46 protein-coding genes and 2 pseudogenes (2 of these 48 running past the window's edge) are annotated in these 57,671 nt (G+C 70.9%); 25 read left to right on the forward strand and 23 right to left on the reverse strand.

The genetic code is table 11. The features are described from left to right. The 4 genes from OHU35_RS03645 to OHU35_RS03660 form a co-directional block, all read left to right on the forward strand. Positions 1-3,512: the final stretch of an SDR family NAD(P)-dependent oxidoreductase gene (locus OHU35_RS03645; RefSeq protein WP_405504594.1), read on the forward strand. Its footprint begins 4,450 nt before the window's first position; only the last 3,512 of its 7,962 coding nucleotides appear in the window; its start codon lies beyond the left edge, outside the window; the stop codon is at positions 3,510-3,512. Continuing rightward, positions 3,509-4,996, forward strand: coding sequence for an FAD-dependent oxidoreductase (locus tag OHU35_RS03650; protein WP_405504596.1), 1,488 nt, complete (start codon positions 3,509-3,511; stop codon positions 4,994-4,996). The genes OHU35_RS03645 and OHU35_RS03650 overlap by 4 nt, the downstream gene beginning before the upstream one ends. Positions 4,997-5,116: 120 nt before the next feature. Beyond that, the gene (locus OHU35_RS03655) at positions 5,117-6,637 is read left to right on the forward strand and encodes an aromatic amino acid ammonia-lyase (RefSeq protein ID WP_405509167.1); all 1,521 of its coding nucleotides are present in this window, start codon (positions 5,117-5,119) and stop codon (positions 6,635-6,637) included. Next, positions 6,634-7,707: an ABC transporter substrate-binding protein gene (locus OHU35_RS03660; RefSeq protein ID WP_405504598.1), complete on the forward strand. Its 1,074-nt coding sequence runs from the start codon at positions 6,634-6,636 to the stop codon at positions 7,705-7,707. Before OHU35_RS03655 ends, OHU35_RS03660 begins: the two co-directional genes overlap by 4 nt. A gap of 51 nt (positions 7,708-7,758) precedes the next feature. On the opposite strand, the gene OHU35_RS03665 is transcribed toward OHU35_RS03660, so the two are convergent. Beyond that, entirely contained in the window at positions 7,759-8,655 is an 897-nt protein-coding gene (locus OHU35_RS03665) for an endonuclease/exonuclease/phosphatase family protein (RefSeq protein ID WP_359895650.1), read from the reverse strand. Between the two features lie 584 nt (positions 8,656-9,239). Here OHU35_RS03665 and OHU35_RS03670 point away from each other — a divergent pair. The 4 genes from OHU35_RS03670 (at position 9,240) to OHU35_RS03685 (ending at position 13,130) form a co-directional block, all read left to right on the forward strand. Continuing rightward, a complete protein-coding gene (locus OHU35_RS03670; RefSeq protein ID WP_405504600.1) occupies positions 9,240-10,025 on the forward strand; it encodes an HpcH/HpaI aldolase/citrate lyase family protein in 786 nt (261 codons plus the stop codon). Then, the gene (locus OHU35_RS03675; RefSeq protein WP_405504602.1) at positions 10,025-10,978 is read left to right on the forward strand and encodes a phosphoglycerate dehydrogenase; all 954 of its coding nucleotides are present in this window, start codon (positions 10,025-10,027) and stop codon (positions 10,976-10,978) included. Before OHU35_RS03670 ends, OHU35_RS03675 begins: the two co-directional genes overlap by 1 nt. 115 nt (positions 10,979-11,093) lie before the next feature. Then, complete coding sequence (locus OHU35_RS03680; RefSeq protein WP_189730677.1) at positions 11,094-12,524, forward strand: Nramp family divalent metal transporter; 1,431 nt, start codon at positions 11,094-11,096, stop codon at positions 12,522-12,524. 225 nt (positions 12,525-12,749) lie between these two features. Then, positions 12,750-13,130: a VOC family protein gene (locus OHU35_RS03685; protein ID WP_405504604.1), complete on the forward strand. Its 381-nt coding sequence runs from the start codon at positions 12,750-12,752 to the stop codon at positions 13,128-13,130. Positions 13,131-13,192: 62 nt separating this feature from the next. Here the strand turns inward: OHU35_RS03685 and OHU35_RS03690 are convergent. Continuing rightward, positions 13,193-13,735: pseudogene (locus OHU35_RS03690) on the reverse strand (phosphotransferase family protein); the annotation flags it as partial. A 12-nt stretch (positions 13,736-13,747) separates the two neighbouring features. After that, the gene (locus tag OHU35_RS03695; RefSeq protein WP_229873509.1) at positions 13,748-14,413 is read right to left on the reverse strand and encodes a TetR/AcrR family transcriptional regulator; all 666 of its coding nucleotides are present in this window, start codon (positions 14,411-14,413) and stop codon (positions 13,748-13,750) included. A gap of 110 nt (positions 14,414-14,523) precedes the next feature. Between OHU35_RS03695 and OHU35_RS03700 the strand changes: the two genes are divergently transcribed. The 3 genes from OHU35_RS03700 to OHU35_RS03710 all read left to right on the forward strand — a co-directional run bounded on the left by OHU35_RS03700 (position 14,524) and on the right by OHU35_RS03710 (position 19,111). Continuing rightward, entirely contained in the window at positions 14,524-14,784 is a 261-nt protein-coding gene (locus OHU35_RS03700) for a hypothetical protein (protein WP_229873508.1), read from the forward strand. A gap of 334 nt (positions 14,785-15,118) precedes the next feature. Continuing rightward, positions 15,119-16,207 (forward strand): ABC transporter substrate-binding protein, encoded by a 1,089-nt coding sequence (locus tag OHU35_RS03705; protein ID WP_189730671.1) that lies wholly within the window; start codon positions 15,119-15,121, stop codon positions 16,205-16,207. 54 nt (positions 16,208-16,261) lie between these two features. Beyond that, a complete protein-coding gene (locus OHU35_RS03710; RefSeq protein ID WP_405504607.1) occupies positions 16,262-19,111 on the forward strand; it encodes a SpoIIE family protein phosphatase in 2,850 nt (949 codons plus the stop codon). Positions 19,112-19,171: 60 nt separating this feature from the next. Here OHU35_RS03710 and OHU35_RS03715 read toward each other — a convergent pair whose 3' ends face one another. Beyond that, positions 19,172-19,879, reverse strand: coding sequence for a GNAT family N-acetyltransferase (locus OHU35_RS03715; RefSeq protein ID WP_189730669.1), 708 nt, complete (start codon positions 19,877-19,879; stop codon positions 19,172-19,174). A gap of 256 nt (positions 19,880-20,135) precedes the next feature. Between OHU35_RS03715 and OHU35_RS03720 the strand changes: the two genes are divergently transcribed. From OHU35_RS03720 to OHU35_RS03735, 4 genes are all read left to right on the forward strand, one after another. Next, entirely contained in the window at positions 20,136-20,840 is a 705-nt protein-coding gene (locus tag OHU35_RS03720) for a VanZ family protein (RefSeq protein ID WP_405504609.1), read from the forward strand. Positions 20,841-20,908: 68 nt separating this feature from the next. Further along, a complete protein-coding gene (locus OHU35_RS03725; RefSeq protein ID WP_359895642.1) occupies positions 20,909-21,604 on the forward strand; it encodes a response regulator transcription factor in 696 nt (231 codons plus the stop codon). After that, the gene (locus tag OHU35_RS03730; protein WP_405504611.1) at positions 21,597-22,712 is read left to right on the forward strand and encodes a sensor histidine kinase; all 1,116 of its coding nucleotides are present in this window, start codon (positions 21,597-21,599) and stop codon (positions 22,710-22,712) included. The genes OHU35_RS03725 and OHU35_RS03730 overlap by 8 nt, the downstream gene beginning before the upstream one ends. A gap of 84 nt (positions 22,713-22,796) precedes the next feature. Beyond that, positions 22,797-23,231: a VOC family protein gene (locus OHU35_RS03735; RefSeq protein ID WP_189730662.1), complete on the forward strand. Its 435-nt coding sequence runs from the start codon at positions 22,797-22,799 to the stop codon at positions 23,229-23,231. Positions 23,232-23,387: 156 nt separating this feature from the next. On the opposite strand, the gene infA is transcribed toward OHU35_RS03735, so the two are convergent. From infA to OHU35_RS03785, 10 genes are all read right to left on the reverse strand, one after another. Next, positions 23,388-23,612 carry a translation initiation factor IF-1 gene (gene infA, locus OHU35_RS03740; protein ID WP_010981942.1) on the reverse strand — a complete coding sequence of 75 codons (225 nt, stop codon included), beginning with the start codon at positions 23,610-23,612 and terminating at the stop codon, positions 23,388-23,390. Next, positions 23,609-24,400: a GNAT family N-acetyltransferase gene (locus OHU35_RS03745; RefSeq protein ID WP_405504614.1), complete on the reverse strand. Its 792-nt coding sequence runs from the start codon at positions 24,398-24,400 to the stop codon at positions 23,609-23,611. The genes infA and OHU35_RS03745 overlap by 4 nt, the downstream gene beginning before the upstream one ends. A gap of 215 nt (positions 24,401-24,615) precedes the next feature. Continuing rightward, positions 24,616-25,857: an FUSC family protein gene (locus tag OHU35_RS03750; protein WP_405504616.1), complete on the reverse strand. Its 1,242-nt coding sequence runs from the start codon at positions 25,855-25,857 to the stop codon at positions 24,616-24,618. Between the two features lie 411 nt (positions 25,858-26,268). Then, positions 26,269-27,675 carry a PepSY-associated TM helix domain-containing protein gene (locus OHU35_RS03755; RefSeq protein ID WP_405504617.1) on the reverse strand — a complete coding sequence of 469 codons (1,407 nt, stop codon included), beginning with the start codon at positions 27,673-27,675 and terminating at the stop codon, positions 26,269-26,271. A 58-nt stretch (positions 27,676-27,733) separates the two neighbouring features. Next, on the reverse strand, positions 27,734-28,480 hold the full coding sequence (locus OHU35_RS03760) for a plastocyanin/azurin family copper-binding protein (RefSeq protein WP_189730653.1): 747 nt from the start codon (positions 28,478-28,480) through the stop codon (positions 27,734-27,736). After that, complete coding sequence (locus OHU35_RS03765; protein ID WP_359895637.1) at positions 28,468-29,001, reverse strand: hypothetical protein; 534 nt, start codon at positions 28,999-29,001, stop codon at positions 28,468-28,470. Before OHU35_RS03765 ends, OHU35_RS03760 begins: the two co-directional genes overlap by 13 nt. Before the next feature lie 106 nt (positions 29,002-29,107). Further along, entirely contained in the window at positions 29,108-30,187 is a 1,080-nt protein-coding gene (locus OHU35_RS03770; RefSeq protein ID WP_189730649.1) for a plastocyanin/azurin family copper-binding protein, read from the reverse strand. A 47-nt stretch (positions 30,188-30,234) separates the two neighbouring features. Continuing rightward, positions 30,235-31,575: a copper resistance protein CopC gene (locus tag OHU35_RS03775; protein WP_405504619.1), complete on the reverse strand. Its 1,341-nt coding sequence runs from the start codon at positions 31,573-31,575 to the stop codon at positions 30,235-30,237. Beyond that, entirely contained in the window at positions 31,572-32,192 is a 621-nt protein-coding gene (locus OHU35_RS03780; protein WP_189730647.1) for a hypothetical protein, read from the reverse strand. Before OHU35_RS03780 ends, OHU35_RS03775 begins: the two co-directional genes overlap by 4 nt. Positions 32,193-32,700: 508 nt before the next feature. Further along, on the reverse strand, positions 32,701-33,618 hold the full coding sequence (locus OHU35_RS03785) for an AraC family transcriptional regulator (RefSeq protein WP_405504621.1): 918 nt from the start codon (positions 33,616-33,618) through the stop codon (positions 32,701-32,703). A 128-nt stretch (positions 33,619-33,746) separates the two neighbouring features. On the opposite strand from OHU35_RS03785, the gene OHU35_RS03790 reads away from it, so the two are divergent. The 4 genes from OHU35_RS03790 to OHU35_RS03805 all read left to right on the forward strand — a co-directional run bounded on the left by OHU35_RS03790 (position 33,747) and on the right by OHU35_RS03805 (position 37,401). Then, positions 33,747-34,337: a non-oxidative hydroxyarylic acid decarboxylases subunit B gene (locus OHU35_RS03790; RefSeq protein WP_229873505.1), complete on the forward strand. Its 591-nt coding sequence runs from the start codon at positions 33,747-33,749 to the stop codon at positions 34,335-34,337. A gap of 55 nt (positions 34,338-34,392) precedes the next feature. Next, entirely contained in the window at positions 34,393-35,817 is a 1,425-nt protein-coding gene (locus tag OHU35_RS03795) for a non-oxidative hydroxyarylic acid decarboxylases subunit C (RefSeq protein ID WP_405504624.1), read from the forward strand. Between the two features lie 34 nt (positions 35,818-35,851). Further along, positions 35,852-36,097 (forward strand): non-oxidative hydroxyarylic acid decarboxylases subunit D, encoded by a 246-nt coding sequence (locus OHU35_RS03800; protein WP_189730639.1) that lies wholly within the window; start codon positions 35,852-35,854, stop codon positions 36,095-36,097. 335 nt (positions 36,098-36,432) lie between these two features. Then, positions 36,433-37,401, forward strand: coding sequence for an aldo/keto reductase (locus OHU35_RS03805; RefSeq protein ID WP_405504626.1), 969 nt, complete (start codon positions 36,433-36,435; stop codon positions 37,399-37,401). A 314-nt stretch (positions 37,402-37,715) separates the two neighbouring features. On the opposite strand, the pseudogene OHU35_RS03810 reads toward OHU35_RS03805, so the two are convergent. Further along, positions 37,716-38,573, reverse strand: a pseudogene (locus tag OHU35_RS03810) (helix-turn-helix transcriptional regulator). Positions 38,574-38,787: 214 nt separating this feature from the next. Between OHU35_RS03810 and OHU35_RS03815 the strand changes: the two are divergent. From OHU35_RS03815 to OHU35_RS03825, 3 genes are all read left to right on the forward strand, one after another. Further along, positions 38,788-40,188: an MFS transporter gene (locus tag OHU35_RS03815; protein ID WP_372498794.1), complete on the forward strand. Its 1,401-nt coding sequence runs from the start codon at positions 38,788-38,790 to the stop codon at positions 40,186-40,188. A 125-nt stretch (positions 40,189-40,313) separates the two neighbouring features. Continuing rightward, positions 40,314-41,381 (forward strand): NAD(P)-dependent alcohol dehydrogenase, encoded by a 1,068-nt coding sequence (locus OHU35_RS03820; protein ID WP_405504628.1) that lies wholly within the window; start codon positions 40,314-40,316, stop codon positions 41,379-41,381. 34 nt (positions 41,382-41,415) lie between these two features. Further along, complete coding sequence (locus OHU35_RS03825) at positions 41,416-43,002, forward strand: Na+/H+ antiporter (protein WP_405504629.1); 1,587 nt, start codon at positions 41,416-41,418, stop codon at positions 43,000-43,002. Between the two features lie 10 nt (positions 43,003-43,012). On the opposite strand, the gene OHU35_RS03830 is transcribed toward OHU35_RS03825, so the two are convergent. The 4 genes from OHU35_RS03830 to OHU35_RS03845 all read right to left on the reverse strand — a co-directional run bounded on the left by OHU35_RS03830 (position 43,013) and on the right by OHU35_RS03845 (position 46,966). Continuing rightward, positions 43,013-43,459 (reverse strand): hypothetical protein, encoded by a 447-nt coding sequence (locus OHU35_RS03830; protein WP_405504631.1) that lies wholly within the window; start codon positions 43,457-43,459, stop codon positions 43,013-43,015. 53 nt (positions 43,460-43,512) lie between these two features. After that, positions 43,513-43,698, reverse strand: coding sequence for a hypothetical protein (locus OHU35_RS03835; RefSeq protein ID WP_229873504.1), 186 nt, complete (start codon positions 43,696-43,698; stop codon positions 43,513-43,515). Between the two features lie 595 nt (positions 43,699-44,293). Further along, complete coding sequence (locus OHU35_RS03840; protein ID WP_405504633.1) at positions 44,294-45,586, reverse strand: MFS transporter; 1,293 nt, start codon at positions 45,584-45,586, stop codon at positions 44,294-44,296. A gap of 258 nt (positions 45,587-45,844) precedes the next feature. Then, the gene (locus OHU35_RS03845; protein ID WP_405504634.1) at positions 45,845-46,966 is read right to left on the reverse strand and encodes a PP2C family protein-serine/threonine phosphatase; all 1,122 of its coding nucleotides are present in this window, start codon (positions 46,964-46,966) and stop codon (positions 45,845-45,847) included. A gap of 199 nt (positions 46,967-47,165) precedes the next feature. Here OHU35_RS03845 and OHU35_RS03850 point away from each other — a divergent pair, with 199 nt between their 5' ends. Both OHU35_RS03850 and OHU35_RS03855 read left to right on the forward strand, forming a co-directional pair. Continuing rightward, positions 47,166-49,919, forward strand: coding sequence for a SpoIIE family protein phosphatase (locus OHU35_RS03850; RefSeq protein ID WP_405504636.1), 2,754 nt, complete (start codon positions 47,166-47,168; stop codon positions 49,917-49,919). 183 nt (positions 49,920-50,102) lie between these two features. Beyond that, the gene (locus OHU35_RS03855) at positions 50,103-51,491 is read left to right on the forward strand and encodes an MFS transporter (protein WP_189730628.1); all 1,389 of its coding nucleotides are present in this window, start codon (positions 50,103-50,105) and stop codon (positions 51,489-51,491) included. A 57-nt stretch (positions 51,492-51,548) separates the two neighbouring features. Here OHU35_RS03855 and OHU35_RS03860 read toward each other — a convergent pair whose 3' ends face one another. The 4 genes from OHU35_RS03860 to lnt all read right to left on the reverse strand — a co-directional run bounded on the left by OHU35_RS03860 (position 51,549) and on the right by lnt (position 56,579). Then, positions 51,549-53,495 (reverse strand): helix-turn-helix domain-containing protein, encoded by a 1,947-nt coding sequence (locus tag OHU35_RS03860; protein ID WP_405504638.1) that lies wholly within the window; start codon positions 53,493-53,495, stop codon positions 51,549-51,551. A gap of 74 nt (positions 53,496-53,569) precedes the next feature. Next, positions 53,570-54,370, reverse strand: a complete 801-nt coding sequence (locus tag OHU35_RS03865; protein ID WP_189730623.1) for a 3-hydroxybutyrate dehydrogenase — start codon at positions 54,368-54,370, stop codon at positions 53,570-53,572. Between the two features lie 54 nt (positions 54,371-54,424). Next, on the reverse strand, positions 54,425-54,904 hold the full coding sequence (locus OHU35_RS03870; RefSeq protein ID WP_189730621.1) for an NUDIX domain-containing protein: 480 nt from the start codon (positions 54,902-54,904) through the stop codon (positions 54,425-54,427). 67 nt (positions 54,905-54,971) lie between these two features. Further along, on the reverse strand, positions 54,972-56,579 hold the full coding sequence (gene lnt, locus OHU35_RS03875; RefSeq protein ID WP_189730619.1) for an apolipoprotein N-acyltransferase: 1,608 nt from the start codon (positions 56,577-56,579) through the stop codon (positions 54,972-54,974). Between the two features lie 312 nt (positions 56,580-56,891). Between lnt and OHU35_RS03880 the strand changes: the two genes are divergently transcribed. Beyond that, positions 56,892-57,671 carry the 5' portion of an O-antigen ligase family protein gene (locus OHU35_RS03880; protein WP_405509169.1) on the forward strand. The gene runs 252 nt beyond the window's last position, so only the first 780 of its 1,032 coding nucleotides appear in the window; it begins with the start codon at positions 56,892-56,894; its stop codon lies off the right edge, out of view.

Here is a 57,671-nt window from a genome sequence, read left to right on the forward strand (position 1 = left end):
GGGCCGCTGTCGACTGGGCGGCGGTGTACGCGGGTTCCGGCGCGCGCCGGGTGGAACTGCCGACGTACGCCTTCCAGCGGCAGCGGTACTGGTTGGACGCCACGTCTCCGGCAGCGGCCGACGGCGGGGCCCTGCTGAGCCCGGCGTTCCCGGTGCCGGAGACCGAGCGGACGGTGCTGACCGGGCTGTTGTCCCTCGCGGCCCACCCGTGGCTCGCGGATCATGTCGTCGCCGGGAGGGTCGTCGTGCCGGCGACGGTGTTCGTGGAGATGGCCGTGCGGGCGGGTGACGAGGCGGGCTGCGGCACGGTCGAGGATCTCGTGCTGCTGGCGCCGCTCACCCTGCCCGGTTCCTCGGGGGTGCGGGTCCAGGTCGTGGTGGGTGCGCGGGACGACTCGGGCCGGCGGACGGTCGACATCTACTCCCGGCCGGAGGATTCCACCGAGGACGCCTCATGGGCCAGGAATGTCACGGGTCAGCTGGGCCGGGGGCGCAGTACGCAGGACGAGTTGCCCGCGTGGCCGCCCCGGGGCGCCGAGGCGGTGGACCTCACCGGCGCGTACGCCACTCTCGCCGACGCCGGGCTCGCCTACGGGCCTGCCTTCCAGGGGGTCCGCACGGTCTGGCGGCACGGTGACGATGTCTTCGCGGAGGTCGGGCTGCCCGCTTCGCACACGTCGGAAGCGGGCCGCTTCGGACTCCATCCGGCGCTGTTCGACGCCGCGTTGCACGCGCCGTTGCTGGCCGCGTCCGCCGGGACGAGCCCGGTGCGCGTGCCGTTCGCCTGGAGCGGCGTGAGTCTGCATGCCTCGGGCGCCACGGAGTTGCGGGTCAGGGTGACGCCGACGAGCCCGGACACGGTCTCGCTGACCCTGGCCGACCCGTCCGGCCGACTCGTGGCACGCGTGGACTCGCTGGCGACCAGGGAACTCCCGCCCGACCGGGCCGACATGACGGACGACACGACGGACGACATCGTACGAAGGGCTCTGCTGGGCCTTGAGTGGGCCGCCCTCGACGTCTCCGACGCCGCCGATGAGCGCGCCTGGGTGGTACGCGGGCCCGACGAGCTGAACCTCTCCGAGTTCCTGCCCGGCGCCGGGAACCCCGAAGTCGTCGCCGTCACTGCCCTCGCCGATGCGACCGGCACCGATCAGCTCTCCGCCGTACACGAGCTGACCGGTCGCGTACTCAAGACGCTCCAGGACTGGCAGGGCGATCCGGGCACGGCAGGCTCGCGGCTGGTGGTGGTGACGCGGGATGCCACCGGGCCGGTGCCGGACCTGGCCGGTGCGGCGGTCTGGGGGCTGGTGCGGGCGGCGCAGTCGGAGCTGCCCGGTCGTGTGGTCCTGGTGGATGTGGACGGGCTGCCCGAGTCGCTGCGGATGCTGCCGTCGGCGATCGCCACCGGTGAGGCGCAACTGCGCGTGCGAGAGGGGCAGGTGACGGTCCCGCGACTGGTCGCGGCCGGTGATGCCTCAGGCGACGCGGCTCCCTTCAACGCGAACGGCACGGTGCTGATCACCGGAGGCACCGGCGCCCTGGGCGCGGAGCTGGCACGTCATCTGGTCGCCGAGCACGGCGTACGGCGACTGCTGCTGACCGGACGCCGTGGGCCGCAGGCACCCGGAGCCCGGGAACTGCGCAGCGCGCTGGAGGAGTCGGGAGCGCGGGTCGCCATCGTCGCCTGCGACGCGGCCGACCGTGCCGCCCTGGCCGAGGTGGTCGAGCGCTGCGAGCCGCCGCTGACCGCGGTGGTGCACGCCGCCGGGGTCCTCGACGACGGCGTGCTGGACTCGCTGACCCCCGAGCGGATGGCGGCCGTGCTGGGGCCGAAGGCCGACGCCGCCTGGCATCTGCACGAACTGACCCGGGACATGGATCTTTCGGCGTTCGTCGTGTTCTCCTCCGTCTCCGGTGTGCTGGGCCGGGCGGGCCAGGGCAACTACGCGGCAGCGAACGCGTTCCTCGACGCCCTCGTCCAGCGCCGCGCCGCCGAGGGGCTCCCGGCGGTGTCGCTGGCGTGGGGCCCGTGGGAGCACACCGACGGCATGGCGGCGGGGCTCCCCTCACAGCGCCCACAGGCAAGCGACGTGCTCGTGCCGCTGTCGACACAGCAGGGCTTGGCCCTGTTCAACGCCGCGCTGCGTGCGACGGAGCCGGTGCTGGCGCCGATCCTGCTGGACCGGGCGGCGCTTCGGTCCGGTGCGGGGCGCCTGCCGCCGCCGTTGCGCGGGCTCGTCCGCCAGAACCGGCCGACCGCCGCGGGGACATCATCCGGTTCCGCCGGGTCTTCCGGGCAGATGCTGGAGCCGGGAGCCTGGCGGAAGCGACTGGCCCCCGTGCCCCCCGGTGAGCGGGAGGCGGCGCTCGTGGAGCTGCTGCGGGCCGACGTCGCCGCGGTACTCGGCTACTCGCACGCCGACGCGCTCCCGGCCGGCAAGAGTCTCGCCGACCTGGGGTTCGACTCCCTCACCGCCGTGCAGATCCGCAACCGGCTCAGCATGGCGCTGAAGCTCCGGCTGTCGGCCGCGGTGGTGTTCGAGCACCGTACGGCCGAGGAACTGGCACGCCATCTGCTCGGCCTGCTGGACGGCGAACCGGCCGCCGCGGCCGCCCCCGAGACCCCAGGGCCCGAGCGACAGGCGTACACCCTCTCCTCCCTGTTCCGGACGGTCAGTGCCGCCGGCCAACCGGTGGCGGCGATGCACCTGCTCGTCACCGCGTCCTGGGCGCTGCCCACGTTCCCGGCCGCGCAGGGGCGCGAGCACGCGCTGCCCCCGATCCGCCGCTCCCACGGCCGCTCCGGCTCTCGCATGCCGACGGTCGTCTACTTCCCGGCCTACCATCCCTCGCTCGCGTCGGACGGCGGAGACTTCCCCCGCTTCCACCGCGCGTTCCAAGGCGACCTGGACGTCCTGGAGTTCCCGCACCCTGGGATCGGCGCCGGTGCCGCCGTACCGGAGGACCGTGCCGCGCTGGCGCGTACACAGGCCGAGAACGTGCTGCGGCATCTCGGGGACGCGCCCTTCGTGGTCGTAGGACGGTCGGCGGGCGGCAATGTGGCGCACCTGGTCGCTCACCAGCTGGAGAACATGGGCCGCGCAGCGACCGGTCTGGTGCTGCTGGACACCTACCACGTCACGCCGGAGAACAGCGGCAAGGACTGGCTGCTGTCCCTGGCCGCCCCTCCCCCGCAGGACACCGGAAGGCCCCTCTTCACCGGGGACGAGGACAGTGCTCTGGCGGCGATCGGCGCCTACAACCGGATCTTCCTCGGCTGGGCCCCCGAGCCGGTCGCCACGCCCACGCTCCTGGTGCGCGCGCTGCGCCCCACACCCGCCATGGCGGCCTCCGCCGACGCGGACCACTGGCGGACGTCCTGGCCCGCGGCACACGAGGTCGCGGACGTCCCCGGCGACCATCTGACGATGATGCGGGAACACGCGGAGACCACCGCGTCGGCGATCCGCACCTGGATCGACGCGCGCACGACGAAGGGAGACCAGTGAGTCCGGCCCATCCCCCGCAGGACGTCGACGTCATCGTGGTCGGTGGCGGCCCGGCCGGGTCCACCGTCGCGGCGGCCGTCGCCCTGCACGGCCATCGCGTCCTCCTCGTCGAGAAGGAGACCTTCCCGCGGTACCAGATCGGCGAGTCCCTGCTCCCCTCCACCGTGCACGGCGTGTGCCGGATCCTCGGTGTCGAGGACGAGATGGCGCGGGCGGGCTTCAAGCCGAAGCGCGGCGGCACGTTCCGCTGGGGCCGCAACCGGGACCCCTGGCAGTTCTCCTTCGCGCTGTCGCCCCGGCTGGCCGACCCGACCTCGTTCGCCTACCAGGTCGAGCGGTCCCGCTTCGACGCGATCCTCCTGGACAACGCACGCCGGGTCGGGGTCGACGTACGGGAGGGCTGCCGGGTGACCGGCGTACTCGCCGACGAGGAGCGGGTCCGCGGGGTGCGCTGGACCGGGCCCGACGGCGAGATCCGCGAGGCCCGCGCCCGGTACGTCGTGGACGCCTCCGGCAACGGCAGCAGGATCCACCCGCACGTCGGCGGAAAGCGGATCCACTCCGACTTCTTCCGCAACATCGCGGTGTTCGGCTACTTCGCCGGCGGCGCGCGGCTCCCGGCACCGAACGACGGCAACATCTTCTGCGCCGCCTTCGACGAGGGCTGGATCTGGTACATCCCGCTCCGGGACGACCTCACCAGCGTCGGAGCCGTCGTCGCCCGCGACAACGCCGAGGCCGTCCAGGGGGACCCGGCGACCGCCTGGCGCCGGCTGATCGACGCCTGCCCGGAGATACGCGACCTCCTCGACGGCGTCCCGCAGGCCACGGAGGCCCCCTACGACCAGGTCCGCGTCCGCAAGGACTGGTCGTACTGGAAGTCACAGCTGTGGCGGCCCGGCATGGCACTCGTCGGAGACGCGGCGTGCTTCGTCGACCCGGTGCTGTCCAGCGGAGTCCATCTCGCGACCTACGGCGGACTGCTCGCCGCCCGGTCCCTCAACGGCTGCCTCGCCGGAACCCTGGACGAGGACCGTCTGTTCGCCGAGTTCGAGGCCCGCTACCGGCACGAGTACAGCCTGTTCCACGAGTTCCTGGTCTCCTTCTACGACATGCACCAGGACGAACGGTCGTACTTCTGGAAGGCGCGCAAGGTCACCCATATCGGCACGACGGAACTGGAGGCGTTCGTCGAGCTGGTGGGCGGTCTGGCGTCCGGCGACGCGTCACTCACCGGGGCCGGGCCGGCGGGCGAACGGCTGACCGCGGTCGCCGACGACTTCGAGCGAGCGGTGCGCCGCCTTCCGGACGCCGACGATCTGCGCAATCCGCTCTACGAGTCGCAGACGTTCCGGCAGGTGTTCCAGGAAGGGACCGTCCTGCAGGAACGCGGGCTGTTCGGCGGCCCGCTGGAGGACGAGGCGCCGCAGCGGCCGGGCGGTCTGGTGGCGTCGGAGGACGGGCTGTCCTGGGTCGAACCCTGAGCCGCAGGAATCACATGGTCACCGCCGCGAGACACCCCTTGCCCGGATGCATAGCCTCATGCAGAGTTCTTTCTGCATGAATAGCGGTCAACTGCCTGGATCGAGGGGTGTTTGGGCTTGATCTCGTCTCAGATTGTGAACACTCCGGACACTCCGAGGGGTGTCGACCACGGCCCGGCTCTCGTCGCCCTCGACGGCACCGGTCTCGGTGTGGCGGACGTCGCGCGGCTCGCCTCCGGGACCGCGCGGCCGACTCCCCTGAGCAAGGCGATGCGGCGCATGGAGGAGTCCTGGAACGCCGCCCGGCAGATCGCCGCGACCGGCCGCGTCTACGGCCGCTCCACCGGCGTCGGCGCCAAACGGAACGAGGACGTACCCACCGGGGCGGACGCCGCGCACGGTCTGCGGCTGCTGCGCAGCCACGCCGGCGCCATCGGTGAGGAGATCCCCGCCCGTCAGGTACGCGCGATGCTCGCCGTACGGGCCAACCAGCTGCTGGCCGGAGGCGCGGGACTGCGGCCCACCGTCGTGACGGCGCTGTGCGAGGCACTGGAGAGCGGGGCGTACCCGGTCGTCAACGAGTTCGGCTCCGTCGGCACCGGCGACATCGCGGCCCTGGCGCAGGCCGGACTGGCCTTGGCAGGGGAGCATCCCTGGCGCGGGGGCACCCCGCCGGAGCCCCTGCCGCTCGACAACAACGACGCGCTGGCCTTCATCAGCAGCAACGCCCTCACCCTCGGCCAGTCGGCCCTCGCCCTGCACGAGCTGCGCGGGCTGCTGGAGGCCACCCAGGTCGTCGCCGCGCTGTCGCTGCTGGCCACCGACGGCTCGCACGAGGCCTACGCCGCCCCCGTACACGCCGCCCGTCCGCACCGCGGATGCGCCGACGTCGCCCGCCGTATGCGGGAGTTGATCGGAGCGGCCGATCGTCCGACCCCGCCGCTGGACCGTCTCCAGGACCCGTACGGCTTCCGCTGTCTGCCCCAGATCCACGGCCCGGCCCACGACGCGGCGGACGCCCTGGAAGAGGTCGTCGCCGTCGAGATCAACGCGGCCGCCGAGAACCCGCTCATCTTTCCCGAGGACATGGCCGCCTACCACCACGGCGGCTTCTACCAGGCCCAACTGGCCCTCGCCCTGGACCACTTCCGGCTGTCGCTGACGCAGGTGGCACGCCTGTCGACCTCCCGCCTCGCGACCCTGAACGAGCCCGCCTACACCCGTCTGCGTCCCTTCCTCTCCGACCAGGAGCCCGCCTCCTCCGGCGTGATGATCCTGGAGTACGCCGCCGGGGCCGCACTCGGTGATCTGCGGGCGTTCTCCGCGCCCGCGTCTCTCGGCCACGCCGTACTCTCGCGCGGCGTCGAGGAACAGGCCAGCTTCGCCTCCCTGGCCGCACGTCAGACGCTGCGCGCCTGCGGCGCGTACCGTCTCGTCGTCGGCTGCGAACTCGTCGCCGCCGTACGGGCATTGCGCCAGCGCGGGCTGAGGCCCGAGCCGGGTCTTCCGGTGACCCACGCACTCGAACTCGCCGGATCGGTGCTCGACGAGGACCATGCCGACCGGCCGCTCACGGACGATGTGACGGCGGCGGCCACGCTGCTCGACCGGTTCACGGACATCTGGAGGAAAGGCGCGTGAGGTCACCCGTACGGATCGGCGCACTCGTTCCGCTGACTCGGCCCGGCTGGGCCGAGGCGGGCCACCACCTGCTCGCGGGACTCGAGTCGGCCGTGTCCGAAGTCAATGACGCCGGCGGGATCGCCGGGAGACCGCTCGAGCTGGTGGTCCGGGACACCGCGGCTGATCCGCAGAGGGCCGCGGCGGCCGTGGACGAGTTGGCCGGCCTGGGCGTGGCGGCCGTGGCAGGGGAATATCACAGCGTCGTCGCTCGCGCCGCCGCCACCAGGGCCGACGCCGTCGGCCTGCCGTTCCTCTGCTCGTCGGCGGTTCTCGACGCGCTCACCGAACAGCCGACGGAATGGGTCGCGCGCCTCTCCCCACCGCAGTCCCGCGGCTGGCAGGTCTACGCGGACTTCCTCCTCGGCGCGGGTCACACCCGTATCGCCGTAGCGACCCAGCCGAGTGTCTACTGGGCATCCGGGACCCGCGTACTGCGGAACTGCCTCGCTCCACACGACGGCACCGTCATCGAACTCGACATGAGCGCGCTCACCCCCACGGCCGTGTGCGACGCGCTCGTCGACCATCGCGCGACAGCCCTCCTGCTGCTGGTCGGCCATCCGGAGCCGGCTGTGCCGATCGTCCGGTCCGTCCGACGCGACCAGCGCCTCGCCGAGATCATGATCGGTGCTCCGGCCGGACAACCGGAGTTCGCCGAATGGGCGACGCTGCTGGGCGACGACGGCGCCGGGATCCCGTTCCTGCGGTACCTGCCCGAGCGCCTCGGCCCCCTCGGCGCACGAGTCGAGAGGGCCCTCCGCGAGCGGCTGGCCGAAGCGCCCTCCTTCGTCGCCTTCGAGGGCTACGACACGGTCGCCGTCCTCGCCGACGTACTGCGTTCGCACGGGCCGGACCGGCGGCGCATCGCCGAATCCTGGCCGCGTGTCGCGGTCGAAGGCACCCGCGGGCAGATCCAGTTCACCCGCACGCCAGGCATCAGCGTCTGGCAATGGGCCGGGCCACCCATCCAAGTCGTCGATCGAGATCCGGCGGAACCCGGTCGCTTTCGGATCCTTCACACCGGCTGAGTCACGGACGCGATCGACGGCGGCTTCGGGGACCAGTCGGCCTTCGGCTGGTCAAGGGCCCGCGCTGAAGGCTGGATCCACGTCGGTGTGCAGCAGGTCGTGGTCTGAGAACGGGGTGGACTGCACTCGGTGCCTGAGCGGGGCGATGCCTCGCAGGAAGACGTAGTCGAACTTGCTCTGCCAGTCGGTGGTCGTCTTGCAGGCACCGACGGACAAGGGACGGCACTCGGGGTCTGTGTCCGCGGCCAGGGCCCAGATCGGGGCGAGTTCGGAAGCGTCCGGCACGGCGTTGAAGTCGCCGAGAACGATCGCACGGTCGTGGCGGGCGACGTCTGCGGCGAGTACGCGGGTCTGGTCCGCTCGGACTGCTTCCTGACGTCGTTGGGCGAGGTGGGTGTTGAAGACCCGGAGGGGCTGGCCGCCCACCATGGTGGTGACGGCCATGTACCCACGGTCCTCGGATCCTCCGTCGGGGTATTCCACCTTGACGGCGTCCTTCATCGGTGCCGCGGAGAGGACCGCCTGGCCGAAGGCTCCCGGATTCCACGGCGCTCCCCCGCAGCGTCCCCAGTCCCGAAGGACCGTCCCGTACTCGACGTGGTACTCCAGCCCGTGAAGGCTCTTCAGATAGTCCCGGATCATCTCGACGTCACGCACGCACGCTTCTTGCAGGCCGATGACCTGAGGCGCATACGTGGCGATCTCCGCCGCCCGGCCGACATTGCCGGCCTCGCACGGGTTGCAGATGTTCCACGTCATGACCCGGTTCGGTACGACGTCCCTGACGGCATCGACGGGAACCGACCTGCCGAAGAGGGCATCGCTCGGTGCACTGGGTCCGACCAGCACCATGCAGGCCACGACCACGGCGCCCGCGAGCAACCGCGTACCCCTTACGAGCACCATCGCCTCCTCCATGCGGATACAGGTGGCATCCGACGTCTCCATGGACGAGGTTATGGGACGGGGCTGTCAGCGACACATGGTTCTGATCCTTCAGCAGACGCCTCGCCCCGGAGGACGGCGAAGTAACACGATCGACCCTCCTTGGGAGCATCCGGCACGGGGCAACAACCCGGCTCGGATAATGACCAACGGTGCGCGAAGCGCGCGAGAACTCTTGCGCGCTTCGCGCAGCCATGCGAGCGTTCCCCTGGCGCCGCCGCCTGTCACCCACGGACAGCGACGCCACCTGCGCATTTCGCGCAACAGGCGCACTTCAGACGCACATCCGGCGTCGACAGCCGCGCATCACGAGGCATCACCCGCCCACGTCCCGGCCCGTCCCGGCCCGTCCCGGAAGGAAACGTCGTGACTGTCGGCATCAAGTACGCGGCCGTCCCGCCACACCTTCGAACAGGCCCCGGGCAGCGGCCGTTTCGGTGATTCCAGGCTGGCCGCGATGTACCGCGAGCGCTACTGGAACTGGTCGAGCACCTGCTCGCCAACATCACGGCAACTGCCGTGGGCGTGGGCCCGATGCCCCGCCTACAACCGCTGACCCCACCCCTGAGTGTTACGGAGACCCCCTCATGGCAACCGGCCGCACCCCAGCCGAGTTCACCGCCGCCCTGCGCGCCCGCGAACAGCTCGTCGGCTACTGGTCCCTGCTCGACTCACCCGTCGCCGCCGAGCGCCTGGCCCGCCTCGGCTACGACTACCTCGCCTTCGACGCCCAGCACGGACTCTTCGGCTACCAGGGCATGCTCAACAACCTCCTGGCCACCGACACCAAAGGCAGCACCGCAGTCGGCATGGTGCGCGTGGAGGCCAACGACCCCACCTACATCGGCAAAGCCCTCGACGCGGGCGCGACCGCCGTCATCGTCCCGCTGATCGACAACGCGCAGGACGCCGCCGACGCGGTCGCCGCCGTGCGCTACCCGCCACTGGGCCGCCGCTCCTACGGACCGATGCGCGCCCAGCTCCGTATCGGACCCCACCCGGCCGACACCCACGCCCAGACCGCCGTCCTCGCCATGATCGAAACCGCCGACGGCCTCGCCAACGTCGAAGCCATCTGCGCCACCGACGGCCTCGACGGCATCTACGTCGGCCCCTCCGACCTACGCCTGGCACTGGGCGCAGCCACCTCCACCGACCCCTCCGTACAGCAGGAGTTCGAGCAGGCCCTCACCCGCATCAGCAAAGCGGCCGAAGCGGCAGGCATCGCCGCCGGCATCCACAACGCCGACGGCACAAGCGCAGCCCACCGCCTCACCCAGGGCTACACCTTCGCCACCGTGGCCTGCGACCTCATCCACCTCCAGCAGATCGCCACGTCCCACCTCGAAGCGGCGCGCGGCGGAGCGCGCTGATGACGACCACGCTCATCACGACGCCCACCTTCGCGCGGCATTCGGCGCACCCCTGGCAGATCCTCGAGGAGGCCGGGGCAGGACCGGTCCGCCCCCGCGCCGACGCGGCCCTGCCCAACGCCGAACTCCTCGCCCACGCCGCCCGAGCGGACGCCTTGATCGTCGGCATGGACCCCATCACCGCCGAGGTACTGGACGCCGCACCCCGCCTCAAGGTGGTCGCCAAACACGGCGTCGGCGTGGACACCATCGACGTGGCCGCCGCCCACGCCCGCGGCATACCGGTCGTGTGCGCACCGGGCAGCAACTCCCGCGCGGTGGCCGAGTACAGCTTCGGCCTGCTCCTTTCGGCGACGCGCTCCCTCACCGCCTCGCACTCCGCGGTGGAGTCGGGCGACTGGCCGAAGCTGTTCGGCCCCGAACTGCACGGCAAGACGCTCGGCATCGTCGGCTTCGGCCGCATCGGGAGTCTCCTCGCCGGCTACGCCCGCGCCTTCGGGATGCACGTGCTCGCGCACGACCCGTACGTCCCCGGCGACGACGTCCGCGCGCACGGCGCCGAACCGGCCGCCCTCGACGACCTGCTGGCCCGCGCCGACGCCGTCAGCCTGCACAGCCCGCCCGACCCGTCCGGCACACCGCTGCTGGACAGTGCCCGGCTCGCGGCGATGCGGCCGGGCGCGATCCTGGTCAACGCGGCGCGCGGCGGCCTCATCGACGAGAGCGCCCTCGCCGCCCTGCTGCGTTCCGGGCACCTCGGGGCAGCGGCCCTCGACGCCTTCAGCACCGAGCCTCTCCCCGCCGACCATCCCCTGCGCAAGGCCCCACGTGCCCTGCTCACCTCGCACATGGCCGCCTGCACTCCGGAGGCCAACCGGGCCATGGGCGCGATGGTCGCCGAGGACGTCGTCCGCGTACTGGCAGGCGAGGCGCCCCACCACCAGGCCCGCTGAGCCCCGCCACCTCCAGGGCCGGCCGCCCCGAGTCCCCCGCACCCGGCGCCACGACACACACCCGTCCCCATATCGGATACCGGCGACGACGCCGCACGATCCCCTAGGACCCGACATGGCCATCACGTCGACCGACGGCGCCGCCGCGGCGCCGCCCCCCGCGCAGCCCGACCCGTACGCGCTGCGCGCCGAAGACGCCCGCCCGGCCCCCGACCGCTTCCGCGGCCGCCTGCGCCACCTCGGTCCCGGGCTCATCCTGTCCGCCGCGGTCGTCGGCTCCGGTGAACTGATCACCACCACCTCGCTCGGTGCGAAGGCGGGCTTCGCCCTGCTGTGGCTCGTGGTCATCTCCACCGCGGTCAAGGTCTGGGTGCAGATGGAGCTGGCCCGCTGGACCATCCTCAACGGCCGCCCCGCGCTGGACGGCTTCCGCGCTGTCGGACCCCGCATCGGCCGCCTCAGCTGGATCAACTGGCTGTGGATCGGCATGGACTTCGCCAAGATGTTCCAGCGCGGCGGCATCATCGGCGGCACCGCGGCCGCCTGTTCCATCCTCTTCCCGATCCACGGCGGGTCGCTGAGCGGCACGTCCCTCACGATCTGGGCCGTGATCGTCACCGCCGCCGCCGTCCTCATCCTCCAGACGGGCAAGTACCACGTCGTCGAGCGGGTCGAGGTCATCGGCATCACGCTCAAGACGGTGATCACCGTCGGCCTGGCGCTCGCCCTGCCGTTCACCGCCTACGGGTACGGCACCGAGCAACTCGCCGACGGGCTCAGCTTCCAGATCCCGGCCGGCACGGTCGGCATCGCCCTCGCGATGTTCGGCATCACCGGCGTCGGCGCCGACGAGATGACGACCTATACCTACTGGTGCCTCGAAAAGGGCTACGCCCGCTGGACCGGCCCCGACGACGGGAGCGAGCAGCGTGCCCGGCGCGCCGAGGGCTGGCTCAAGGTCATGCGGCTCGATGTGGGTGTCTCCTGGTTCGTGTGCACCCTCTGCACCCTGTCCTTCTACGTGATCGGCGCCTCCGTGCTGCATCCGCAGGGCCTGGTGCCCGAGGGCAACGACATGATCACCACGTTGTCGCACAGCTATACCGACACGCTCGGCCCCTGGGCCGAGTACCTCTTCCTGGGCGGTGCGATCTCCGTACTCTTCTCGGTCACCGTCGCCTCGTCGGCCAGCGTCCCGCGCCTGTGGACCAACACCCTCGGCCTGCTCGGCGCGATCGACTGGAACGACATGCGGGTCCGCACCCGCACCATCCGGATCCTCACCTGGTGCCTGCCCCCGGTGTGGATGTGCTTCTTCCTGTGGGTCCAGTCCCCGGTCCTGATGGTGCAGATCGGCGGCATCGGCGGTGGCATCTTCCTCCTCGCGGTGGTGATCGCGGTCTGGCGCCTGCGCTACACCGGCGTCCCGCCCCGCTTCCGCGCCAATCCCTGGATGACCGCCGCCCTGGTCCTCAGCAGCGCGGCGATTCTCTTCCTCGGGGTGTACGGGGTGCTCGACACGCTGGGCCTCACGCCGGGCGACTGAACCAGCCACGCCCCACGCGGCAACCGCGCACCGCCAAGGGGCCGTCCTTCACGCGCCGCCGCCGAGGTCGCACGGGACGCGCTGCTCGCCCTCGGGGGCACGCTGGGAGGTACCGGTGCAGTGCAGCAGTTCCTCGCCGCGCGGCGGTGTTCGCCTGGATGGCGATCGGCACAGTGTCTCTCGAGCCCTAGCGGGCCGAGCGGAGCTTCAGGCAGGCTCTCGCGCATGGTCTCGGTGGTGCAGAATGTGGCGATCGACTGTGCGGATGCCTATGAACTGGCTCGGTTCTGGAGTGAGGTGCTCGGTTCTCCGCTGCATCCGGAGGACAACCCAGGTGATCCGGAGACCGCGGTGATGCTGCCGGAGGGCCCGCTGCTCTACTTCAACCAGGTGCCGGAACCGAAGACCATCAAGAACAGACTTCACCAGTGCCTGCGTCCCGAGACCACACGCGAGGAAGAGGTCGAGCGCCTGCTGAGCCTCGGGGCCACCCTCGTCGACGACCGCCGGGAACCCGACGGCGCCGACTGGGCCGTCCTCGCGGACCCCGAGGGCAACGAGTTCTGCGTTCTCCGCAGTGAGTCCGACCGCGCGGCAAGCGACTGACGGACTACGCATGGCACTGGTCCCACAGAAGGCCGGTACTGGATGAAGCCAGGACGGGCTCCTGGCGCAGGTTTGCGGATCACGTCGATCGCCGCGCCCCATGCCGCCGCGTCGGCGCCCTTCGGAGTCACGACGGTGTCGGCGGTCGTCAACGCGACATACTCCCGGGGCCGCTCGGCGGGTCGCAGCGCGTGGATCGCCACGAGTTGACGTGCCAACAGCGGGACGCGCGTCTCCACTCCCTCATCGTCGAGGATCGTCCGGCCCGCCAGATGGGTCATAAGGAGCGATGGATACTCGCACTGCGCGGCGGTCGGATCGACCGCGACCAGTCCAGGAGCCGGCACGCCGGTCCCCGCGAGCAGGGTCAAGGCGCCGGCCTCCCTGTTCAGCCAGTCCTCGGCGTGCTCCACATTGACGAACGTCCGCAGCACCAGGTCACGGGTGCCTCCGTCCCGCGTTCCGATGGTCAGCCTCCGCATTTCGGCAGTGATGCCGCCGTGCAGTGGCTCGGTTCTGACGACCCGTTCGCCGACCTCCAGGTGCCGGCTCACCCATGCCAGTGTCAACGGTCCGACAGCCGCCGCCTCATCGTGGATGGTCACCGTGCGACCTCATCATCCGGACGGGCGGCACGCGCGAGCCGGAGGCTGCGCTGCCCCGCCCTCGTCGGCCGCGGTCGAATGCGACTTCAGCAGGTGGTCGATGTGGCGTTGAAGGATGTCCAGTGCCGTGGCCGGGGAGTGGTGGCCTGCCAGGACGTGGGTCGTGAGGCCGTCTGCCAGGGCGAGGAGCGTGTGGGCTTCGCGATCGGGGTCGAGGCGCTGGGGAACTTCCCGGGTGTCCTGGCCGTAGCGGATGAGCCACGCGATGAGGCCGTGGAGCTTGGCATAGGTGTCGTGCAGGACGGCGGCCAGTTTCTCGCTGGCAGGGGCATGGGCGACGAAGGCCAGCCAGACCTGAGCCTGTGTCTTCGATTCCTCATCCAGCAGGGCGAGTTCGGCCAGCGTGTGGGACAGCAGGGTCGATGCGGCCTGGGGGGTGGAGGAGGCGGCGATGCGCTGGTTGGCGCGTTCGCTGACGTGTTGGGAGATGTGCTCCAGCGCGAAGAGCAGCATGTCCTGCTTGGTGCGGAAGCATCGCTGGACAGCGCCCATGGACACGCCGGCCTCGGCGGCGACGTCACGGAGGCTGACGGCCTCCATACCGGAGCGCGCGATCAGGGTGCAGACCGCTTCGGCGATCCGTCGGCGTCGGTCCTCGTAGTCGACCTGCCTGGGCACGGTTGGCTCCTCCCCACGTTCTGATGCACTTGCATCGTATCCGGATTCACCGCACGATGTGATGCGATCGCATCGGAACGATGCGCGGACAACGGGAGGGAACGATCGTCATGGAGAAGCAGCGCAAGAGGACGGACAGCAGCTCGGGGCAGGGGATGCTGTGGCTGTTCGGTGCCATCCTCGCCATCCAGGGCTTCGGCTCCGCCATCACGGAGGCCGGCTGGGATACGAGCTTTGGTGTCGCCGGCCTCCTGCGGGCAGCCCATATGCCTGAGTGGGCAACGCCGCTGGTCGGCTTCGCGGGTTTGGCCCTGCTGGGAATGGCGGCGCGCCGTCACTACACGGGGAGGCGGGCGGACCGCCACTCGTGAGAAGTCCGCCGGCCGACCGGCGAGCCGGGATGCTCCGAAGCCCTCTCGGACAGCCCCGTTCACCGGGTCGAGCCTGCGGCGGTCAGGCAAGCTAGCGGCCTCGCCGCGTCGCGAGGGCGCTGATGCCGCGCGGCGGGGCCGGCCCGCGGAGCCTGTCGCTGGAGGTCGGGTGCTGTTGCGCCACGTACTGGCGCACGAGCTTGCCCCTGCGGCAGCCGGCGCGGCCTGTAAAGACAGGACTTTTCCTGATAAGAACTGACTGAAGCACGAGGCAAGACCGGCCGGGAATCACCCTCCGTCACGGATCGTCCAGCAGACACTGGGGAGGCAGCCGGTGGGAGACGTCGGGATCGACCGCAGGGCTTTCCTGAGTGGGGTCGGCGGAATCGCAGCCGGTGCGGCTGCCGTATCGCTCACCGCGTGCGACAGCCGCACCGACCGGAGTTCCACCAAGAGCGGCAAGTTGCTCGTGGTCCGTGACTTCGGCGGCGCTTATGGCGAGGCGAACCGCAAAGCGATCTACGACCCGTTCACCAAGGAGACCGGCGTCCGGATCAACGTGGTGAACTACTCGAGCGACCAGATCCTCGCCCAGATCAAGGAAGGCCGTCCGCGGTTCGACGTCATGGACATCGACATGTCCAATCTGGTGCGCTTCGAGCACGAGGGCGCCTCCCAGGAACTGGACTACGGCCGCTTGAAGAACACCAGGAACGCGGGAATCGCCGAGTCCCTGCTCACCCCCAACGGTGTGGGCAAGAGCTACTGGGCCAGCGTCCTCGCCTACGGCGCGGACGCCTTCGGCGGGAGGAAGCCCGCCTCGTGGGCGGACTTCTGGAACCTCGGCACCTTCCCGGGCAGAAGAGCGCTTCAGGGCACGGTGGACTGGCCGGAACTGGAGTTCGCCCTGCTCGCCGACGGAGTACCGCTCGACGGGCTTTACCCGCTCGACGTGCACCGCGCTTTCAAGGTCCTCGACGAGATCAAGGGCTCGGTGCGGACGTTCTGGGAATACGGCGCCGAACCGGGTGAGCTGCTGGATCGCAAGCAGGTCGAGGCCTCCAGCACCTGGGCCGGCCGCGTCCAGAGCCTGATCAAGGGCGGGTCTCCGCTCGCGTACGAATGGAACGGCGCCCGCAGGCAGAGCAACGGATACGGCATTCCCAAGGGCGCCGCCAATTCCGACGGCGCCTATCGGCTCATCGATTTCGCGCTGCGGCCCGAGGTGCAGGCCCATATGACCCGGATATACCCCGAAGGGCCTGTGGTGCCCGCCGCCTACGGATTTCTCACCGAATCCACCGCCGTGAACCTGGCGAGCACACCTGGACACCTGCTGTCGGGCTTCGACCTGGACATCGCGTGGTGGCTGGAGAACGGGAACTCCGTGACCAGGCGCTGGCAGGAGTGGGTACGCAACTGACCGACTGAACCCAGCCATATGGCCGTATATGAACACGCATGGTAAAGAGTCCGTATGGCCAGGCACCTTGGTCGACTCTCGGCCTTCCGGCCCCACGCGCACAGCGGAGGGCGCCCTCGGCGGGCCTCGCAACGGGTCGAGGGGCCCGACCCGCAGCCGGAGCCAGAGCCGGAGCCTGGCGGGCGCCCCCCAGGGAGACGCTGGCTGGGCCTGCCAAGGGTGCGCAGCGTCGCCGGCCGAGTGTTTCTGCTCCAGCTCGTGATCATGGTGCTGTTCGCCGCCGCCGCGGGAGGGGCTCTCGTGGTGCAGGCCCGGAATTCGAGCATGCAGGAGGCCCGGCAGTTGTCGATGGGCGTCGCACAGTCCTTCGCGCGCGCCCCGGGGACGCTGGACGCCATGAAGTCCGGCGAGCCCACCGCGCTGCTGCAGCCGCGCGCGGAGGACACCCGGAGGCACACCGGGGTCGACTATGTGGTCGCGTTCGACCCTCAGGGCTTTCGCTGGACCCACCCCGACCCGAAGTTGATCGGCAAGCACATCTTCGCCCTGCGCGAGGGCGGCGCCGCCGACCATCCCTTCACCAAGACGTTCGAAGGCAGCCTGGGCCTTGCCGTGGACACGACCGTTCCCGTCTACGACACCAATGGGACCTCCATCGTCGGCTTCGTGTCGGTCGGGGTCACCGTCGCCAGCGTGGACGACGTGGTGCAGGAGCAGCTGCCGCAGCTGCTGGGTTTCGCCGGCGGTGCGCTTGTGGTGGCCGCGGTCGGCACAGCGCTGGTGTCCTGGCGGCTGCGGCGGCAGACCCGCGCCCTCGATCCGTCCGAGATGACCCGGATGTACGAGCACCATGACGCGGTGCTGCACGCGGTGCGGGAAGGCGTACTGATCATCGGCGATGACGGACGGCTGCTGCTCGCCAACGACGAGGCGCGGCGACTGCTGGACCTGCCCGCGGACGCCGAGGAGCGCCGTGTCACCGAGCTCGGCCTGGCGGCTGACACCACCGAGTTGCTGGGCTCGGGCCGGACGGTGACGGACGTGGTGCACCTGGCAGGCGACCGGCTGCTGGCGGTCAACATACGGCCGGTCGATCCCGGCAGCCGCCCCGCGGGCAGCGTCGTCACGTTGCGTGACTCGACAGAGCTGCGTGCACTGGCGGGCCGGGCGGAGGTGGCCCGGGAGCGGCTGGGGCTGCTGTACGAGGCGGGGATACGGATCGGCACCACGCTGGACGTGGTGCGCACCGCGCAGGAACTGGCCGAGGTGGCGGTCCCCCGGTTCGCCGACACCGCGACGGTCGATCTGCTGGATCCGATCCTGCGGGGTGCGGAGTCGGCCGGCCCCGGCCCCGAGATGCGCCGGGTGGCGGTACACGGCGTCGACGGTGCCCGGTCTCTCTACCCGGTGGGGGAGCTGATCCGCTTCGTCCCCACCTCGCCCGTGGCCGTCGGCGCCGAGCGCGGCCGTGCGGTCCTGGACGCCGACCTGACCGCGTCCAGCGAGTGGATGAATGCCCAGGACCCCGAACGCGCCCGGCGCCTGCTGGACCTCGGCTTCCACTCCCTGATCACTGTGCCGCTCCAGGCTCGGGGTGTGGTGCTGGGCATGGCGAGTTTCTGGCGCTCGGACGCGGATCCCTTCGGCGGGGAGGATCTGGCCTTCGCCGAAGAACTGGCCGCCCGGGCCGCGGTCGCCGTCGACAACGCCCGCCGCTACACCCGTGAGCACACACTGGCCGAGACACTCCAGCGGAGTCTGCTGCCCAGCTCCCTGCCCGACCACTCGGCCGTGGAGGTCGCCCACCGCTATCTGCCCGCCCTGGAAGGCGTGGGCGGCGACTGGTTCGACGTGATTCCGCTGCCCGGCGCCCGGGTCGCCCTGGTGGTCGGCGACGTGGTGGGGCACGGCCTGCACGCCGCGGCCACGATGGGTCAGCTGCGCACCGCGGTGCACAACTTCTCCGCCCTGGACCTGCCCCCTGACGAGCTCCTCGGGCATCTGGACGAACTGGTCGCCCGAATCGACAGTGACGAGAACGTCGAGCGGGACAACGAGAGCGTCTCGGGAGCCACGTGTCTCTACGCGATCTACGACCCGGCGTCCGGGACGTGCGCGCTGGCACGGTCCGGGCATCCCGAGCCGGCCCTGGTGCGCCCCGACGGCACGGTGGAGTTCCTGCGGGTACCCGGTTCACCGCCGCTCGGTCTGGGCGGCGGTCTGCCCTTCGAGACCACCGAGTTCCCCCTCCCCGAGGGCTCCCGGCTGGTCCTCTACACAGATGGCCTGCTCGAAGACCGGGAACGGGGCCTCGACACCGGCCTCGAGGGACTGCGTCACGCCCTGGCGCACCCGGACCGGACACCGGAGGAGACCTGCCAGGACGTCCTCGACGCGGTGCTACCCGCTCGGTCGAGCGACGACATCGCCCTGCTCGTGGCCCGCACCCGCCTGCTGGACCCCTCCCACGTGGGCGAATGGGACGTGCCCGGCGATCCGGCGGTCGTCGCCGGCATCCGGTCGGATGTCACTCGCCGGCTGGAGACCTGGGGGCTGGAGGAGATGGCCTTCACGACCGAGCTGATCATCAGCGAGTTGGTCACCAACGCCATCCGCTACGGCACAGAACCGATCCGGCTACGGCTGGTACAGGACCGCGACAGCCTGATCTGCGAGGTCGCCGACGGCAGCAGCACCTCGCCACACCTGCGCCGGGCCGCGACCACCGACGAAGGCGGGCGAGGACTGTTCCTCGTCGCCCAGTTCGCACAACGGTGGGGCACCCGTTACACGGCCCGGGGCAAGGTGATCTGGACGGAACAGTCCACCCAGAGCCCGGTGAGCGATCCCGACGGAGTGCCGGCCGACGCCCTGCTGGACCAATGGGAGGACGCGGCCTGGTGAGCTGACGGCGCGGGAAGCCTCTGCCGTGCCGTCAAGCCGGCGCAGCCGGGGCCGCATGCCTCACGGAGTGCGGAACCCGCGAAACGTCACGTGCTTCCGGGTCTCGAACCCCAGCCGCTCGTAGAGCGCGAGCGCGCCGGTGTTCGCCTCGGCCACGTGCAGGAAGGGACGTTCGCCCCGGCCCACGATGCGCGCGACGAGCGCGCGCACCAGACGGGCGGCGTGGCCCTGTCCGCGTGCCTCGGGAGCCGTGCAGACAGCGCTGATCTCGGTCCATCCAGGAGGCCGGAGCCGCTCCCCCACCATCGCCACCAACGTGTCGCCGTCGCGGATGCCGAGATAGGTGCCGAGTTCATGGGTGCGTGGCCAGAACGGGCCTGGCCGGGTCCGCTCGACGAGGTCGAGCATCCCGGGCACGCTCTCAGCGCCCAGCCGGACCACGGCGGGGTCGAGTTCGGCACGAGAGACCTCCGGACGGCTGTCGCCGGCCCAGATCATCTGGCGGCCCTCGAGGACGAACACCGGCTCCCAGTCCGACGGCGGCATCGCCGGGCAGCTGAACATGTCAGCGAACTCGCCTCGCCCCAGCAGCTTGGCGAGGTCGCCCCACTCCTCCGAGTCCGCCTCCGCGGAGACCGCGGAAAAGGTCGCGACTCCCGGCAGATAGGTGGCAGCCCGGCCGAGTCGGCGAGCCAGATGCCCATGGTGGCCGCGGAGCGACTCCCCCACCGGGTCGTCGAGTGCGACGACGTCGCGGAGACCTGTCATCGTGCTGCGCCGCTCCTGCCCTTTGTCGAAGCCGGTGGCCCCGTGACCGACACGGTGCCATCGGATGCCGACGGACCATCGTAGTCAGCCCCGGTCCGCGAGGAAGCAGGGCATCCGCCCGCTGCGGCGATCACCGGCTGCGGGGCCATCTCCCTGCCGGCTTGCGCCAGTTCCTCGATGCCCGGGATTCCGTGTATCGCAGGCGTATCGAGAATCGCATACGCCACGGCAACGGTTCTCCGCTTCCCATGGGGGCATGAACCGCGACGCATCCCTGTCAGTACCGCTCCGCCGCACGCGCAGGATCGTGCTCCTCGGCCTGGCGATCCTCGGCTTGGCGAGCGCCGCGTTCGTCGGGCGGGGCCCGCTCTTGATGTCCGCTCCGATGTGCGTGGCCGGGCGGTGGCACGGCTGCTTCGACACGTTCAACGGTGTGGTGCTCATGACGTTGGTCGCGTTGCCGTTGGCCGCGCTGGTGGCGTGGGCTCTGGCGCGGCGTCGGCGTGCCGCCGGCGTCATATCGGCGTGGCGGATGTCGCTGGCCGAGGTGGGCATGGTCCACGGGACGGTGCCGTTCCTCTGGCTGACCATGATGCCGGGCGCCGGGGCCGGCACCGTTCCCGGCCGGTTCAGCCTGGTACCGCTGCGGGACCTGGTGGTGATGGGGCCGCTCGGGATCGTCGGCAACCTGCTGGTCTTCGCGTCACTGGGGTTCTTCGCCCCGATGCGGTTCGCGGCGCTGGCGTCCGTGCCGCGGATCCTGGCGCTCGGGGCGGGCTCCTCGGTTCTGGTCGAAACCGCACAGTACGTCCTGCGGCTGGACCGGGTGTCCTCCGTGGACGACGTACTGGTCAACACCGCCGGCGCCGTGCTGGCCGGGCTGGCGTCACGCCGCTGGTGGCGCACCACAGCACAAGCGCCGTCCGACCAGCCGCGCCCCGCGCCGGCGCCGGCAGGCTGAGTCGAGTGTCCAGTGTGCACACCTTCTTGCATACGTCGGCGATATGTTGTGCTGCCTAGGCTTCGGGCATGCGCGTACTGATCGTGGAGGACGAGCCCTACCTGGCCGAAGCCGTCCGTGACGGTCTGCGGCTGGAGGCGATCGCCGCCGACATCGCGGGCGACGGCGACTCCGCCCTGGAACTGCTCAGCGTCAACTCCTACGATCTCGCGGTCCTCGACCGCGACATCCCGGGCCCCTCAGGCGACGAGGTCGCCCGGCGCATCGTCGCCTCCGGCAGCGGCATCCCGATCCTCATGCTCACCGCGGCCGACAGGATCGACGACAAGGCGTCCGGATTCGAGCTCGGCGCCGACGACTACCTCACCAAACCGTTCGAGCTGCGGGAGCTCGTCCTGCGGCTGAGGGCTCTCGACCGCAGACGCGCGTACGCCAGGCCCCCGGTCCGCGAGATCGCGGGCCTGCGGCTCGACCCCTTCCGGCGGGAGGTCTTCCGCGACGGACGCTACGTCGCGCTCACCCGCAAACAGTTCGCCGTGCTGGAAGTCCTCACCGCCGCCGAGGGCGGGGTCGTCAGCGCCGAAGAGCTGCTGGAACGGGCCTGGGACGAGAACGCCGACCCCCTCACCAACGCCGTGCGCATCACCGTCTCCGCACTGCGCAAACGGCTCGGCGAACCATGGCTCATCGCCACGGTGCCCGGCGTCGGCTACCGGATCGACACCGGCATGGACACCACCCGCCCTGGCAGTACGCATGCATAGGCGCTCAGGGCTCAGCGCCCGAACGAAACTCACCATCAGCTACGCCGGATTCCTCCTCCTGGCCGGCGTTCTCCTGCTGGCCGTGATGTGGGTATTCGTGCTGCGCTGGCTACCGACCGACGACCCCAGATCCCTCCAGAGGACGTTCGGTGGCGTCGTCTTCATCGGGCCCAGCCGCGCCGACCTCCTGCGCGGCTTCACCCCCGCCGCGGCCACAGCGCTGGCCTTCCTGCTCGTGTTCGGCCTCCTGGGAGGATGGATCCTCGCCGGCCGGATGCTCGCACCACTCACACGGATCGCGGACGCGGCACGGATGGCCGGGTACGGATCACTGTCCCACCGGATCCGTATGAAGGGCCCCGACGACGAATTCCGCGAACTCGCCGACGTGTTCGACGCCATGCTCGAGCAACTCGATTCCCACGTCGCCGAACAGCAGAGGTTCGCCGCGAACGCCTCCCACGAGCTGCGTACCCCGCTGGCGATCACGCGGACGCTCCTCGACGTGGCCCGTGACGACCCCACGCGGGACCAGGGCGAACTCATCGAACGCCTCCACGCGGTCAACACGCGGGCGATCGACCTCACCGAGGCACTCCTGCTGCTCAGCCGCAGCGACGGCAAGAGCTTCACCCGCGAGCCCGTCGACCTCTCCCTCATCGCCGAAGAAGCCGCCGAAACGCTGCTTCCCCTCGCCGAGAAGCGCCAGACCACGCTCGACGTCACGGGCGAGACCACACAGACCGTCGGCTCCGCGGCGCTCCTCCTGCGGATGATGACGAACCTCGTCCAGAACGCCATCGTCCACAACCTCCCCGCCGGCGGCACCGTGACGATCCACACCGAACCGCAGCACGGCGCGAGCGTGCTGCGGGTCGAGAACACGGGCCATCCGCTCCCGTCGGAACTGGTACCGGCCCTCACCGAACCCTTCCAACGCGGAACAGAACGCGTACGCACCGACGAGCATGCCGGTGTCGGCCTGGGGCTGGCCATCGTGCACAGCATCGTCCGAGCACACGACGGCACCCTCGCCCTCGCGCCCCGCCCCACCGGCGGCCTCCTCGTCACGATTCGACTTCCCGACCAAGGGTTGTCCCGCAACTGATGCCGGCAGGGGCTGTCCTCCTCCCGACAACACGCCGATCAACGCCGGGAGGTGAGCACCTGAGCCCCTTGCTATGGTGCGCCGATGTCATCGATCAAGCGGTTCCAAGTCACCTTCGACTGCGCAGAACCCGCGCGCCTCGCCGCCTTTTGGTGCGAGGTGTTGGGATACGTCGTACCGCCGATCCCGGAGGGGTTTGCCACTTGGGAGGACTATCATCGCTCGCTGCCGCCTGAGGATCAGGTCACCTACTTCGCATGCAGTGATCCCTCGGGTGAAGGCCCGCGTCTGCTCTTCCAGCGCGTTCCCGAAGGGAAGATCGTCAAGAATCGGGTGCATCTCTGCGTGCGGGCCGGCACCGGGCTCGTGGGTGAGGAGCGCCTCGCCACACTGGAGGCCGAGTGCGCGCGACTGGTCTCCCTCGGTGCGGTACACCTGCGAACGCTGCTTGCCGATGGCACCAACGAGTCGTGCATCGTGATGCAGGACATCGAGGGCAACGAGTTCTGTCTCGACTGAGCCTCCTCCGCGACGGCGAGATCCCCCTGGGGGAGGAGCCGCCTCCCGCACCTGCGGTTACCGCCGCGGCCGTGCGAGCCATCATCAGGGCCCCGGTCAAGGAAACGCCGTGACCGGGGCCCCAGGATCAGTTGCCGCGGAAGGTGCCGACCGCCGCTAGTTCCGGTACCGGAACACGATCCGGCCGCGCGTCAGGTCGTACGGCGGGAGCTCCACCAGCACCCGGTCCTCCAGCATGATCTTGATGTAGTTCTTGCGGATCTTCCCGCTGATGTGCGCGAGCACCTGGTGGCCGTTCTCGAGCTCCACGGTGAACATGGCGCTGCGCAGGCACTCGACGACCTTGCCCTCGACTTCGATGACGTTCTTGTTCTTCGTCATCGCACCAGCTCCAGGTTGCTGCTCATCGGGCGGGCGCCGATGCCCTCGAACAGCGCCGAGGCCGCTTGGTTGGACTCGTGGACTTCGGTCCAGGCCTCGGCGAATCCGTAGTGGTGCAACGTCCCCAGCGCGTGGGCCAGCAGCGCCCGCGCGATGCCGCGGCGCCGCTCGTCGGCCCGGACCGCGACCAGCCCGATGCGCGGCCGGATCACCGTCACCACCCGGATCAGACCCAGGTAGCGGTCCGGCGTCGCGGCCACCGCGTACTTCGACGGGTCGACGATGGTGTCGCCCTCGGGGCGGGGAATCACCTCCGCGGGCATCGACTGCCACCCGACGGTCGCCTCGACTTCGTCACGGATCGCGCGGTCCACCGCCCGCAGCAGACTCTCCTCCGCCTGACCGGCGGGCACGATCGTCACGCCCGAAGGCGGCAGGACCGCTTCGAGCCCTGTGACCCGCGGGTCGGTCGGCACGTCGTACTCCCACTCGCGGCGCCGGATGGTGAACCCGGCCCGCCGCCAGCCGGCCGTCAGCTCGAGGTCGGCTTCGTCGACCACCGTGTACAGCGGCGCCGGCAGTTCCGCCAGCATCGCCTCGGCGAGCCGGTCGAAGGCGGCGTCGTGCCAGGCGTCGATGCTGACGAACAAGCGTCCGTCGGGCCGGTGTTGCGCATGCCCACGGCCGACCACCAGGTCGTCATCCAGTGCATGCCATTGCCTGTCCGCGACGCGTGTGATCATCACCGCGTTCTCGCTCAGGCCAGATGCGAAAGGCTTCGTGTTCATCGGAGTCTCCCTCCAGGAGTGCCTCGATCTCAGGCGCTCCTGGCGACACCGAACGTCAGCCGCCGGACCGTGACGGGTTGAGGGAGCACCCTTGGGTGACTGTGTTCACGGGGCTCACCTCCATACGACGACTTCACGGTCCACCGCGAAAGTAGCAGCGGGGCGCCGCCTCGCTCCATTCATTTCCCGCCCATCTGGCATCCAGGCCAACGGCCTCAGCCATGCTCGTCTCCTGCTGTGGGGGCGGTGGCCTGGGCTTCGTCGACGCCGTGCTTGAGCACGTCGCAGGTGTGCTGGAACTCGTCGGTGAGCCGGGTGGCCTCGGCCATGAGGATGCCGTACGGCTGGGCGGGGTCGCTGAGCGGGAGGGAGCCGGCACGTGCTTCCTCCTCCAGCCGGTCGCGGCACTGCTGAGCCTGCGCGGCGGCTTCGCACAGCTGGTGGGCCTGGTCTTGCAGATGGTCTTCGTCGACCTGGCTGAGCAGCTCGGCGATGTGGGCGAGGGAGGCCAGGAAGTCGCCGTAGGAGCGAGCGAAGTCGATGTCCTCCTGGCTGCCGTCGGCAGCGTGCCACTGGTCGAGGCTGCGGGTCATGGAGGCAACCTGGTGGGAGACCCGTTCCAGGGCGTCGACGACGGCCTGGTATCCGTCGAAGGACGTGCGGTGGCGGTGACGGCGCCGCAGGCGTCGGGGGTTGTAGAGGGTGCTCTCCCAGGCGGTGTGGACCGAGGACTGGGCCTGCTGCACGATCGGGGCCAGGTGGGAGGCCCGCCCGCGCCAGTGCCGGGTGCGTTCTTCTTCCAGCTTCCCTTCGCGCAGCGCCGGGTACATGTCACCGACCAGATCGCACAGCGAATGGGCGAGGGTGTGGATGCCGTACTCGGCACTGCGGTAGCGCAGGGGAGGCAGCACCAGCGTGTTCACCACGACGCCGATGCCGCAGCCGATCAGCACCAGCACGATGATCTGCCCGAGCTGGGACCAGCGCTGCGCATCGCTGGTGGCCGAGACGTAGGTGGAGAAGGCGAAGAACGCCGCGGTGGCGACCTGGGAGCCCTGCGAGCCCAGGGGTCGCCAGCGTCCGATGGCCAGCGCCGCCAGCGTCACCAGCACGAACGTGAGCAGGTGAGGACCGGCCAGCAGGCCCAGCACACCCTGCAGACCCACGCCCACGGCGACCGCACCGACGTAGCGCAGGGCCTGCACCAGCGACTGGTAGACCGTGACCTGCATGATCAGCACCGCGGAGAACGGCGCGAACGCCGGCGACTGCGCGGCCATGACATCGCGCGCGATCACCCAGGAGACGGCGGCCGCGAGGGTGCTCTTGCCGATGAGGGCCAGGGTGTGCCGCTCGTGCCCGTCCGAACCCGCCCGTCCGAACCACCGCCTCACCCGGGCCAGCCGGCCCTGGGAAGCCGCCTGTATACGCTGCGCCCCTGCAACGGCTTCGGCCATCTTCTCTCCCGTTCTCGTCCCGCCACGACTGCCGGGCCATGGGGTACCCCGAGCGGGTCACCACAGACTGTGGAAGAGGTCATACGTCCGGCTCGTCATGCGGGACCGGAGGGGATCGTCGAGCTCGGCATCGGTGTCGGCCGCACCCCCGTCGGCGCCCAGGCCCGTGACGCCACATGACGGGCTCCCGGCGCCGCCCCACATCCACTGGTCAGAGGCGGTATCCGCCAGCAGGGCGGCGTCGACGGCGCTCCCTCCGGCAGCAGCTCGCGCTCGGAAGAGGTGCAGTCGCGCCCTGCGGCGGCGCACAGGGCACGGAACCGGGCGCTCAGGCAGCCTTCCGCCCTTCCACCCGTTGACCGCTTCTGCGCGCCGGTCGGCGAGATCCCCGGTCTGAGGGCGGTCGTCCTCCTACGGACTCGGGTGGGTCCTTCTGCGGTACGCGATCGCGCCGAGCATGACGTCGACGGCGAGGAAGGCGGCCAGTGGGATGCCGAGCAGGGGCACGAAGCAGCCCAGTACGGCGGTCCCCCCTGCAAGCAGGAGCAGCAGTGGGACCGGGGCATGTCGCCACGCCCCGCGCGGCACGGGACGCCCGAAGCCGGCACCGCGGCCGCGCTGCCACCACATGCGGTACCCCCACACGATCAGGAGCACGAGGGCGACGGCCAGTGCGGCGAGCACCAGCTGGTTGACGATGCCGAAGAGCACGCCGGTGTGGGCGTCGATGCCCCAGCGGGTCAGCTTGGCCAGCACCGGATAGTCGGCGAACCGCAGTACCTCGGTGACCTCACCGGTCATCGGGTCGACCGCGACCGTGTCCTGCTTCTCCGGCCAGCTGCGCTGGATCTGCCGGACCACGTAGGCGGCCGACGCATCGGCCGGCGGCACCAGCTCGACCGGATCCGAGAGGCCCTCGCTCCGGGCCGCCTTGAGGACGGTGTCGAGGCCGACGCCTTTGCCGGTCTCCATACCCATACCCGCGTGCGTCGCGTGCTCGGCGTGACCGCCGCCGGAGTCGACGGTCGCCGTCACCGCAGGCGTCGCCTGCCCGAGCGCGTCGCGCAGATCGCTGATGTTCTGGCCGGCGTACGCCGACCAGGTCAGGCCCGTCGCCGAGAGGAAGAACAGCCCGGCGGCGGCCCACACGCCCACCGTGCCGTGCAGCGAGAGCGTGCGGCGGCGTCCGCGGAGACCTCGTGATCGCCGTAGCGCCCGACGCCTTCCGAGCCACAGCACCAGACCGCCGCCCGTGATGACCCACAACCAGCTCGCCGCGAGTTCGCTGTACAGGCGGCCCGGCTCTCCCAGGCGCAGATCGCGGTGGAGGTCGTCGATCCAGGTGCGCAGCGGCAGCGCGCCCGTGGCGCCGTACTGCTCCAGCGCACCGCGGATCTCGCCGGTGTACGGGTTCACGAACACGGCCAGCGTGTGGTCGGCCTCGACGCCCCGCACCCCGGACAGCAGCACCCGCGTGGTCGCACCCTCTTCCGGAGAGGGCCGGACCGCGCTGACCACGCCCTCGGGGTACGCCTTGCGGGCCGCGGCCACCTGCCGCGAAATCGGCAGCTCGTTCTCGCCGACGGGAACCCGCAGTTCGTGGGCGTAGGCGATCCGCTCGGCCTGGAACGAGCAGGCGTACAGGAATCCCGTCGCGGCGGCGACGAGCAGGAAGGGCGCGACGAACACACCCGCGTAGAAGTGCAGCCGCAGCACCATCGGGCGCAGCGACGCCCAGGCGGACCGGCCTGCGGAGGCTTGGCCCTCCACGGCCTCCTGGCTCTCTCCCGGGGTGCGGGCGTCCGGTGTGACGGACATGGTCTGGTCTCCTGACTCCGGAAGCGGTACGAGGTGGTCGAGGCCGGTTCCCCTGAGATCAGCTCGGGCCCGGATCGCCGGAGCGGGGCGCGGTGGCCGCTGATCGGGAGCCGACCAGGAGCAGGCACAGCACCGCGACGCCGGCGACGATGCCCGCGAGGAGGAGCAGCGGATCGAGGGGCCGGACCACGGAGGCGGCGCTCTGGGCGGCCACGGCGGGTTGCGCCGGGGCGGCGGACGCCCCGGACCCCGCGGCGGCCGAAGGTGAGGGCGAGGGCGAGTCGTCCTTCTCGGCGTCGGCCATGCCGCTGTGATCGCTGTGGGAGGCGGACGCGGTGTGGGAGGCGGACGCGGTCGTGTGGGTGGGCCGTGTCACGGGGCGTCCGGCAGCGGGGGCGGACGTGGCGTGCTGGTGGGAGGTCGGGTGTGCGGTGGGAGGGGGCGGCGCCGCGGCCTTCACGACGAGCTGTGCGGTCATGCCCGGGTGCACGGTGCAGACGTACCCGTAGGTGCCCGGCGTGGTGAAGGTGTGGCTCCAGGTGCCGCCCTTGTTCAGCATCGGGGAGTGGACGGACGCCGGACCGGAGGTGGTCTTCACGTCGTGGGGCGCCTGGTCCTGGTTGGTCCAGGTGACGGTGTCCCCTGCGTCGATGGTGAGGGAGCGCGGGCTGAACGCGTAGCCCGACATGAGGACTTGGTGGGCGGTGGCCGCGAGAGCGGTGGGAGCGGCACCGGGCAGAACGGTGACGGCGCCGGTCACGAAGAGGGCTGCCGGCAGCGCGCGCAGGACGGTCAGGCGGGGCATGTGAACTCCACGGCGACGAGCAGCCGTATGCGGTCTGCGGGACGGGTGCGGGGCAGGGTGAGGCCGGTCGTACGGCGGAGCGGGCCGTACGGGAGTCGTAGCGCGCCGAGGGCGAGGAGCTGGTCGTCGGCGCGGTCGACGACACGCAGGGTGAGCTCGGCCGGTACGAAGGCGTCGTCGGAGCCGTCGGCGCCGTCCAGGGCGAGTTCGCCGGGCACGCTCAGGCGGGAGCCGTCGGCCTCCGGCGTGATGCTCGTACTGACGAATCCGAGGGTTCGGCCCCGCAGCGGCCGGCCGGTCAGCTCCAGACTCAGGACGCAGTCCTCGGCGTCGGGCGCGACCGTGAGGCCCGCCTGCTCGGCGGTCAGGCGTCGGCGCAGGGTCGGCAACGGGCCCAGGCGGGCGGTCAGTTCGGCGATGCAGCGGCCTGGCGCGGCGGTGTAGGTGCCGGGCAGGGGAAGCCAGGAGGGTCCGGTCCGTGGCGGGGGAAGGACGGCGGTGGGGAGGGATTCGGTGGTCATCTCGGGCACCTCGGTGGGCGAGCGGAGTGACGGGGGACGACAATGGTCCGGTGGCGGGCCGGCCGACTGCGACTCGGCCGGCCCGCCACGTTCTGCCGGACTCGGGTCAGCAGGAGTTGGTGACGTAGTCCGTGGTGGGGGCGAGCATGTGCTCGGCCCAGACGGTGTGCATCTTCACGTAGGCGTCGGGGTTGAGGATGTCCGCGACCTGCTGGCCCAGGGACTCCTCCAGGTGCGCGGAGTTGATGTGCTGGAGCAGCACGCTGAGGGTGTCGTCGGCGACACTGCCGCTGCCGTTCACGGCCGGGGTGAGGATGGACTCCACCCAGACGGTGTGCATCTTGAGGTAGCTGTCGAGCTTGAGCGCGTCCTGGACCTGCTGGCCCGGAGACTCCTCCAGGTGGGCCTTGTTCAGGTGCTGGAGGATCGGCAGCAGGACCTGCTGGACGCTGGCGCACTGCTCGTCGCCGCCGTCGTCACCGCCGCTGGTGCCGCCGGAGCCGCTGCCCCCGCCGGTCGAACCGCCGGTGGAGCCACCCGTCGAACCTCCGGTGCCGCCTCCGGTCGAGCCGCCGGAGGACCCGCCCGTCGAACCGCCCGTCGACCCACCCGTGGAACCGCCGGTGTGCCCGCCGGTCGAGCCACCCGTGGAGCCCCCGCCGGAGCCGCCCGTGCTGCCGCCGCTGCCGCCGCTGTCGTCGGCGACCACGGTGACCGAGGCCGTCATGTCCGGGTGCACCGCGCAGTAGTACTCGTACGTGCCGGGCTTGGTGAAGGTGTACGACCAACTGTCGCCCTTGTTCAGCGTTCCGGAGTCGAACTTCGCCGGGCCGCTGGTGGTGGTGACCGTGTGCGGAGCGGTGTCCTCGTTGACCCACTTCACGGTCTGGCCGACCTTCACCGTCAGCTTCGGCTGGGCGAACTTGTAGTCCTTGATCTCGATGGTGTGGTCGGCCGCCTTGGTGTCGGCGGCGGCCGGCCGCGCCTCGTCCGCCATCGAGTGGGCCTCGGCCGCCGGTGCGGCCGTCTGCGGGGCCGCGGCCCCGCTCGACGCCTGGAGCAGACCGAAGCAGGCCGCGGCCGCGACGCCGGCGCCGATGCCGGTCGCGAGCAGTACCCGGTTGCCCACTCGGGAGTGCCGGTGGCTCGGCGGCGACGCGGCCGCGGAGGTGTCGTCAGTGTGCATGGTGGTACGTCTCCCTAGTGAGGTGAGAGGGGTGGGAGGGGCGCCGGTCAGCGGCCTGGGGCGGACGTGACCAGCAGACTCGTCGCGGCCAGGACGACGAGGACGAGCCCCGTCTCGGCAGCGACCGAGTAGACGAAGGGCCGTAGGGTGGCGCGGTCGCCACGCAGGAGTACGGCGATGTCGAGCCGGGTCCTGACCCAGCCGCGGCTGCGTTGGGCGATCAGCAGAACGGCGGCCAGTACGGCGAGTTTGATCAGGAGCAGCCGGCCGTAGCCGGTGCCGACGAGCGCGTCGAACGAGCCGACCACCTGCCAGGTCAGCACCGCCCCGGCCAGCGCGATGGCCGCGACCGACACCCCGGCCAGAACGGAGTAGCCGGACACCGTCGCCGACAGCTCCTCCGGGCGTCGCCTCGGCAGCACGCCCAGCAGCAGGAGTGTCAGCCCGCCCAGCCAGAGCGAGACGCCGAGCAGATGGACCAGGTCCGCGACCTCACCCCAACCGGGATGCGTGCCCTCGGCGTTGTGGCCGGTCATGCCTGTGGTGCGCAGCAGCCCGAGGCCGACCGCGAGGGCGCCGACCCGCCAGCCCGGCGACCGTGCGGCCCGCTCGCCACCTTGCAGCAGCGCGGCCAGGACGATGGCCGCGAGCACCCACAGGAGCACTCGGCAGGCGGCCACGATGCCGACCTCGGTGGTCAACAGGGCGGTGTAGGTGGATGGTCGGAGTACGTCGTCGAAGGTGCCCATCGCTCCGTACGCCCCCTGCAGGCCGGGGGCGAGGAGGCTCGCCGCGAGGCCGGCGGTCCAGGAGAGCGTGAGGATGCGGCGGGTGCGGCGGTCATGGGCACCCTGAGGCCAGAGCAGCGCGAGAAACGCGATTCCGCCGACGTAGAGGGCGAGGGCGAGATACCCGACCCACCGGGTGGCCACCCAGGCAGTGCGCACCGCCTCGGCGTCCTGCGGGGCGGCCTGTGTGTCGTCGGATTCGGCCGCGCCGGCGGCCTTCGCCTTCGCGGTGAGGGGGAAGGACAGGGTGCCGGATGTCGCATGCCCGTCCTCTATGTCAAGGACATGCCAAGAGAGAGTCAAGCGGTCGTGATCGGCGGCCTTCGGTACGGCCACCTCGACGGCGTTCCCCTTGCTGTCGCCGTGCGCGGCCCGGGCCACGGACAACTGCCGGCCGCCGGCGGTGACACGGACGTCGGCGAGGTCGACGGGCTCGCTGAAGACGAGCCGTACGGTCGCGGGCGTATGGGCGAGCCGGGAGCCGGCCTTCGGGGAGGACGACTCCAGTTCGGTGTGCGCTGACGCGGCGGGCGCGGCGAGCAGCACGGCGGCGAGAGCGGCCGGGACGGTGAGGAGACGGGGCAGGCGACGGCTTGTCACGGAAGCACCCCCGTCAGGACCGAGGGCGAGGCGGCCACGCCGACGCACGGGCCGTCCGGCGAGGGGGACGACGACGGCGAAGGGGACGACGACGGCGCGGCGATCCCGGTCAGGCCGCCGTCCAGCAGACCGGTCACCTGTGTGAGGGTGCCGCTCAACAAGGGCTGGACGAGATGCACTTCGCCCTCGTCGCAGGTGTCCGAGGGGGTGGGCGAGGGGGAATCCGTCGCGGAGGCGGAAGGCGCGGGCGTTGGACCGTGTCCGGTGCCTGTCCCGCCCGTACCGTGGCCCTCATGCCCGGCCGTGGACGGCGTGTCGGCGATGATCGGGATTCCGGCGTCACCACCACCGGTCCAGGAGCCGCCCACCGAACCGGCCCCCGGGTATCCGGCCGCCGCCCCGGATTCACCGGCCCCGGAGCCGTCGGCAGGGCCGGACGACTCGGACGGGGCCGGTGTCCCGGCAGCCGGAGGTGCGGCGGTGTCGACCGTCGTGGGGGTCGGCGCGCCGATGCCGGAGGCGTACCCGAGGACGACGATCACCGCCGCGACGAGCGTTCCGGCGACGAGTTCGTCGCGATGGTCTCCCGGCCAGGACGCCCTGGCAAACAAGGACATGGGCCCTCCAGAGGCTGTGCGTGAACCGCAGTGCCGAGGAGTGGATCAGAAACAACGATTCCCGACGACTACGCGTCAGTTAATCGGCGGTTTCATTGCCTCACATTGAGCTGGGGGTGGTCTGTGAGGTCGGACCTCCCCGCCCTAATCCGCGCATTGCATTCGGTGAAGGAATGGAAGGGTGCGTGAATTCGAACAGGCAGGGCATTTTATTCTTCACCGAATCACCGCGAAGTCATACGCGTCATCACTCGCGCTTTTCCTGACTCGGACATCCGACTCTCGGCCTGCCGCAGTTGACGGCGGGTGCCACAGCCGTGGCCCTGGTCGCGGCCGTGGCGGCCGTAAGCCCCGCTCGCGCAGAAGCCGCCACGGATGTTCGCGGCCGCCAGCCCCATGGCCTGCACAGGACCCCGGCACACCCGTCCGTTCCCGGGCCGCCGGTGACGACGCGCGTCGGCCGGCGGTCGGTCGTCGCCTTCCAGGAGAAGAGCCTGCGGCCTGCCGGTCAATAAAGCGCCGACCTCCGCTGAGGCAGCGTGCCGCCCCGTGCTCGGGTGCGGAAAGCCGCCGGAGTCTCCCCCGCCCGCTGCCGGAAAAAGCGGGTGAAGGCCGTGGCGCCGGGGAGGCCGACCCGCTCGCCGACGGCGGCGGTGGACAGGTCGGTGTGCACCAGCAGGCGCTTGGCCTCCAGGAGCACCCGGTCGTCGATCAGGCGCTTGGCGCCGGACCCGGTCGCGGCTCTGGCCGCCCGCGTGAGGGTGCGCACGCTGTAGCCCAACTGCCGGGCGTAGTCCTCCACCCGGTGGCTGCGGGTGAAGTCCCGCTCCACGGCCTGCCGGAAGCGCCGGTAGGCCTCGCTCCCCACCTCGTCACCGTCCTGGGCGCCGTGCAGGTGGGCCAGGCGCAGCACGAGGACGGCGAGCAGGTGCCTGACCACCTCGATGTGCACTTCCAGTGGCAGTTCGGCGAGTCGGCGGTACTCGCTCTCCAGCAGGTCCATGACGCGCCGGAGGGCCTGGCGCCGGCCCTCGTCCCGGGGAACGAGCGGCTGCGGCGGGGTCTGCTGGTCGACGCGGGCGGCCTCGACCGTGGTGCCGCCCAGGAAGCCGGACGGGAACAGCACGACGGTGCCTCGGGCTTCGGCGAGGTCGGCGCCGAACTGAAGGATCTGGCCGGGCCGCGCCCAGAGCCAGTCACCCTCGGACAGCGTGTGGTCGGTGAAGTCCAGCGAGCAGCGCAACGTACCGGAGCGCACCGTGATCAGGTGGTGGAAGGTGGGGCGCAGGGGGGCGAAGGGGTCGACTCCGTGGCCGCGCGCCCGGCCGAGCAGCCCGGCGAAGTCCAGCACCTCCGCTCCCGGTGGGGCTCCGGCGGAGGACCGGAACGGAAGGTCGGTGACGTCATCGTGTCCGTTTCTGTTCATAGCGCGTCGCCAGCATACGGGTCGCTACCTGAGATCCACCCCTAGCTTGGGAGTTGTCGGAGCAGAGCGGTGACCGAAAATGAGGGATGTGGTCGCCGTCGCCGATCGGATCGAGGGAGCTGACCGCTGTGCGATTGATCGTGGGAATGACGGGAGCGACGGGTGCCGTATTCGGCGTCCGGCTGTTGGAGAACCTGCGCGAACTGCCCGAGGTGGAGACCCACCTGGTGCTCTCCCGCTGGGCGCGCACCACCATCGAGCTGGAGACCGGGCTCTCCGTCGCCGAGATCAGCGCGCTGGCCGACGTCACGCACCCTCCCGAGGACCAGGGCGCCACCATCTCCTCGGGGTCCTTCACGACCGATGGCATGGTGATCGTGCCCTGCTCCATGAAGACGCTGGCCGGCATCCGGGCCGGCTACGCCGAGGGCTTGGTGGGCCGCGCCGCCGACGTGGTCCTCAAGGAACGCCGAAGGCTCGTGCTCGTCCCGCGGGAGACCCCGCTGAGCGAGATCCACCTGGAGAACATGCTCGCCCTGACCCGGCTCGGCGCGCAGATGGTGCCGCCCATGCCCGCCTTCTACAACCGTCCGGCCTCCGTCGAGGACATCGTCGACCACATCACCGCCCGCGTCCTCGACCAATTCGAACTGCCCGCGCCCGCCGCCAAGCGCTGGGAGGGCATGCGCGCCGCCCGCACCCTCAGGACCGCGGTCTGAACGCCCCCTCGCCTCCGCCAACCCCCACACCGCCGTAGACAAGGACTTCTTCACCATGGCCTATGACGACCTGCGTTCCTTCCTGGAGACCCTCGACAAGGAGGGCCAGCTGCTTCACATCGCCGAGGAGGTGAACCCCGAGCCCGACATCGCCGCCGCCGCCAACGCCGCCCCACGCCTGGGCGATGCGGCCCCGGCCCTGTACTTCGACAACGTGAAGGGCTTCACCGACGCCCGGATCGCGATGAACGTGCACGGCTCATGGGCCAACCATGCCCTCGCCCTCGACCTGCCCAAGGGGACCGGCACCAAGGAGCAGGTCGAGGAGTTCATCCGCCGCTGGGAGGAGTTCCCCGTCGCCCCCGAACGGCGGGACAACCCGCCGTGGGCCCAGAACACCCAGGAGGGCGACGACGTCGACATCTTCCAGGTGCTGCCGTTGATCCGGCTCAACGACGGCGACGGCGGCTTCTACATCGACAAGGCCGCGGTCGTCTCGAAGGACCCCGAGGACCCCGAGCACTCCGGCAAGCAGAACGTCGGCATCTATCGCATCCAGGTCAAGGGCAAGCGCAAGCTCGCCCTGCAGCCCGTGCCCATGCACGACATCGCCCAGCACCTGCGCAAGGCCGAGGAGACCGGCGAGGACCTCCCCGTCGCCATCACCATCGGCAACGACCCGGTGATCTCCATCGTGGCGTCGACTCCCATGGAGTACGACGAGAACGAGTACGAGCTGGCCGGCGCGCTGCGCGGCACCCCGGCGCCGATCGCCGAGGCCCCGCTCACCGGGCTGCCCGTGCCGTGGGGCTCGGAGGTCGTCATCGAGGGCGTGATCGAGGGCCGCAAGCGGGAGCTGGAGGGCCCCTTCGGCGAGTTCACCGGCCACTACTCCGGCGGCCGCAGCATGACCGTCATCCGCGTCGACCGGATCTCCTACCGTACGAACCCGATCTTCGAGCACCTCTACCTCGGCATGCCGTGGACCGAGGTCGACTACCTGATAGCCGCCAACACCTGCGTGCCGCTGTACCAGCAGCTCAAGAAGGACTTCCCGGAGGTGCGGGCCGTCAACGCGATGTACACCCACGGGCTGGTCGCGATCGTCTCGACGAAGAAGCGCTACGGCGGCTTCGCCAAGGCCGTCGGCACGCGCGTGCTCACCACCTCGCACGGCCTCGGCTACGCCGCCACCGTCATCGTGGTCGACGAGGACGTCGATCCCTTCAACCTTCCGCAGGTCATGTGGGCGCTGTCCACCAAGATGAACCCGTCCGGCGACCTGATCACCATCCCCAACCTGTCCGTGCTGGAGCTGGCCCCGCAGGCGCAGTCCCCCGGCATCGTCGACAAGCTCGTCATCGACGCCACCACCCCGGTCGAGCCCGACCGCCGCGGCAACTACAGCACCCAGGTCCATGACCTGCCCGAGACCGCCGAGTGGCTCACCCGGCTGCAGCGGCTCTCCGCCGGCCGCTGACCGCCACCGCCAACACCCGGAAAGGACACCGGCCATGGCCGACACGACCGCCGTCATCTGCCCCCGCTGCGCCTACCAGAGCGTCGAACAGGTCTTCACCTCGCCCGTCCCGGGCGTCTGGGACGTCCTGCAGTGCCGGCAGTGCCTGTACACCTGGCGCACGAGCGAGCCTGCCCGCCGCACTCAGCGCGACGCCTACCCCGAGCAGTTCCGGATGACCGTCGAGGACCTCCACAACGCTCCCGAGGTGCCCAGCGTCCCGCCGCTGAGGACAGCCTGAGCTTCAGGCTCTCGGCACGTTCGCCGTGCCCCTCGCTCACTCTTCCTGCCGACCGGTCCGCGGGCGCCCTGACCCGTGCGGGAGAGCCATGGGGGCCCCGTCACACCCCGGAACGCCACTCCCCGGCACAGCGCGGCCTGCCACCGAACGCCCGGGGCCATCAGGCTGGAAGAGGCTGAAGATCAACTCCCCCGCCTGTGATCACATCGCCGGTTGCTCTGGGAGGGCCGGGGCGACGGCAGCCCCGGAACGACCTGGCTGGAGAAGGTCAGCGACGCCGAACACGCCCAGACGCTCAGCGGCACCCGCTGAACCGCCAACCCGGAGGTAGGCACATGCGCACCACGACGCTCGGCAGCAAGGGACCGGAGGTCGGTGTCGTCGGCCTGGGCTGCATGGGTATGTCGTACGGCTACGACATGAGCAGCAGGCGGGACGAGGACGCGTCCATCGCGGTGATCGACCAGGCACTCGACCTGGGGATGACGTTCCTCGACACCGCGGACGTGTACGGGCCCTGCACGAACGAGGAGTTGGTCGGCCGCGCGCTGGCCGGCGGCCGTCGTGAGCGGGCGGTGCTGGCCACCAAGGTCGGCATGGTCCACCAGGGCTCGGCGGGCTCACCGCGTGCGGTGCCGAAGGGCAGCCCCGACCACATCCGCCGCTCGATCGACGAGAGTCTGGGGCGCCTCGGCACCGACCACGTCGACCTGTACTACCTGCACCGCGTCGACCCGGAGGTGCCGATCGAGGACAGCGTCGGCGCTCTGGCCGAGGCGGTCGCCGCTGGGAAGGCCCGTGCGATCGGGCTGTCCGAGGTGACCGTCGAGCAGATCAGGCGGGCCCAGTCGGTCCACCCGATCACGGCGGTGCAGTCGGAGCTGTCGCTGTGGACCCGGGACTGGACGGAGGAAGTGCTGCCCTACTGCAAGGAGCAGGGCATCGCCTTCGTGCCGTACTCACCGCTCGGCAAGGGCTTCCTGACGGGCCGTTTCTCGTCCTTCGACGACCTGCCGCAGGACGACTTCCGGCGGGGGCTGGCCCGCTTCCAGCAGGACGCGCTCCGGCAGAACCTCGCCATCGCCGACAAGGTCCGGCAGATCGCCGATCGCCTTGACGCGACCCCCGCGCAGGTGGCGCTGGCCTGGGTAATGGCCCAGGGCGAGTACGTGGTCCCCATCCCCGGCACCAAGACCTCGAGGTACCTGCGCGACAACGCCGGCGCGTCGGACGTCGAGCTGACCGCGGCCGACCTTGCCGAGCTGGACGCGCTGCCCGTGCCGACAGGCGGCCGCTACTTCTGACCCCACCCACAGACACGCCGTCAACTCGCCATCAGGAAGAGGGAAGAGCGCATGCGAGCAGCATTGATGTACGGCGCCGGTGACGTCCGTGTGGAGAGCGACCCGTCGGCGTCGACGACATCCCGGACGGCTACCGGTCGATGGCCGACCGCACCGCGCTGAAGACTCTCATCCAGCCCTGACCGATCACCCCCGAGGAGACCGTCCCCGCCGTCGAGGCCGCCCTCCAGGACGGCGACCTCCTGATCGACACCGCGGCCGCCCACCGAGATGACGTCGCCGCCGCCGCTGTGCCGAGGCCCTCGTACCGTCGTTCAGTCGCCGCTGAGGGGGCTGCTCACCGAGGTGTCCTGAGGACTCGTCATGTCCAGCAGGGCCAGCTTGTCGTGGTCGGAGCTGCCGGGTTCGGCGAAGTAGGTCACGAATCTCTGGCCCGGAGTGCCCTCGATCTGCATCGACTGGTAGCCGGGGGTGATGTCACCGACCTCGGGATGGTGGAAGGTCTTGCTGCCGTGGGTGTGCCAGCGCACGTCGTAGCGCTCCCACAGATCGGTGAACTCCGGGCTCTTGGCGTGGAGTTCACCGACCAGCCGGACCAGGTCGGGTGCGTGGGGCTCGATCCCGGCCAGGGCGCGCAACCGGCCCACGCAGGCCCGGATCTGCTCGTCCCAGTCGTCGAAGAGCTTCTGGGCCTGCGGGTGGAGGAAGACGTAGCGCACCACGTTGCGTTCGTTCGCGGGCCAGTCGCCCATGCCGGCGAACAGCCTCAGCCCGCTCGGGTTGCAGGCGATGATGTCCATCGTCCGGCTGACCACGTAGGTGGGCAGGGCCGCAGGTTGTCCAGCATCAGCTGGACTCCGGGACGAACGGTGCGGCTGAGCTCGCCCGGGGGCTCCGCGACGGCGCTGCGGGCGCCGCAGGCGACAAGGTCGCGCAGATGTCCGTGCTCCGCCGCGTCCAGTTTCAGGACGCGCGAGGGCGTCGACGACGGAGGCGCTGGGGTTGGTCTCCTTGCCGCGCTCCAGACGCGCGTAGTAGTCGATGCTGACCCCGGCCAGGGTGGCCAGTTCCTCGCGTCGCAGTCCTGGGGTTCGGCGCAGACCGGGCCCGACCGGAACACCCGCCTCCTCCGGGGTCACCCGGGTGCGGTGGGCGCGCAGAAAACGCCCCAGTTCCGTGCCGGTGCCACCGCCCTGCTGCTCACGTGCCTTTGCCCCAGTGTGGCAGCTCGCCTGTGACCCGTCTGTGACCAGGACGAACAGACCATGAGGGGCCCTGTCACACCCTGGAACACCGCTCCCCGGCACAACGCGGCCTGCCGCCCGTAGCGCGTGGCGAGCAGGCTGGGAGTCGCCGCACCAACCACCTCGCTCACAGGAGAAACCCGTGTCCAGTCCCGTCGTGTCCACCTGGCGATCGCCCCGCACGCACCCGGGCCGCGCGAGCGGTACCGGTGCCCGCTGGGCGCTGGCGGCCGCGCTGCTCGGCTTCTTCGTGATCACGCTCGACGCCCTGATCGTCAACGTCGCCCTGCCCGAGATCGGCCGTGATTTCGACAGCGGCATCACCGGCCTGCAGTGGGTGGTCGACGGCTACACCCTGTTGTTCGCCGCACTGTTGCTGTCGGCGGGATCCGTGACCGACCGGATCGGCGCGCGTCAGGCGTTCGGGGCCGGGCTCATCGTGTTCACCGCCGCCTCGGCGGCCTGCGGCTTCGCACCGAACCTGGGTGTGCTGGTCATCGCGCGGCTGGTGCAGGGAGCGGGAGCCGCGGTGATCGTTCCGGCCTCGTTGGCCCTGATCCGCGAGGCGTTCCCCGACTCCGCGCGGCGGGCGCGGGCGATCTCCCTGTGGGCGATGGGCGGCTCGGTGGGCGCCGCGGCCGGGCCGGTGCTGGGTGGCGTGCTGAGCGAGATCAGCTGGCGGACGATCTTCTTCGTCAATCTGCCGGTGGGCCTGCTGGCTCTGTTCCTCCTCACCCGGACAACGCGTTCGCCCCGCCGGGCGGACACTCCGTTCGACTGGACCGGGCAGATCGCCGCGGTGGCGGCCATGGGCGGCCTGACGTACGCAGCGATCGAGGCCGGCGCTGTCGGACTGACCGCTCCGCGGGTCCTGGTGGCGCTGCTGGGCGCCGTGGCCGCGGGTGCGGTCTTCCTGATCGCGCAGGCCCGTGGCCGGCACCCGATGGTGCCGCTGCAGCTGCTCCGCGAGCGCACGATGGCGATCTCGGCATCGATCGGTTTCGCGCTCAACGTGGGCTTCTACGGCATGATCTTCCTGCTCAGCCTGTACCTGCAGCAGGAGCACGGGCTGTCGCCGCTGGCCACCGGGCTCGCCTTCCTGCCGATGACGCTGCTGACCGCCTTCGTCAGCCCCACGGCTGCCTGGTGCGCCCGGACGTTCGGTCCGCGCATGCCCGTCATCACCGGGCAACTCGTCATGGCCACGGGCCTCGTGCTGCTCTGTGTGCCGCGGGCGTCGGCGCCCACGTGGCTGACGGTGATGCTGATGATCCCGGTCGGTACGGGCGGCGGCCTCGCCATCCCGGCGGTGACGTCCCAACTGCTCGACCGCGTCCCGGCCGAACGCGCGGGCACCGCCAGCGGCGTCCTGAACACCGCCCGCCAGGTCGGCGGAGCCCTGGCCGTGGCCGTGTTCGGCGCCCTGGCGACCCAGCACGCGACGTTCTTGCACGGACTGCGCACCAGTCTGCTGACAGCCGCCTGCCTGCTCCTCCTGACCACCGCGGCCGGCCTGCTGCTCAGGCCCGCCCCGCAGCAGTGACCGTCCGCTGAGCGTCGCGCAAGGAGCACCACCCCCGCCCGCTGAGACACCGGCCCCCACAGACCCCGGCAGCCGGGCCCCGGCAGCCCGGGCATCCGAAACACCCGAATCCCCACAGGAGAACTGTGTTCACCGCAAACGCGTACGCCGCCACGTCCGCGACCGAACCGCTCACCCCGACGACGATCGAGCGGCGCGAAGTCGGCCCGCGTGACGTCCTCATCGACATCAAGTACTGCGGCATCTGCCACTCCGACATCCACCACGCCCGCAGCGAGTGGGGCGAGCAGCTCTATCCGGTCGTGCCCGGTCACGAGATCGCCGGCCTGGTCGCCGAGGTCGGCTCCGAGGTCACCAAGTACGCCGTCGGCGACAAGGTCGGCGTCGGCTGCCTGGTCGGCTCCTGCCGCGAGTGCGCATACTGCGAGGCCGGCCGTGAGCAGTACTGCACCCAGGGCGGTGGCACCCTGACCTTCGGCGACACGGACAAGTACGGCCGGGGCACCCAGGGCGGCTACGCCACCCGCATGACGGTGGACGAGGACTTCGTCCTGAAGCTGCCCGACAACGTCGACCTGGCCAACGTGGCCCCGCTGCTGTGCGCGGGCATCACCACGTACTCGCCACTCAGGCACTTCGGCGCCGGCCCCGGCAAGAAGGTCGCCGTCGTCGGCTTCGGCGGGCTCGGCCACATGGCCGTGAAGTTCGCCCACGCCCTGGGCGCCGAGGTCACCGTGCTGTCGCAGTCGCTGAAGAAGCAGGACGACGGCAAACGGCTCGGAGCCGACCACTACTACGCCACCAGCGACCCGGAGACCTTCGAGACGCTGGCCGGCACCTTCGACCTCATCATCAACACGGTCAGCGCGAAGCTCGAACTCGACTCCTACCTCGGCCTGCTGGCCGTGGACGGCGCCCTGGTCAACGTCGGCGCCCCGGCCGAGCCGCTGTCGCTCAACGTCTTCTCGCTGCTGATGAAGGGGCGCTCGTTCGCCGGTTCGCTCATCGGTGGTCTGCCGGAGACCCAGGAGATGCTCGACTTCGCCGGTGAGCACGGCATCGGCGCCGAGGTCGAGGTCATCCCGGCCGAGAAGATCAACGAGGCGTACGACCGCGTCCTCGCCTCCGACGTCCGCTACCGCTTCGTCATCGACACCTCGACGCTGCACTTCGCCGACGATCTCGATTCCTGAACCGCTCCCTTCCTGAACCGACAGGAGACACACCGTGCTCGGCCTCGAAGTCGTCGTGGTCCTGGGCCTGGCCCTGCTGGTCGGGGAGGGCATCGGGCACCGGCTGCGCGTCGCGCCGCCCGTGCTGCTGCTCGTCATCGGGGCGCTGCTGGGCTTCATCCCCTCGCTGCGTGAGATGGAGCTGCCGCCCGAGGTGGTCCTGCTGCTCTTCCTGCCGGTGCTGCTGTACTGGGAGAGCCTGACCACTTCGCTGCGGGAGATCCGCCGGGACCTGCGCGGCATCGTCCTGCTCAGCACCACCTTGGTGATCGCCACCGCCGCGGCCGTGGCCGCGGTCGCCCACGCGCTGGGCCTGCCGTGGGGCCCTGCATGGGTGCTCGGCGCGGCCGTGGCGCCGACCGACGCGACCGCCGTGGGCGTGCTCGCCCGCGCTTTGCCGCGCCGCAACGTCACCCTGCTGCGTGCCGAGAGCCTCGTCAACGACGGCACCGCGCTGGTCGTCTATGGTCTCGCCGTCGGAATCACGGTCGGCGAGGAGCACTTCACCGTCCCGCACGTCACCTGGCTGTTCCTGGTCTCCTACCTCGGTGGTGCCGCGGCCGGAGCACTGACCGCGTGGCTCGGGATCCGAGCGCGCCGTGTCTTCGACAACCCGCTGCTGGGCAACGTGGCGACCATCCTGACTCCGTTCACCGCTTTCCTGCTGGCCGAACTGGTCCACGCCTCCGGGGTGCTGGCTGTGGTGGTGGCCGGGCTGATCATGAGCCAAGCGGGGCCGCGCATGGTGGGGGCCGCGACGCGCCGGCAGGCGGAGGAGTTCTGGTCGCTGGCCACGTTCCTGCTCAACGGCGCCTTGTTCGTCCTGGTGGGCGTGCAGGCCCAGACAGCCGTGCGCGGTCTCGACGCCACCGGACTCGCCCAGGCCCTGATCGCCGTCGGAGCCGTCTCCGCGGTCGTTGTGGGGGCGCGCTTCGCCTTCCTGTTCACGGTCCCGTACCTGATCCGTCTACTGGACCGCCGGCCCCAGCAGCGACTGCGTCGCATGGGCTACCGGCCGCGCGTGCTGAGCGCGATGTCCGGCTTCCGCGGCGCGGTGTCGTTGGCGTTGGCACTCGCGGTGCCCACCTCACTCGACTCGGGCGCGGCGTTCCCCGACCGCGACACGATCGTCTTCGTCACCTCGGGCGTCATCGTCACGACGCTGGTGGTGCAGGGCCTGCTGCTCCCCGGTGTGGTCCGCTGGGCCCGGCTGCCCCGCGACCAGTCGGTCGAGGAGGAGCGGTTCCTCGCGGAGACCACCGCCACCGAGGAAGCCCTCGAGGCACTGCCGCGGGTCGCCGCGGAACTCGGCACCGACCCCGCGGTCGCGGACCGCATGCGGCAGGAGTACGAAGCCCACCTGCAGGTCCTCCGGGCGAGCGGCGGCGAGGCCGACGACGAGGAAGTGCTGCGCCACGACCGGCACTACACCGCGCTGCGCCTGGAACTGCTCGCCCGCAAACGCACCGTCGTCCTGCGGCTGCGCGACGAGCACGAGATCGACGACACCGTGCTGCGCCAGGTTCAGCGACGCCTCGACATCGAGGAGGTACGCCTGTCCCGGCAGCGGTCGGCCGAGTGACCGTCGGGCGTCAGCGTGCCGCCTCGGCCTTGATCCGGTCGAGGGCGTCGTTGAACCCGTCGGGCGTGCCGCTGGAGCCCGCCAAGCGGGAGACGCGCACCTCGTCGACGTTCCGGCCGACGACGACGTCCGGGATCGCTGCGGCGAAGCGTTCCTGGTAGTCGAGCGAGGTCGGGACCGTCGCGTTCGGGGTGACCTCGACGTCGGTGATGACCTCGTCGTCGAGGGTGAGCGTCACGTCGATGCTGGAGGGCAGGCCGCCGTACCAGCCTGTCGCACGGTAAGTGCCTTCGGCGTGAACGGAGTTGCGGCCGGTTGGCGATACGGACGGCGCGACCGAGGTCCGCTGTCGGCTCGTTTCCTCCTGCTCGTCGGCGGCGGAGCATCCGGCGACGGCCGCTGAGGCGGAAACGCCGAGCATCGTGGCGGTCGCGATCTTCTTGTTCAGGGCTGACATGGCGCGTTGGTCTCTCTCAACTGTGGGCGTGCCGGCGCTTCTCTGACGTGTCCTCAGGTGAAGACCTCACCGGGGAAGTTCCGCGACACCTCGGCATGTCCGTCCGCGTGCATCCGCACGTACGCGAAGTCGAATTCCCGCGCGAGCCGGCGCCCCTCTGTGAAGAAGAGCGCGGTCGCGAGGCCATCGGCGACCGCGGCCTCGTCGGCGACGACCCAGGTGGCGACGACTCCCCGCACGGGCAAGCCCGTCCGGGCGTCGACCACATGGTGCAGCCCGTCCGCCCAGGCGCGCCGATCTGCGCATGCACCTGAGGCCACCTCCACGTCACACAGGCCGACTCAGCCTGGAGCGACTGGCAGCATTCTCTGGTCGCGACGCCTCTTTGCTCCGACGGATTCTCGGCAGGGGCCGCTGCATCGGATGCGACGGACATCTGATCGTCTCCCAGATCACAGCCCAGGTGACCGGGCGTTCGGCTCGCTGGTGTTCCCAACGCTGCCGAGCGGCAGCCCACCTGCGACGCGATCCCAGGCGGGCACCCGAACTCTGGCCGCCCAGCACCACGACCTTCGATGGTGCTCAAGCATGTGCCGGAACGCCTTCTTCAGAGGGTTCCGCCGACAAGACTGCGGGATCTGCGGTGCTCCACTTCCCGCGGCTTCCAACGGACGTCCATCAAAATGGTGCTCGACCCACTGCCGCCGGGCGGCCTACGAACAACGCCGGGTCGAGCAACGGCAGAGAACTCAACCTTGACAGCCGGCCTGCCCACTCAAAACCTGGGTGGGAATGCTCAACCTTACTGAGCCGCCGCCCTTCCACCGCTGGCGTCTAATCGCCGTTCCGGTTGATCTCGATCTTCCGAAGCGACGGAACCAGCAACGGCACCAGCATCGCCACCGCGGCCACCCCGCCGCCGGTGACGGCGACCGCCGCCGTTCCGAAGAACGCGGCGAGGAAGGGAGTGGACAGCTGACCGATAGGGATGGGCACGGAGGACCAGAACTCGTCGTGGGCGCCGACCCGGGAAAGCAGCCGTTCCGGGATGTGGGTGTTGTTGACGGTTTCCCACACGACGGTGAAGAACTCGGCGACCATTCCCGCCACGAAGGCCGCCGCTGCCAACCAAAGGATGCTCGCGCCAACGCCGAGCAGGATCAGCGGCAGCGCGCCCAGCGACATCGAGGCCAGCGCCGGCCCCATCGGCCGCCGCACCGTCAGCTTCACCATCACCACGCTGGCCATCAGCGCCCCGGCACCGCGGGCGCTCAGCACCAGTCCCCAGCCCTCAGCACCGATCGTGTCGTGGGCAATCACCGGGCCCAGGATCTGCCAGACGCCCCTGTTGAGGGCGTTGAAGACAGCGAACGCCGACGTCACCGCCCAGATCCACGACTGTGAGCTGAAGTAGCTCCAGCCCTCCCGCAGTTCGCCGAGCATCGTCGGGCCGCCTTCGGTACGCGGCAGCAGGTCCGGCAACGACATCCGGGCGAAGCACGCGGCCGCCAGGAGGAAAGAGACCGCGTCCGCGGCAATCGCCCAGCCTCCGCCCACGGAAGCGGTCAACAGGCCAGCTACCGTCGGACCGAGGATCTGCGTGGCGTTCCGGACGGACGCCAGCAGGGAGCTGGCCCGCTGGATGCCGCGTCCCGCCGTCAGATTCGCGACGATGCCGCGCAGCGCGGGCCTGGTCAGTCCCTGGAAGACGCCGTTGAGGCCCGACAGCGGCAGCAGGAACGCCGGGTGCTGGTGAGCCAGGAGGAGAAGCGCGACGCCGGCCTGGGTGAGGCCGGCGCCCAGGCTGGTGAGGCGGAGGACGGTGTCGCGCCGGTAACGGTCGGCGATACCGCCGCCGAGCAGGAGCGTCGCGAGCATGGGGACCAGGGCCGCCGTGGTGACCGCGGACAGCCAGGCCGCACTGTCGGTGACTTCCAGGACGCCAAAGGCCAGAGCCACAGGCGACATGGCACTGCCAAGCAGAGAGATCGACTGGCCGCCCAGAAACCACCGGAAGGCGCTTGAGCGGAGCGGCTGCCCGGGCGCGGGGTCGGTACGAGATACCGGTAGTGCGTCCCTTCCAGGCCGTTCACGATCTCGGCCCTCTGACGCGTCTGTTGCAGGCACAAGCGGCCACCGTGCCAGCGCACGCCGGAAGCCTCAAGTGGTTTTCGCAGAGCGATCATGCCGCTCCGAGGCGCGACCACGACTCAGACTTCGATGAGAATCGCTCAACCTTCGCTGCAACAGTTCACCAGAGATGTACACGCGGGACGTGGCCGATCTCGCCTCCGGGCACCCAGCGCATCTCCCGGTGGCGCCACTCCGCCGGTTTGGCGACACACAACCGTCCCGACTCATTTTCCGGCGTGCGGACACGAAGCCTCAGCCCTCGACTCCGGCAGCTCCGCGATCCTGCGCGTCGGAGGACCTCAGTGCGAGGGCCGCGATGTCGTCGTCGAGCCTTCCACCGCTGTGCTGAAGCAGAGCCCGGTGCAGCTGGTCGAGCAGCTCGCGGGGCTGCTCCAGGCCCTGCCGCCGCATCCAGTCCGACAGTGGGAAGAACTCGCCCGCGTGGTCCCGGGCCTCCGATACGCCGTCCGTGTAGAGCAGCAACTGGTCCCCCGGGGTGAAGGGGACGACGTCGATCCAGTAGCGGTCACCGATGAGCGCCGCGAGGTTGAGAGGCGGGGAGGCGATGGTCGGGACCAGGACCCGGACCTCTCCGCGATGCGCGATCAGCGGCGGGGGATGCCCGCAGTTGAGAAGTCGTACGTAGCCGCCGTCGTGGGGGATCTCGGCGAGGAGTGCGGTGGCAAAGTGCTCGGGCTGGTCCTGGGCGGGAAACGCAGCGCTGTGGCGCGTGACGGCGGTCTCCAGTCGGTGGATGACGCCCTGCAGGTCGGGCTCGTCGTAGGCGGCCTCCCTGAAGCAACTGATCACCGCCGAGGCCGCCCCCACTGCGGACAGGCCCTTGCCCCGTACGTCGCCTATGAGCAGCCGGACTCCGTGCGGTGTGCCGATCGCCTCATAGAAGTCGCCGCCGATCCGGGCCTGCTCTTGGGCCGCCAGGTACAGCGACTCGATCTCGACGTCCTCGATGCGGCGTGGCAGCGGGCGCAGCAGCACCTTCTGCGCCGCGTCGGCGACGAGCCGGATCTGGAAGAGCATTTCCTCACGCTGAAGTCGGACATGACTTCCGTACGCGGCCGCCAAAGTGACCGCGACGATCGCGGCCGCCGTGTACTGCGTCCCCAGATCGGTGTGGAAGAAGCTGAGGACGATCATGAGCAGCAGGCAGAACGCCCCCAACAGGATCGTGGGGAGCACGGGCCACATGGCGGCGGCGAGGGCGGGCGCGGCGGGCAGAATGCGGCTGAAGGCGATCTCCCTGGGCGTGGAGAACGCAAGGCCGGCGATGAGGGTGGTCAGGATGAGGGGTGACAGCCGGGCTGCTTCCCATCGGCCGCTGTAGGCGGGGCGATGGCGCCACAGCCGTGCAGACATGATCACAAAATGCATCATATCGGCCTAATCAGGCATCTGCCGCGAAAGGATCATGCGCCACCCGTGCGCATGCGCGACGGACGGCCACGCCCGGAGGAGCCGAAGTCATGCAGCGCACGCTGCCCGGGCACCCGAGGTCGGCCGGGCACGGTTCGGACGAGCCCTGGCCACTTTGGATCACCGATGCTAAAAAGGTCGCATGGCGAATCCTTTCGCCCGTTTTCGACACCTATCAGTCAAGCGCCTCCTCGGCAAGGGCACGCGGAGCGTAGCCGGGCAGGTACTGGTTTTCCAGGTGGCTCTGGTAGTGCTGCTCGTAGCCTGCGGCGTCATCGCTCTCATCCTGCAGTCGGAGCGGGACAACAGCGCCGAGGCCAGGCGACGCTCCACGGCCGTGGCACAGACCTTCGCGCACTCACCAGGCGTCCTGGCGGCATTGCAGACTCCGGATCCGAGCAAGATTCTCCAGCCGCTCACCGAGGCGGCACGCCGGGCCGCCGGCGTCGACTTCATCGTGGTCATGGACACCGAGGGCATCCGGTACACGCACCCCTTGCCGGACCGGATCGGAAAGCGGTTCGTGGGCGAGATCGGGCCGCCGCTGGCGGGGAAGGCCTACGTGGAGAGCGTCGACGGCCCGCTCGGTCGCGAGGTGCAGGCCACGGTCCCGATCGAGAACGCCGGCAGCCAGGTGGTGGCACTCGTCTCGGCCGGGATGAAGGTCGAGAACGTCGAAAGTCAGTTGTCCCGGCAACTACCGATCATCCTGGGTGCCGGGGCCGGAGCGCTCGTGTTGTCCACCGGTGTGACGGCGCTGGTGGGCAAGCGGCTGCGACGTCAGACTCACAGCCTGGCCCCGGACGAGATGACCCTGATGTACGAGCACCACGACACAGTGCTCCACTCCGTTCGGGAAGGGGTGCTGATCGTGGCCGCCGACGGGCGGCTGATGCTGGCGAACGACGAGGCCAGACGGCTGCTGGAGCTGCCCGCGGACGTCGAGGGGCAGCTCGTCTCGAGGCTGCCGGGCCTCGATCCGGAGATGAAGGCGCTGCTCACCTCCGGGCGCGAGGCCACCGACGAGGTACACCTCGCGGGCGAGCGGTTGCTCGCGGTCAACCAACGGCCCACGGATTTCGAGGGAGGCCTCGAGGGAACGGTGGTGACACTGCGCGACTCCACCGAGCTGCAGGCGGTGACCGGCAGGGCGGAGGTGGCACGGGAGCGGCTCAGACTGCTGTACGACGCCGGGCTCCGCATCGGCACCACCCTGGACGTGCTGCGCACCGCCGACGAGTTGGCGCGGGTCCCGATTCCGCGCTTCGCGGACTTCGTCACCGTGGACCTGGCCGACGCCGTCCTGCACGGCGAGGAGCCGGCCCCCACGGCGACGGACATGCGACGCGCGGCCGTGAGCGGCATTCAGGACGACCATCCGCTCTCCGAACAGGGCCGGCTCTTCGACTACCTTCCCTCCACGCCCCAGGCGCGCGGCTACGGCAGCGGCCGGTCCCAGTTGGTGAGCGATCTGCCGACCGCCACCGGCTGGCGGGTGCAGGACCCCGAGCGCGCCAAGGCGATCATCGACCACGGCATCCATTCCCTCATCAGCGCCCCCATCCAGGCCCGTGGCGTCGTGCTGGGCATGGCCAACTTCTGGCGCGCGCACCAGCACGAGCGATTCGACGAGGAGGATCTGTCGCTGGCGGAGGAACTGGTGGCCCGTGCCGCGATAAGCATCGACAACGCCCGCCGCTACACCCGCGAGCACGCTCTGGCAGTCACCCTCCAGCGCAGCCTGCTGCCACAGGCCATGCCCGAGCAGAACGCCCTCGACATCGCCTACCGCTACCTCCCCGCCCAGTCGGGCGTGGGCGGAGACTGGTTCGACGTGATTCCGCTGCCGGGGAGCCGGGTGGCACTGGCCGTCGGCGATGTGGTCGGCCACGGCCTGCACGCAGCCGCCACGATGGGACGGCTGCGGACCGCGGTGCACAACTTCTCCGCCCTCGATCTGCCACCCGACGAGCTGCTGAGCCATCTGGACGACCTGGTCGGGCGCATCGACCAGAACGAGACGGCGGAGAGTGCGGCGGGCGTCGTGGGCGCCACCTGCCTGTACGGGATCTACGACCCCGTGACCCGCCACTACGTCATGGCGCGTGCGGGGCATCTGGCGCCCGCGCTGGTCCAGCCTGACGGAACGGTCACCTTCCCGGACGTGCCGGCCGGTCCGCCCCTGGGCCTCGGGGGCATGCCGTTCCAGACCGCGGAGCTGTGCCTCGCGGAGGGAACCCAGCTCGTCCTGTACACCGACGGCCTCATCGAGGACCGCAGGCGCGACCTGGACGTGGGGATGGAACTGCTGCGCGATGCGCTGACGGGCCACTCCGGCCGGCCGCCCGAGGAGACCTGCCAGGACGTGCTGGACAGCCTGCTCCCCGATCGTCCCAAGGACGACGTCGCCCTGCTCGTCGCCCGCACTCGGGTACTGCCGCGCGACCGCATCGCCGACTGGGATGTGCCTGCGGACCCGGCGGCCGTCTCGGGTATGCGCGACGCCGTGTCCCGACAGCTCGAAGCATGGGGCCTGTCAGAGTTCGGCTTCACCATGGAGCTCATCCTGAGCGAGCTCATCACCAATGCCATCCGCTACAGCGCCGGACCGATCCATGTGCGGCTGATCCGCGACCGTACGCTGATCTGCGAGGTGGCCGACGGCAGCAGCACCTCACCGCATCTGCGGTACGCCGCGACGATGGACGAGGGAGGCCGTGGCCTGTTCCTGGTGTCGCAGATGGCTGAGCGCTGGGGCACCCGGTACACCCCGCAGGGCAAGGTGATCTGGGCCGAACAGACCCTGCCCGAGGTCAGCCGGCCGCCCGCCCCGCCACCGGCCGACGCGGACACGCCCCCGGAAGAAGAGGCAGCCGGCCCGAAAACCCTGACGTGAAGGCGGCGGCAAGGAGCCACATCACTGAGGCCCCTCACACTCGCTCCGCCGGCACCGTCATGGTGCCTCCACGCACTCCTGCCCCCAGAACTATGGTGTCCCACCACATACGCCACTGACCTGCGGATTCCTACGGTATGGCGACACACAACCGTCCCCGCCAACCGCCTGGAAGTGGTGCCGATGTCCTCCCCCGTGACCGCTCCCCCACCCCCCGCCAGCCTCAAACGCATCGTCACGGCCAGCCTGATCGGCACCACCATCGAGTGGTACGACTTCTTCCTCTACGGCTCCGCCGCCGCGCTCGTGTTCAACAAGTTGTTCTTCCCGGACTCCGACCCGCTCGTCGGCACGCTGCTGTCGTTCCTGACGTACGCGGTCGGATTCGCCGCCCGGCCCATCGGCGCGCTGGTGTTCGGGCACTACGGCGACCGGATCGGGCGCAAGAAGCTGCTGGTGCTGAGTCTGCTGATGATGGGCGGGGCGACCTTCGCGATCGGGCTGCTGCCGACGCACGCCACCATAGGGACGGCCGCGCCGGTCCTGCTCACCGTGCTCCGGCTGGTCCAGGGGTTCGCACTCGGCGGTGAGTGGGGCGGTGCCGTGCTGCTGGTGTCGGAGCACGGGGACGCGCGGCGGCGCGGGTTCTGGGCGTCGTGGCCGCAGACCGGCGCGCCGGCGGGGCAGTTGCTCGCGACCGGTGTGCTGTCCCTGCTGACGGCCGTCCTGTCGGACGCCGCGTTCGGCAGCTGGGGCTGGCGGATCCCGTTCCTGCTCTCCGGGGTACTGGTGATCGTCGGTTTGTGGATTCGTCTGTCTGTCGATGAATCGCCGGTCTTCAAGCAGGCGTTGGCGCAGGCCGAGGCCCGCAAGGCGGACCGGGCGGCGGAGGCGGAGAAGCTGCCGCTCGTCGCCGTGCTGCGGCACCACTGGCGTGACGTGCTGATCGCGATGGGCGCGCGCATGGCGGAGAACATCAGCTACTACGTGATCACCGCGTTCATCCTCGTCTACGCCACCACCTCGGCCGGTGTCTCCAAGCAGACCGCGCTCAACGCCGTGTTGATCGCCTCGGCCGTGCACTTCGCCGTCATCCCGGCGTGGGGCGCGCTCTCCGACCGGATCGGTCGCCGTCCCGTCTATATGGTGGGTGCCGTGGGTGTCGGGCTGTGGATGTTCCCGTTCTTCTCGCTGATCGACACCGGCGGCTTCGGCAACCTGATCCTCGCCGTCACCGTCGGGCTGGTGCTGCACGGGGCGATGTACGCCCCCCAGGCCGCGTTCTTCTCCGAGATGTTCGCGACGCGCATGCGCTATTCCGGAGCGTCCATCGGCGCGCAGTTCGCCTCGGTCGCGGCGGGCGCGCCCGCGCCGCTGATCGCGACCGCGCTGCTGGCGGACTACGGCAGCTCCACGCCGATCGCCCTGTACGTCATCGCCGCCGCCGTGCTCACGGTCGTCGCGGTGGCGGCGGCCAAGGAGACCCGCCACCGGGACCTGGCGGACGTCGCCCCTCCCGCCGACGCGGACCGGACGACGGCCGCCCCGGCGGCGGACGCCCGGACCATCTGACCCTCCAGGATCCTGCCGGCCCAGCCCCCGTACGTGCGTGCCGGCCACGTACGGGGGTCAGTGCTGTCCCGGCTCCGACAACCGGTGCAGTCGCAGGGCGAGCTGGATCTCCAGGGCGCGGGCCGGGGTCTGCCAGTCGTCGCCAAGGAGGCGGCCGACCCGCTCCAGGCGCTGGGCGACCGTGTTCACATGGACGTGCAGCTCGTCCTTGGTGCGGGCGGGGCTCATGCCGCAGGCGAAGTACGCGTCGAGGGTACGCAGCAGTTCGGTGCCGCGTCGTCGGTCGTACGCGACGACCTGGCCGATGGTGCGGTCGACGAAGCCGGGTATGTCCCGGTCGCCGGCCAGGAGCAGCCCCAGAAAGCCGAAGTCCTCGGCGGCGGCCCCGTCCCCGGAGCGGCCGAGGAGCCGCAGGGCGTCGAGGCAGCGCCGGGCCTCCGCGTAGGCCGTGGCCACGGCCTCGGTGCGGGTGGCCAGGCCCTCGGCGGGTGCGGAGGCACCGACGGTGACCGGCGTGTGGACCGCTGTGCCCAGATGCCGGGCGGCACGGCGGGCCAGGTCGGTGGCGCTGTCGCCGGGCCTCAGGGGCAGCAGCAGGACGGTGCCGCCGTCGCGTGCGGCGGCCAGGCCGTGCCGGGTCGCGGCGAGGTGGGACGCCGCGGCCGCCAGGCGCCTGCGGGCGTCCGCCTCCTGGTCGGCGTCGGCCGCGCCGCCTTCGAGACGCGCGGCCAGCACCACGTGGACGGCGTCGAGGTCGGCGTGCAGGCGGGCCGCGCGCTCCCGCAGCAGGCGCGGGTCGCGGTCGCGGGCGTCCAGCAGGTCGTCCAGCAGTTCTCCGCGTACGCGCTGTTCGGCCTCGGCGGCGGACCGGCGGGCGAGGAGCAGCAGGGAGGTGACCATGGCGGCACGCTCCAGGGTGCGCTGGTCGACGGGGTCGAGCCCCGGTTGGCCCCGCAGCACGAGGGCGCCGAGCAGTTCCCCGCCGGCGGCGACGGCGGCGATCCAGTCGTCCTCGAACCGCACGGCGTGCCCGTCCGCGCGGGACGATTCCAGGGCCTCGGCCGGTGTGGCGGCGGCCTCGGCGAAGACGACCGTGCCGTCGAGGACCTCGGAGACCGCGGCGGCCACGTCGTGCACCCCGCCGCCGCGCAGAACCAGTTCGGCGAGCCGGTCGTGCACGTCGGAGGCCCGCTCGATGACGCCGCTGCGGTCCCGGATGATCTCGTTGGCCAGCTCCAGGTCGGCGAGGGCCGACCGGGTCTCGGCGAGCAGGTTGGCGGTGTCGATGGCGGCCGCGGCGAGGGCGGCGAAGGATCCGAGCAGGGCGATCTGCTCGCGCTCGAAGACCCGGGCACGGCGGTCCGCGGCGAACAGCACGCCGATGACGTGGTGCCCGAGCATCAGCGGCACGCCGAGGATGGCCACGAGCCCCTCGTCCCGCACGCCCGCGTCGATGGTGCAGGTGTGCTGGAAGCGGTCGTCCTTGAAGTAGTCGTCGGTGACGTAGGGGCGGGCGGTCTGCGCGACCAGGCCGCCGAGTCCCTCCCCCATGCCGAGCCGCAGCTGCTGGAACCGGGCCGCGACCGATCCCTCGGTGACCCGCATGTGGGTGTCGCCTCTCGCCGGGTCGTTCAGGCTGAGGTAGGCGACGTCCGTGCCCAGCAGCGACCGGGCCCGTTGCACGATCGCCTGGAGTACGGCGTCGAGGTCGCGCAGCCCGGCGAGGTCGTGGGCGGTCTCGAACAGGGCGGACAGCTCGGCCTCGCGCCGGCGCCGTCCCTCGAGCTCCGAGCGCACGCGCAGGGCGAGCGGCTTGGCACGCTGGAGCGCGGCGATCCACTCCGCGGACCGTCCTTCGGCGCGCGCGAGCAGCACCGGCTGCTCGTAGGCGTCGGCGGAGGCGCCCCGGGCCAGCAGCTCGAGGAACGGCGCCTCGGCGTCGGCCGGCGGCGCTTCGGCGGCGCCGGCGGAGCGCTCGGCTGACTGCACGTGATCGCTGGACATGCTCACAGGATTCACCATGACCGGGCCGTCCCGTCAGCCCTGTGGACAACTCGCGGACCGGCGAGGCCCGGGAGTCAATGGGCGGTCCAGCCGCCGTCGAGCACGAGAGAGGTTCCGGTCACGAAGGACGCCTGCGGACCGCACAGATACGCCACGGCCTCGGCGACCTCCTCCGGTTCGATGAGCCGCTTGACGGCGCTGTCCTGCAGCAGCACCTCGGACAGGACGCGTTCCTCCGGGACGCCGTGCGCCTGCGCCTGGTCGGCTAGCTGCTTCTCGACCAGTGGGGTGCGCACATAGGCGGGGTTCACACAGTTCGAGGTGACACCGTGGGGTGCGCCTTCGAGAGCGGCGGTCTTGGAGAGCCCCTCCAGGCCGTGTTTGGCAGCCACATAGGCCGACTTGTAGGCCGAGGCGCGCAGCCCGTGGACGGACGACACATTCACGATGCGGCCCCACCCCTGTCCGTACATGTGGGGCAGGGCACCGCGGATGAGCCGAAACGGTGCCTCCAGCATCACGGTGAGCACCAGGTGGAAGGCGTCGGGCGGGAACTCCTCGATGGGGCGCACCAGCTGGAGCCCGGCGTTGTTGACGAGGACGTCGGTGCCGGCGGCGGCGATCTCGGCGGCGTCGAGGTCGGTGAGGTCGAGGACGTGCGGTTCCACGGTGCCCGTGAGGTCATGGCCCTGTTCGGCGAGCGTCTCCAGGCCGGCGGCGTCCCGGTCGACGGCTCTCACCTTGGCCCCGGCGGCCGCGAGCCGCAGCGCGCAGGCGCGGCCGATGCCGCCGGCGGCGCCGGTGACGAGCGCGGTACGGCCGCCGAGGTCGAGCGAGGAGGCGTGGGGAGCCGGGGAGACACGGGGCGCGGTCATGCGTCGACCTTAGGAAGCGCCCCTGCCCGGCCCCATGTGGTCACGCCCCATAGTTCAGCTGGGGGCAGTGGGGTCGAACCATGTGGGGGCGTCCGACACAGCCTGCTTGATCCGGAGCAGGCCGAACTCGTTCAGCTCGGGCAGGGCGTCGATGTCGAACCAGCCCACGTCCAGCGACTCGTCGTCGTTGACCCGTGCCTCGCCGCCGACAGCCCGGCAGCGGAGGGTGATGTCCATGTACTGGCAGGTGTCGCCGTTCTCGTACGTGACGGGGTGGAGCGCCTGGACGAGGACGACCCGTTCGGCGACGCAGTGCACGGCCGTCTCCTCATGGACCTCCCGCACGGCGCAGGCCGCCGGCTCCTCCCCCGGGTCGGGGATGCCGCCGATCACGGACCACTTGCCGGTGTCGGACCGGCGGTTGAGCAGCACTCTGCCCTCGTCGTCGAAGACGATGGCGGTGACTCCGGGGAGCCAGAGCAGCTGATGGCCGGCCGATGCGCGGAGGGTCCGGATGAAGTCAGGAGTAGCCATGGCGACGACCCTAATCGGCCGGTCGCGGTGTCCCGCGCGATTCAGGCAGCGTGCGACGGGCGTACGTCTACACGTCACCGGCGCGTCGTCCGCGCAGACCGGCGCCGACGGCCCAGCCCAGTCCGCCGGCCGCGACCAGCACGAGGGCGATCTCCGGCAGGACACCGAGCCGCGTGGCGGGGGTCTGCGAGGACCGCAGCGGCACCTTCTGCACCAGCGAGTCGGCGACGAACATGCCGGTCTTCTGCGTGATCTTCCCGTCCGGCATGATCATCGCGCTGACGCCGCTGGTCACCGGCACCGTCACGGTCCTGCTGTGCTCGACCGCGCGGACCCGGGACATGGCGAGCTGCTGGTAGGTCATCTCGCTGCGGTCGAAGGTGGCGTTGTTGCTCGGCACGGAGATCATCTGGGCGCCGTCGGTGACCTCGGAACGCACGGTCCAGTCGAAGGCGGCCTCATAGCAGGTGACGAGGCCGACCTTGGCGCCGTCCATGGTGAACACGCCCGGCTCGGTGCCCCGGCTGAAGTCCTGGCGGACCATCGCCGTCCAGTTCTTGTTGATCGCGCCGATGAACGAGCGCAGCGGCAGATACTCGCCGAACGGCTGGATCTGACGCTTGTCGTAGGTGTCGACGGGGCCCTTCGCCGGGTCCCACAGGATCTGCTCGTTGTACAGCTTGCCGTCGCGCTCCACGACGCCGCCGACCGAGATGGGCACGCCGATGGCCTTGGCCGCCTTGTCGATCACGGCACGGGCGTCGGGGTTGGCGAAGGGGTCGATGTCGGAGGAGTTCTCCGGCCACAGCACGAAGTCGGGCTGGTCGACCTTGCCGGCCTTGACCTCCGCGGCCAGGCGTTCCGTCTCGCGCGCGTGGTAGTCGAGCACGGCCCGCCGCTGGGAGTTGAAGTCGAGGCCCGCGCGGGGCACGTTGCCCTGGATCGCGGCGACGGTCACGCTGCCGTCCTCGGCCTTGTCGCTGACCAGCGGCCGGGCCGCCACGGCCGCCAGGACCGGGACGCCCAGGCTCAACACGGCAACCGCTGCCGCCATGTGCCGCACGACTCCGGTGGCCCGCCTCTCCAGACCGAGACGCACGGCCTCGTACAGCCCGAAGCCGCACAGGACCACGGCGAAGCCGAGCACCGGCGTACCGCCCACCGCCGCGAGCGGCAGGAACACCCCGTCGGCCTGCCCGAACGCGACCTTCCCCCAGGGGAAGCCCTCGAACGGCACGCGCGCGCGTGCCGCCTCTCCGGCGATCCACACAGCCGCTGCCCACACCGGCCAGCCGGGCAGCTTCGACACCGCCGCGACGCCCGCGCCGACCAGTGCGACGAAGATCGCCTCGATGACGACCAGGGCGAGCCAGGGGCCCGGCCCGACCTCCACTCCGGTCCACACCAGCAGCGGCAGCAGAAAGCCGAGGCCGAAGAGGTAGCCGAGGCCCAGCCCCGCCTTCCAGCTCCGGCCGCGCAGCACCCAGCCGAAGACGGCGAAGGCCGGCAGGGCCAGCCACCAGAGGGTGCGGGGCGGGAAGCTGACGTAGAGGAGCAGTCCGGAGAGCGCGGCTGCGGCGGGCGGAACGAGACGCCGGGCCCAGGTCCGCGCCCCGGGCGCGTTCCGCGGCTCCAACTGGTCCGACTCGCCGACGGAGGTTGCGGTGACGGTCACTCCCGGAGTCTAAGGCGAGTGACCTTGAGGCCGACAGCGCGGTCCACGACGCGGCGGCACCACGCCGTGCGCGCGACCACGCGCGGCGTCGCCCCGCATCCGCAGCATCGTTCCTGCTCATTTCGTCACGACACATCCACAAACCGTCCACCAGCGGCTACGGTGTGCCGAAGCCTCAGTCGTGCGGCCCGTGGCGGCCCGTGCGGCCGGGGTCTTCACAGGTCGGGGGCGACGTGGTGCGGGGGGCGGGGCGGGGTGGGTTCACGTGGGCTGACGTCCGCGTCCGGGCTGGACGCGGACGGCGAGAGAAGAATCGTTTCCGATGCGGCGGGCGTCGTGGTGCTGGGGGCTTGCGCCGGCTGGTCCCTGATCACGGCCGCGGTGCACGAGGGCCGGCCCGAGGGCGTGCTCCTCGCGGTGCTGGCCGTGGCGGCCGGGTACGCCGCTGGGCGGATCGGCGGGGCGCTGCTGCCGGTCGGCGCGCCCTGCGCCGGGGCGCTGGCGGGTGTCGCACTGACCGTGGCCGTTCCGCACCTTGCTCCGGGCCCGCAGATCACCGCGCCCCTGGGACACGCGGGGGCCACAGCGGCCGTGCTGACGCTGTCGGCCGGTGCCGCGTGCTGTGCGGCCTGGGCCGCCACGGCTCCGGCCGCCCGGATCGCCCTGCGCCTGCTGGCCGCCGGGACCGCGGTGCTGGCGGCCGTGCTCGGCTCGACCACGGGCTGCGTCACCTGTGTCGCGGTGCTGCTGTGCTCGCTCGCCGCCGGCCGCACCCGTCACCGCGGCGCCGGACTTGCCGTACTGGCCGCGGCCGCCGCCGTGGTGACCTGCCTGGCCTGGGCGGTCGCCGCGCGGGCCGTACCGGGCGGGCTCGTGGCCGCCCTGGAAGGGCGGCTGACGCCGCACCGCGTACAGCTCTGGGAGGACGCGTGGCACCTGCTGCGCGAGAACGCCGCCCTGGGAGTCGGCCCGGGCCGCTTCGGGGAGCTGAGCACGACGTCCGCCCAGTCACTGCTGTCCGACGGCAAGCCCCACTCGGCGCCCCTGCAGCAGGCGGCCGAGCAGGGCATCGTCGGCGTGGCCCTGATGGCG

The sequence above is a fragment of the Streptomyces purpurascens genome, assembly GCF_045040895.1.
GTDB lineage: Bacteria > Actinomycetota > Actinomycetes > Streptomycetales > Streptomycetaceae > Streptomyces > Streptomyces purpurascens.

Coding starts and splice junctions, on each gene's coding strand:
- OHU35_RS03665 (WP_359895650.1), bottom strand. CDS start 8,655: ATGGAGACGTCGGATGCCACCTGTATCCGCATGGAGGAGGCGATGGTG.
- OHU35_RS03670 (WP_405504600.1), top strand. CDS start 9,240: ATGGCAACCGGCCGCACCCCAGCCGAGTTCACCGCCGCCCTGCGCGCC.
- OHU35_RS03675 (WP_405504602.1), top strand. CDS start 10,025: ATGACGACCACGCTCATCACGACGCCCACCTTCGCGCGGCATTCGGCG.
- OHU35_RS03680 (WP_189730677.1), top strand. CDS start 11,094: ATGGCCATCACGTCGACCGACGGCGCCGCCGCGGCGCCGCCCCCCGCG.
- OHU35_RS03685 (WP_405504604.1), top strand. CDS start 12,750: ATGGTCTCGGTGGTGCAGAATGTGGCGATCGACTGTGCGGATGCCTAT.
- OHU35_RS03700 (WP_229873508.1), top strand. CDS start 14,524: ATGGAGAAGCAGCGCAAGAGGACGGACAGCAGCTCGGGGCAGGGGATG.
- OHU35_RS03710 (WP_405504607.1), top strand. CDS start 16,262: ATGGCCAGGCACCTTGGTCGACTCTCGGCCTTCCGGCCCCACGCGCAC.
- OHU35_RS03715 (WP_189730669.1), bottom strand. CDS start 19,879: ATGACAGGTCTCCGCGACGTCGTCGCACTCGACGACCCGGTGGGGGAG.
- OHU35_RS03720 (WP_405504609.1), top strand. CDS start 20,136: ATGAACCGCGACGCATCCCTGTCAGTACCGCTCCGCCGCACGCGCAGG.
- OHU35_RS03725 (WP_359895642.1), top strand. CDS start 20,909: ATGCGCGTACTGATCGTGGAGGACGAGCCCTACCTGGCCGAAGCCGTC.
- OHU35_RS03730 (WP_405504611.1), top strand. CDS start 21,597: ATGCATAGGCGCTCAGGGCTCAGCGCCCGAACGAAACTCACCATCAGC.
- OHU35_RS03735 (WP_189730662.1), top strand. CDS start 22,797: ATGTCATCGATCAAGCGGTTCCAAGTCACCTTCGACTGCGCAGAACCC.
- infA (WP_010981942.1), bottom strand. CDS start 23,612: ATGACGAAGAACAAGAACGTCATCGAAGTCGAGGGCAAGGTCGTCGAG.
- OHU35_RS03745 (WP_405504614.1), bottom strand. CDS start 24,400: ATGAACACGAAGCCTTTCGCATCTGGCCTGAGCGAGAACGCGGTGATG.
- OHU35_RS03750 (WP_405504616.1), bottom strand. CDS start 25,857: ATGGCCGAAGCCGTTGCAGGGGCGCAGCGTATACAGGCGGCTTCCCAG.
- OHU35_RS03755 (WP_405504617.1), bottom strand. CDS start 27,675: ATGTCCGTCACACCGGACGCCCGCACCCCGGGAGAGAGCCAGGAGGCC.
- OHU35_RS03760 (WP_189730653.1), bottom strand. CDS start 28,480: ATGCCCCGCCTGACCGTCCTGCGCGCGCTGCCGGCAGCCCTCTTCGTG.
- OHU35_RS03765 (WP_359895637.1), bottom strand. CDS start 29,001: ATGACCACCGAATCCCTCCCCACCGCCGTCCTTCCCCCGCCACGGACC.
- OHU35_RS03770 (WP_189730649.1), bottom strand. CDS start 30,187: ATGCACACTGACGACACCTCCGCGGCCGCGTCGCCGCCGAGCCACCGG.
- OHU35_RS03780 (WP_189730647.1), bottom strand. CDS start 32,192: ATGTCCTTGTTTGCCAGGGCGTCCTGGCCGGGAGACCATCGCGACGAA.
- OHU35_RS03785 (WP_405504621.1), bottom strand. CDS start 33,618: ATGAACAGAAACGGACACGATGACGTCACCGACCTTCCGTTCCGGTCC.
- OHU35_RS03795 (WP_405504624.1), top strand. CDS start 34,393: ATGGCCTATGACGACCTGCGTTCCTTCCTGGAGACCCTCGACAAGGAG.
- OHU35_RS03800 (WP_189730639.1), top strand. CDS start 35,852: ATGGCCGACACGACCGCCGTCATCTGCCCCCGCTGCGCCTACCAGAGC.
- OHU35_RS03805 (WP_405504626.1), top strand. CDS start 36,433: ATGCGCACCACGACGCTCGGCAGCAAGGGACCGGAGGTCGGTGTCGTC.
- OHU35_RS03830 (WP_405504631.1), bottom strand. CDS start 43,459: ATGTCAGCCCTGAACAAGAAGATCGCGACCGCCACGATGCTCGGCGTT.
- OHU35_RS03845 (WP_405504634.1), bottom strand. CDS start 46,966: ATGTCTGCACGGCTGTGGCGCCATCGCCCCGCCTACAGCGGCCGATGG.
- OHU35_RS03850 (WP_405504636.1), top strand. CDS start 47,166: ATGGCGAATCCTTTCGCCCGTTTTCGACACCTATCAGTCAAGCGCCTC.
- OHU35_RS03855 (WP_189730628.1), top strand. CDS start 50,103: ATGTCCTCCCCCGTGACCGCTCCCCCACCCCCCGCCAGCCTCAAACGC.
- OHU35_RS03860 (WP_405504638.1), bottom strand. CDS start 53,495: ATGTCCAGCGATCACGTGCAGTCAGCCGAGCGCTCCGCCGGCGCCGCC.
- OHU35_RS03865 (WP_189730623.1), bottom strand. CDS start 54,370: ATGACCGCGCCCCGTGTCTCCCCGGCTCCCCACGCCTCCTCGCTCGAC.
- OHU35_RS03870 (WP_189730621.1), bottom strand. CDS start 54,904: ATGGCTACTCCTGACTTCATCCGGACCCTCCGCGCATCGGCCGGCCAT.